Annotated in this window: 61 protein-coding genes and 1 pseudogene (2 of these 62 running past the window's edge); 35 read left to right on the forward strand and 27 right to left on the reverse strand. The window is 73.8% G+C overall.

Annotated features, from left to right (window positions below; all coding sequences use genetic code 11):
• Positions 1-762, forward strand: partial view of an MgtC/SapB family protein gene (locus AB0C78_RS15730; protein WP_360747546.1) — the 3' portion only. Its footprint begins 15 nt before the window's first position; the window shows 762 of its 777 coding nt (coding positions 16-777); its start codon lies beyond the left edge, outside the window; the stop codon is at positions 760-762.
• Between the two features lie 4 nt (positions 763-766).
• On the opposite strand, the gene AB0C78_RS15735 is transcribed toward AB0C78_RS15730, so the two are convergent.
• A complete protein-coding gene (locus tag AB0C78_RS15735; RefSeq protein WP_360747549.1) occupies positions 767-952 on the reverse strand; it encodes a hypothetical protein in 186 nt (61 codons plus the stop codon).
• A gap of 49 nt (positions 953-1,001) precedes the next feature.
• Between AB0C78_RS15735 and AB0C78_RS15740 the strand changes: the two genes are divergently transcribed.
• Positions 1,002-3,719 (forward strand): AAA family ATPase, encoded by a 2,718-nt coding sequence (locus AB0C78_RS15740; protein WP_360747552.1) that lies wholly within the window; start codon positions 1,002-1,004, stop codon positions 3,717-3,719.
• Here the strand turns inward: AB0C78_RS15740 and AB0C78_RS15745 are convergent.
• The 5 genes from AB0C78_RS15745 to AB0C78_RS15765 form a co-directional block, all read right to left on the reverse strand.
• The gene (locus AB0C78_RS15745) at positions 3,712-4,914 is read right to left on the reverse strand and encodes an erythromycin esterase family protein (protein WP_360747555.1); all 1,203 of its coding nucleotides are present in this window, start codon (positions 4,912-4,914) and stop codon (positions 3,712-3,714) included. The two genes, AB0C78_RS15740 and AB0C78_RS15745, sit on opposite strands and share 8 nt — an antisense overlap.
• Positions 4,915-5,019: 105 nt before the next feature.
• Positions 5,020-5,466: a carboxymuconolactone decarboxylase family protein gene (locus tag AB0C78_RS15750; RefSeq protein ID WP_360747558.1), complete on the reverse strand. Its 447-nt coding sequence runs from the start codon at positions 5,464-5,466 to the stop codon at positions 5,020-5,022.
• A gap of 99 nt (positions 5,467-5,565) precedes the next feature.
• A complete protein-coding gene (locus AB0C78_RS15755) occupies positions 5,566-6,048 on the reverse strand; it encodes an Rrf2 family transcriptional regulator (RefSeq protein WP_151539416.1) in 483 nt (160 codons plus the stop codon).
• 10 nt (positions 6,049-6,058) lie between these two features.
• Complete coding sequence (locus tag AB0C78_RS15760; RefSeq protein WP_360747562.1) at positions 6,059-6,946, reverse strand: arylamine N-acetyltransferase; 888 nt, start codon at positions 6,944-6,946, stop codon at positions 6,059-6,061.
• Positions 6,943-10,080, reverse strand: a complete 3,138-nt coding sequence (locus tag AB0C78_RS15765) for a BTAD domain-containing putative transcriptional regulator (RefSeq protein WP_360747565.1) — start codon at positions 10,078-10,080, stop codon at positions 6,943-6,945. Before AB0C78_RS15765 ends, AB0C78_RS15760 begins: the two co-directional genes overlap by 4 nt.
• A gap of 129 nt (positions 10,081-10,209) precedes the next feature.
• Here AB0C78_RS15765 and AB0C78_RS15770 point away from each other — a divergent pair.
• A pseudogene (locus tag AB0C78_RS15770) lies at positions 10,210-11,103 on the forward strand (NAD(P)-binding domain-containing protein); the annotation flags it as partial.
• Here AB0C78_RS15770 and AB0C78_RS15775 read toward each other — a convergent pair.
• On the reverse strand, positions 11,069-12,463 hold the full coding sequence (locus AB0C78_RS15775) for a HAMP domain-containing sensor histidine kinase (RefSeq protein WP_360747568.1): 1,395 nt from the start codon (positions 12,461-12,463) through the stop codon (positions 11,069-11,071). The pseudogene AB0C78_RS15770 and the gene AB0C78_RS15775 sit on opposite strands and share 35 nt — an antisense overlap.
• A gap of 138 nt (positions 12,464-12,601) precedes the next feature.
• Between AB0C78_RS15775 and AB0C78_RS15780 the strand changes: the two genes are divergently transcribed.
• Positions 12,602-12,979, forward strand: coding sequence for a PadR family transcriptional regulator (locus tag AB0C78_RS15780; RefSeq protein WP_151539411.1), 378 nt, complete (start codon positions 12,602-12,604; stop codon positions 12,977-12,979).
• Complete coding sequence (locus AB0C78_RS15785; protein ID WP_360747571.1) at positions 12,976-14,031, forward strand: hypothetical protein; 1,056 nt, start codon at positions 12,976-12,978, stop codon at positions 14,029-14,031. The genes AB0C78_RS15780 and AB0C78_RS15785 overlap by 4 nt, the downstream gene beginning before the upstream one ends.
• Before the next feature lie 6 nt (positions 14,032-14,037).
• On the opposite strand, the gene AB0C78_RS15790 is transcribed toward AB0C78_RS15785, so the two are convergent.
• Positions 14,038-14,814: a helix-turn-helix transcriptional regulator gene (locus AB0C78_RS15790; protein ID WP_360747574.1), complete on the reverse strand. Its 777-nt coding sequence runs from the start codon at positions 14,812-14,814 to the stop codon at positions 14,038-14,040.
• 166 nt (positions 14,815-14,980) lie between these two features.
• Here AB0C78_RS15790 and AB0C78_RS15795 point away from each other — a divergent pair, with 166 nt between their 5' ends.
• The gene (locus AB0C78_RS15795) at positions 14,981-15,787 is read left to right on the forward strand and encodes an alpha/beta hydrolase (RefSeq protein ID WP_360747577.1); all 807 of its coding nucleotides are present in this window, start codon (positions 14,981-14,983) and stop codon (positions 15,785-15,787) included.
• Between the two features lie 19 nt (positions 15,788-15,806).
• On the opposite strand, the gene AB0C78_RS15800 is transcribed toward AB0C78_RS15795, so the two are convergent.
• Positions 15,807-16,925: a methyltransferase domain-containing protein gene (locus AB0C78_RS15800; protein WP_360747580.1), complete on the reverse strand. Its 1,119-nt coding sequence runs from the start codon at positions 16,923-16,925 to the stop codon at positions 15,807-15,809.
• Between the two features lie 292 nt (positions 16,926-17,217).
• Positions 17,218-17,613, reverse strand: a complete 396-nt coding sequence (locus AB0C78_RS15805; RefSeq protein WP_360747583.1) for an ATP-binding protein — start codon at positions 17,611-17,613, stop codon at positions 17,218-17,220.
• A 171-nt stretch (positions 17,614-17,784) separates the two neighbouring features.
• Here AB0C78_RS15805 and AB0C78_RS15810 point away from each other — a divergent pair, with 171 nt between their 5' ends.
• Genes AB0C78_RS15810 through AB0C78_RS15830 form a run of 5 tightly spaced genes read left to right on the forward strand, consistent with a single transcriptional unit; the run spans position 17,785 to position 19,350 of the window.
• Positions 17,785-18,600 carry a helix-turn-helix transcriptional regulator gene (locus tag AB0C78_RS15810; protein ID WP_360747586.1) on the forward strand — a complete coding sequence of 272 codons (816 nt, stop codon included), beginning with the start codon at positions 17,785-17,787 and terminating at the stop codon, positions 18,598-18,600.
• Entirely contained in the window at positions 18,591-18,773 is a 183-nt protein-coding gene (locus tag AB0C78_RS15815) for a DUF397 domain-containing protein (protein WP_360747589.1), read from the forward strand. The genes AB0C78_RS15810 and AB0C78_RS15815 overlap by 10 nt, the downstream gene beginning before the upstream one ends.
• 27 nt (positions 18,774-18,800) lie before the next feature.
• Positions 18,801-18,977, forward strand: coding sequence for a DUF397 domain-containing protein (locus AB0C78_RS15820; protein WP_360747811.1), 177 nt, complete (start codon positions 18,801-18,803; stop codon positions 18,975-18,977).
• A gap of 41 nt (positions 18,978-19,018) precedes the next feature.
• Positions 19,019-19,201, forward strand: a complete 183-nt coding sequence (locus AB0C78_RS15825) for a DUF397 domain-containing protein (protein WP_360747814.1) — start codon at positions 19,019-19,021, stop codon at positions 19,199-19,201.
• Positions 19,202-19,212: 11 nt separating this feature from the next.
• Positions 19,213-19,350, forward strand: a complete 138-nt coding sequence (locus AB0C78_RS15830) for a hypothetical protein (RefSeq protein WP_360747592.1) — start codon at positions 19,213-19,215, stop codon at positions 19,348-19,350.
• A gap of 19 nt (positions 19,351-19,369) precedes the next feature.
• Here AB0C78_RS15830 and AB0C78_RS15835 read toward each other — a convergent pair whose 3' ends face one another.
• Together AB0C78_RS15835 and AB0C78_RS15840 are read right to left on the reverse strand one after the other, a co-directional pair.
• Positions 19,370-19,744: a cupin domain-containing protein gene (locus tag AB0C78_RS15835; protein ID WP_360747595.1), complete on the reverse strand. Its 375-nt coding sequence runs from the start codon at positions 19,742-19,744 to the stop codon at positions 19,370-19,372.
• An 85-nt stretch (positions 19,745-19,829) separates the two neighbouring features.
• Positions 19,830-20,318, reverse strand: a complete 489-nt coding sequence (locus AB0C78_RS15840) for a MarR family transcriptional regulator (protein WP_360747598.1) — start codon at positions 20,316-20,318, stop codon at positions 19,830-19,832.
• Positions 20,319-20,406: 88 nt separating this feature from the next.
• Here AB0C78_RS15840 and AB0C78_RS15845 point away from each other — a divergent pair, with 88 nt between their 5' ends.
• On the forward strand, positions 20,407-20,994 hold the full coding sequence (locus tag AB0C78_RS15845) for an NAD(P)H-dependent oxidoreductase (protein WP_360747601.1): 588 nt from the start codon (positions 20,407-20,409) through the stop codon (positions 20,992-20,994).
• A gap of 80 nt (positions 20,995-21,074) precedes the next feature.
• Here the strand turns inward: AB0C78_RS15845 and AB0C78_RS15850 are convergent, their stop codons facing one another.
• The 3 genes from AB0C78_RS15850 to AB0C78_RS15860 form a co-directional block, all read right to left on the reverse strand.
• On the reverse strand, positions 21,075-22,010 hold the full coding sequence (locus AB0C78_RS15850; RefSeq protein WP_360747604.1) for a CU044_5270 family protein: 936 nt from the start codon (positions 22,008-22,010) through the stop codon (positions 21,075-21,077).
• Positions 22,003-22,578 (reverse strand): RNA polymerase sigma factor, encoded by a 576-nt coding sequence (locus tag AB0C78_RS15855; RefSeq protein WP_360747607.1) that lies wholly within the window; start codon positions 22,576-22,578, stop codon positions 22,003-22,005. The genes AB0C78_RS15850 and AB0C78_RS15855 overlap by 8 nt, the downstream gene beginning before the upstream one ends.
• 103 nt (positions 22,579-22,681) lie before the next feature.
• The gene (locus AB0C78_RS15860; protein WP_360747610.1) at positions 22,682-23,134 is read right to left on the reverse strand and encodes a VOC family protein; all 453 of its coding nucleotides are present in this window, start codon (positions 23,132-23,134) and stop codon (positions 22,682-22,684) included.
• 58 nt (positions 23,135-23,192) lie between these two features.
• Here AB0C78_RS15860 and AB0C78_RS15865 point away from each other — a divergent pair, with 58 nt between their 5' ends.
• Together AB0C78_RS15865 and AB0C78_RS15870 are read left to right on the forward strand one after the other, a co-directional pair.
• Positions 23,193-23,834: a helix-turn-helix domain-containing protein gene (locus AB0C78_RS15865; protein ID WP_360747613.1), complete on the forward strand. Its 642-nt coding sequence runs from the start codon at positions 23,193-23,195 to the stop codon at positions 23,832-23,834.
• Between the two features lie 92 nt (positions 23,835-23,926).
• Entirely contained in the window at positions 23,927-24,748 is an 822-nt protein-coding gene (locus AB0C78_RS15870) for an SGNH/GDSL hydrolase family protein (protein WP_360747616.1), read from the forward strand.
• A gap of 9 nt (positions 24,749-24,757) precedes the next feature.
• Here AB0C78_RS15870 and AB0C78_RS15875 read toward each other — a convergent pair whose 3' ends face one another.
• Together AB0C78_RS15875 and AB0C78_RS15880 are read right to left on the reverse strand one after the other, a co-directional pair.
• Complete coding sequence (locus tag AB0C78_RS15875; protein ID WP_360747619.1) at positions 24,758-25,309, reverse strand: DinB family protein; 552 nt, start codon at positions 25,307-25,309, stop codon at positions 24,758-24,760.
• Positions 25,306-26,340 carry a Glu/Leu/Phe/Val dehydrogenase dimerization domain-containing protein gene (locus AB0C78_RS15880; RefSeq protein ID WP_360747622.1) on the reverse strand — a complete coding sequence of 345 codons (1,035 nt, stop codon included), beginning with the start codon at positions 26,338-26,340 and terminating at the stop codon, positions 25,306-25,308. Before AB0C78_RS15880 ends, AB0C78_RS15875 begins: the two co-directional genes overlap by 4 nt.
• Before the next feature lie 106 nt (positions 26,341-26,446).
• Here AB0C78_RS15880 and AB0C78_RS15885 point away from each other — a divergent pair, with 106 nt between their 5' ends.
• Both AB0C78_RS15885 and AB0C78_RS15890 read left to right on the forward strand, forming a co-directional pair.
• Positions 26,447-26,908 carry an Lrp/AsnC family transcriptional regulator gene (locus AB0C78_RS15885; protein ID WP_360747625.1) on the forward strand — a complete coding sequence of 154 codons (462 nt, stop codon included), beginning with the start codon at positions 26,447-26,449 and terminating at the stop codon, positions 26,906-26,908.
• A gap of 94 nt (positions 26,909-27,002) precedes the next feature.
• Positions 27,003-27,836 carry a phosphoribosylaminoimidazolesuccinocarboxamide synthase gene (locus AB0C78_RS15890; protein WP_360747628.1) on the forward strand — a complete coding sequence of 278 codons (834 nt, stop codon included), beginning with the start codon at positions 27,003-27,005 and terminating at the stop codon, positions 27,834-27,836.
• Between the two features lie 8 nt (positions 27,837-27,844).
• Here the strand turns inward: AB0C78_RS15890 and AB0C78_RS15895 are convergent, their stop codons facing one another.
• The gene (locus AB0C78_RS15895; RefSeq protein WP_360747631.1) at positions 27,845-28,639 is read right to left on the reverse strand and encodes an aminoglycoside phosphotransferase family protein; all 795 of its coding nucleotides are present in this window, start codon (positions 28,637-28,639) and stop codon (positions 27,845-27,847) included.
• 169 nt (positions 28,640-28,808) lie between these two features.
• On the opposite strand from AB0C78_RS15895, the gene AB0C78_RS15900 reads away from it, so the two are divergent.
• On the forward strand, positions 28,809-29,249 hold the full coding sequence (locus AB0C78_RS15900; RefSeq protein ID WP_360747634.1) for an ATP-binding protein: 441 nt from the start codon (positions 28,809-28,811) through the stop codon (positions 29,247-29,249).
• On the opposite strand, the gene AB0C78_RS15905 is transcribed toward AB0C78_RS15900, so the two are convergent.
• Positions 29,233-29,355: a hypothetical protein gene (locus AB0C78_RS15905; protein WP_360747637.1), complete on the reverse strand. Its 123-nt coding sequence runs from the start codon at positions 29,353-29,355 to the stop codon at positions 29,233-29,235. The two genes, AB0C78_RS15900 and AB0C78_RS15905, sit on opposite strands and share 17 nt — an antisense overlap.
• A 355-nt stretch (positions 29,356-29,710) precedes the next feature.
• Here AB0C78_RS15905 and AB0C78_RS15910 point away from each other — a divergent pair, with 355 nt between their 5' ends.
• The 4 genes from AB0C78_RS15910 (at position 29,711) to AB0C78_RS15925 (ending at position 34,518) form a co-directional block, all read left to right on the forward strand.
• Positions 29,711-30,661, forward strand: coding sequence for a DJ-1/PfpI family protein (locus AB0C78_RS15910; protein WP_360747640.1), 951 nt, complete (start codon positions 29,711-29,713; stop codon positions 30,659-30,661).
• Positions 30,658-31,260, forward strand: coding sequence for a DJ-1/PfpI family protein (locus AB0C78_RS15915; protein ID WP_360747643.1), 603 nt, complete (start codon positions 30,658-30,660; stop codon positions 31,258-31,260). Before AB0C78_RS15910 ends, AB0C78_RS15915 begins: the two co-directional genes overlap by 4 nt.
• A gap of 90 nt (positions 31,261-31,350) precedes the next feature.
• Positions 31,351-32,862 carry a hypothetical protein gene (locus AB0C78_RS15920; RefSeq protein WP_360747646.1) on the forward strand — a complete coding sequence of 504 codons (1,512 nt, stop codon included), beginning with the start codon at positions 31,351-31,353 and terminating at the stop codon, positions 32,860-32,862.
• A gap of 48 nt (positions 32,863-32,910) precedes the next feature.
• Positions 32,911-34,518, forward strand: a complete 1,608-nt coding sequence (locus tag AB0C78_RS15925; protein ID WP_360747649.1) for a CocE/NonD family hydrolase — start codon at positions 32,911-32,913, stop codon at positions 34,516-34,518.
• 15 nt (positions 34,519-34,533) lie between these two features.
• Here AB0C78_RS15925 and def read toward each other — a convergent pair whose 3' ends face one another.
• Positions 34,534-35,061 (reverse strand): peptide deformylase, encoded by a 528-nt coding sequence (gene def, locus AB0C78_RS15930; RefSeq protein ID WP_360747652.1) that lies wholly within the window; start codon positions 35,059-35,061, stop codon positions 34,534-34,536.
• A gap of 168 nt (positions 35,062-35,229) precedes the next feature.
• Between def and AB0C78_RS15935 the strand changes: the two genes are divergently transcribed.
• Together AB0C78_RS15935 and AB0C78_RS15940 are read left to right on the forward strand one after the other, a co-directional pair.
• Positions 35,230-38,370, forward strand: a complete 3,141-nt coding sequence (locus AB0C78_RS15935; protein WP_360747655.1) for a BTAD domain-containing putative transcriptional regulator — start codon at positions 35,230-35,232, stop codon at positions 38,368-38,370.
• Positions 38,371-38,922: 552 nt separating this feature from the next.
• Positions 38,923-39,852: an alpha/beta hydrolase gene (locus tag AB0C78_RS15940; protein WP_360747658.1), complete on the forward strand. Its 930-nt coding sequence runs from the start codon at positions 38,923-38,925 to the stop codon at positions 39,850-39,852.
• Positions 39,853-39,904: 52 nt separating this feature from the next.
• Here the strand turns inward: AB0C78_RS15940 and AB0C78_RS15945 are convergent, their stop codons facing one another.
• Positions 39,905-41,125 (reverse strand): helix-turn-helix domain-containing protein, encoded by a 1,221-nt coding sequence (locus AB0C78_RS15945; protein WP_360747661.1) that lies wholly within the window; start codon positions 41,123-41,125, stop codon positions 39,905-39,907.
• Between the two features lie 154 nt (positions 41,126-41,279).
• Positions 41,280-41,711 carry a MarR family transcriptional regulator gene (locus tag AB0C78_RS15950; RefSeq protein ID WP_151539381.1) on the reverse strand — a complete coding sequence of 144 codons (432 nt, stop codon included), beginning with the start codon at positions 41,709-41,711 and terminating at the stop codon, positions 41,280-41,282.
• A gap of 87 nt (positions 41,712-41,798) precedes the next feature.
• Between AB0C78_RS15950 and AB0C78_RS15955 the strand changes: the two genes are divergently transcribed.
• The 3 genes from AB0C78_RS15955 to AB0C78_RS15965 all read left to right on the forward strand — a co-directional run bounded on the left by AB0C78_RS15955 (position 41,799) and on the right by AB0C78_RS15965 (position 44,962).
• Entirely contained in the window at positions 41,799-43,589 is a 1,791-nt protein-coding gene (locus AB0C78_RS15955) for an ABC transporter ATP-binding protein (RefSeq protein WP_360747666.1), read from the forward strand.
• A gap of 306 nt (positions 43,590-43,895) precedes the next feature.
• Positions 43,896-44,144, forward strand: coding sequence for a hypothetical protein (locus AB0C78_RS15960; protein ID WP_151539379.1), 249 nt, complete (start codon positions 43,896-43,898; stop codon positions 44,142-44,144).
• Between the two features lie 11 nt (positions 44,145-44,155).
• A complete protein-coding gene (locus tag AB0C78_RS15965; RefSeq protein WP_360747669.1) occupies positions 44,156-44,962 on the forward strand; it encodes a hypothetical protein in 807 nt (268 codons plus the stop codon).
• Between the two features lie 59 nt (positions 44,963-45,021).
• Here the strand turns inward: AB0C78_RS15965 and AB0C78_RS15970 are convergent, their stop codons facing one another.
• Positions 45,022-45,210, reverse strand: coding sequence for a hypothetical protein (locus tag AB0C78_RS15970; protein ID WP_151539377.1), 189 nt, complete (start codon positions 45,208-45,210; stop codon positions 45,022-45,024).
• Between the two features lie 71 nt (positions 45,211-45,281).
• Between AB0C78_RS15970 and AB0C78_RS15975 the strand changes: the two genes are divergently transcribed.
• Entirely contained in the window at positions 45,282-45,500 is a 219-nt protein-coding gene (locus AB0C78_RS15975; RefSeq protein ID WP_151539376.1) for a hypothetical protein, read from the forward strand.
• A gap of 5 nt (positions 45,501-45,505) precedes the next feature.
• On the opposite strand, the gene AB0C78_RS15980 is transcribed toward AB0C78_RS15975, so the two are convergent.
• A complete protein-coding gene (locus tag AB0C78_RS15980; protein ID WP_360747672.1) occupies positions 45,506-46,720 on the reverse strand; it encodes an MFS transporter in 1,215 nt (404 codons plus the stop codon).
• A gap of 74 nt (positions 46,721-46,794) precedes the next feature.
• On the opposite strand from AB0C78_RS15980, the gene AB0C78_RS15985 reads away from it, so the two are divergent.
• A complete protein-coding gene (locus AB0C78_RS15985; RefSeq protein WP_360747675.1) occupies positions 46,795-47,151 on the forward strand; it encodes a DUF488 family protein in 357 nt (118 codons plus the stop codon).
• An 85-nt stretch (positions 47,152-47,236) separates the two neighbouring features.
• Positions 47,237-47,674, forward strand: a complete 438-nt coding sequence (locus AB0C78_RS15990) for a hypothetical protein (RefSeq protein WP_360747678.1) — start codon at positions 47,237-47,239, stop codon at positions 47,672-47,674.
• A 40-nt stretch (positions 47,675-47,714) separates the two neighbouring features.
• Here AB0C78_RS15990 and AB0C78_RS15995 read toward each other — a convergent pair whose 3' ends face one another.
• Entirely contained in the window at positions 47,715-48,158 is a 444-nt protein-coding gene (locus tag AB0C78_RS15995) for a hypothetical protein (RefSeq protein WP_360747681.1), read from the reverse strand.
• 128 nt (positions 48,159-48,286) lie between these two features.
• On the opposite strand from AB0C78_RS15995, the gene AB0C78_RS16000 reads away from it, so the two are divergent.
• On the forward strand, positions 48,287-49,609 hold the full coding sequence (locus AB0C78_RS16000; protein ID WP_360747684.1) for a HEAT repeat domain-containing protein: 1,323 nt from the start codon (positions 48,287-48,289) through the stop codon (positions 49,607-49,609).
• A 59-nt stretch (positions 49,610-49,668) separates the two neighbouring features.
• Here AB0C78_RS16000 and AB0C78_RS16005 read toward each other — a convergent pair whose 3' ends face one another.
• Positions 49,669-50,511 (reverse strand): helix-turn-helix transcriptional regulator, encoded by an 843-nt coding sequence (locus AB0C78_RS16005; RefSeq protein WP_360747687.1) that lies wholly within the window; start codon positions 50,509-50,511, stop codon positions 49,669-49,671.
• Positions 50,512-50,612: 101 nt separating this feature from the next.
• On the opposite strand from AB0C78_RS16005, the gene AB0C78_RS16010 reads away from it, so the two are divergent.
• The 5 genes from AB0C78_RS16010 to AB0C78_RS16030 all read left to right on the forward strand — a co-directional run bounded on the left by AB0C78_RS16010 (position 50,613) and on the right by AB0C78_RS16030 (position 53,282).
• The gene (locus AB0C78_RS16010) at positions 50,613-51,191 is read left to right on the forward strand and encodes a YbhB/YbcL family Raf kinase inhibitor-like protein (protein ID WP_360747690.1); all 579 of its coding nucleotides are present in this window, start codon (positions 50,613-50,615) and stop codon (positions 51,189-51,191) included.
• An 82-nt stretch (positions 51,192-51,273) separates the two neighbouring features.
• Complete coding sequence (locus tag AB0C78_RS16015; RefSeq protein WP_360747693.1) at positions 51,274-51,738, forward strand: hypothetical protein; 465 nt, start codon at positions 51,274-51,276, stop codon at positions 51,736-51,738.
• A complete protein-coding gene (locus tag AB0C78_RS16020; protein WP_360747696.1) occupies positions 51,735-52,049 on the forward strand; it encodes a hypothetical protein in 315 nt (104 codons plus the stop codon). Before AB0C78_RS16015 ends, AB0C78_RS16020 begins: the two co-directional genes overlap by 4 nt.
• 46 nt (positions 52,050-52,095) lie before the next feature.
• Positions 52,096-52,629: an HAD domain-containing protein gene (locus AB0C78_RS16025; protein ID WP_360747699.1), complete on the forward strand. Its 534-nt coding sequence runs from the start codon at positions 52,096-52,098 to the stop codon at positions 52,627-52,629.
• A gap of 128 nt (positions 52,630-52,757) precedes the next feature.
• The gene (locus AB0C78_RS16030) at positions 52,758-53,282 is read left to right on the forward strand and encodes a VOC family protein (RefSeq protein ID WP_360747702.1); all 525 of its coding nucleotides are present in this window, start codon (positions 52,758-52,760) and stop codon (positions 53,280-53,282) included.
• Positions 53,283-53,291: 9 nt separating this feature from the next.
• Here the strand turns inward: AB0C78_RS16030 and AB0C78_RS16035 are convergent, their stop codons facing one another.
• Positions 53,292-53,540 carry the final stretch of a serine hydrolase gene (locus tag AB0C78_RS16035; protein ID WP_360747705.1) on the reverse strand. It continues 861 nt past the right edge of the window, so the window shows 249 of its 1,110 coding nt (coding positions 862-1,110); its start codon lies off the right edge, out of view; the stop codon is at positions 53,292-53,294.

The following is a 53,540-nucleotide window of genomic DNA, read 5'->3' on the forward strand; positions in this document are numbered from 1 at the left end:
CCGGGGCAAGGGGTCGTGCAGATCGGGGAGCTGCTGCTCGCCCTGGTGCTGTCGGCCTGCATCGGCCTGGAGCGGGGCCTGCGCAACAAGAGCGCGGGCCTGCGCACGCACACCCTGGTCGGCGTGGGCGCGGCGCTGTTCATGCTGGTCAGCAAGTACGGGTTCCAGCACGCGCCGGGGCACGTGTCGTTCGACCCGTCGCGGGTGGCGGCGCAGATCGTGTCGGGCATCGGCTTCATCGGCGGCGGGCTGATCTTCGTCCGGCGGGACGCGGTGCGCGGGCTGACGACCGCGGCGGTGGTGTGGGTGACGGCGGCGGTCGGGATGGCGGCGGGCGGCGGCCTGTGGCTGCTGGCGGTCGCGGTGACGGGCGCGCATTTCCTGGTGGTGTACGGGCTCAGCGCGCTGTCGCGGCTGCTGCCGATCGAGCGGTTCCGGCCGGCGGGCCGGGGGCGGCTGCGGCTCGTCTACCGGGACGGGCGGGGCGCGCTGCGGAGGGTGCTGGTGGAGTGCACGCAGCGCGGGTTCGCGGTCCTGGCGGCCGACGTGGAGCGCGAGTACCTGCCGGACGACTCCGACCGGGGCCGCGACGAGCGGCGGGACCGGGACGAGGCGTCCGGGCGGCGCGGCCCGTGGAACGCGGTGGTGACGCTGGTGCTGGAGGGGCCGGGCTCGATCCCCGACCTGTCCGCGACCCTGGCCGAGCTGCCCGACGTCGTCGGCGTCACGGTCGGCTCCGACCACGACGACGACAACGAGTGATCCGCTAGGGGGCCTGCGTGTGGGGGCGGTAGCCCTCGTCCTCGCCGCCGGGGGCCTCGGCTTCGGCGTTCGGGGGGTCGGTCTTGCTGGGGGCGTGCTCCTCGGCGAAGTCGTCGTCGGTCTCCTGGGGGGCGCCCGCCTCGGCGCGGCGGTCGGCGAGCGGCTTGTCCTCGTCCCGTTTCTCGGTCATGTGGTTCCTCTACTCCGGGGCGCCGCGAATAAACGCCTAGGGTGAAGCCATGTTGTACGGGCGTGACGAGGAACTGGCCACGATCGACCGGCTTCTCGGCCAGGTCCGTGAGGGGCGCGGTCAGACGCTGGTACTGCGCGGTGAGGCCGGCATAGGCAAGACCGCGCTTCTCGACTACGCCGCTGCGGAAGCGTCCGAGATGCGGGTGGTGCGCGGTACGGGAGTCGAGTACGAGAGCGGGATGCCGTATGCCGGTCTCCACATGCTTCTGAGCGGGCATCTGGACCGCATCGATTCGCTGCCCGACGCACAGGCGCGCGCACTGCGCAACGCCCTCAACATGGGCGCACGCCAGGACACGGACGGCGGGGACCGGTTCCTTGTCGGTCTGGCCGTCCTGACGCTCCTGGCCGACCTCGCCGAGGAGAAGCCGCTGCTCTGCGTGGTCGACGACGCGCAGTGGCTGGACGGGCCGTCCGTCGAGGCGCTGCTGTTCGCGGCGCGGCGGCTGGAGGCCGAGCCCGTCGCGCTGCTGTTCGCGGCCCGCGACCTGGACGCGCCGGAGTTCCCCGCGCCCGGCCTGCCCGAGGTGCGGCTGCGCGGCCTCGACAGGGCCGCCGCCACCGAGCTGCTCGCCCGGCACGCCGCCGAGCTGCCGCGCCACGTCCATCACGAGGTCCTCGCGGCGGCGATGGGCAACCCGCTCGCCCTCCTCGAACTCCCCGGGCTGCGGACGCAGGCGCACGACGCGTCGTCGGCGTACGAGCGGATCCGCCGGTCGTTCGCCGAGAAGATCGCCGCGCTGCCGGAGCCGTCCCGGACGCTGCTGCTCCTCGTCGCGGCGGACGACGCGGGCGGGATCCCCGCGATCATGGGGGCGGCGGGGCGGCTCGGCGCGTCCGTCGACGACCTGGAGCCCGCCGAGCGCCGCGGCCTGCTGCGCTCCACCACGGACGGCCGGCTGGAGGTGCGGCACCCGCTCGTCCGCACCGCCGCGTACGGCGAGGCGCCGCTGAACCTGCGGATCGCCGCGCACCGGGCCCTCGCGGAGACGTACCGGGAGCGCGGCGACCACTGCCACCACGCCTGGCATCTGGCCCGGTCGGCGACCGGCCCGGACGAGTCGGTCGCGGCCGTACTGGAGTCGACGGCCGAGAGCGAGCGGGAGACCGGCGGCAACGCGTCCGCCGCCGCGATGTACGAGTCCGCCGCCGGACTGAGCCCTGACCCGAGCGCGCGCGGGCGCAGGCTGGCCGCCGCCGCGCGCGCGTACGCGTTCGCCGGGATGCCCGACCGCGCCGCCGAGCTCGCCGTCCGCGCCGAGCCCGACCTTCCCGACCCGATCGCCCGCGCCGACCTCACGCTGATCCGCGCGTCCCTCGCCGACGAGCAGGACCGGACGAAGGAGGCGTACCGGATGTTCGCCGACACCGCCGCGTCCGTCGCCGACCTCGATCCGGACACGTCCGGCTACCTGTTCTTCCAGGCCGCGGGCGCCGCCGCGAACGCCGGGGACTTCGCGTCCGTGGACGCCATCGCCGCGCGCGTGACCGAGCTGGGCCTGCCGAACGCCGCGCACCTGCGCGCGCTGTCCCGCGTGTTCGCCGGGCAGAACCCGCTCGCCGCGCCGGGCGACCTCACCGCGGGCGTCGCCGCGCTGCGCGAGCTGATGGACGCGATGCGGCTGTGCTACGGCCCGCGCGACCGCGTCCGCGCCGGCCTGTGGCACATCCTGATCGGCGACTTCGAGGGAGCCGCGGAGACGGCCGCCGAGCTGGAGCGGCGATACCGGGCGCAGGGCGCGATCGGGCTGCTGGCGTCCGTGCTGATGATCCGGTCCCGCGCGCAGCTGATGCTCGGCCACCATCGCGAGGCGCGCACCGCCGCGGCGGAGGGCCTGCGGATCGCCGCCGACACCGGGCAGCACCGCATCCGCGTGTACCTCGCGACCGTCCTCGCGCTGCTCGCCGCGATCGAGGGCGACGAGGACGCCTGCGCCGAGCTGACCGAGGAGGCGCTGGCCCGCGGCGTCCCGCCGAGCAGCGTCCACGCGGCGGCGGCGCGCGGCCTCCTCGACCTCGGTCTCGGCCGCCACGAGGCCGCGCTGTCCCGGCTGTCGGACGTCGTCGCCGGGCCGAACCGGCAGGGTTCGATCGCGAGCCTGCCCGACCTCGTCGAGGCCGCCGTCCGCGCGGGCCGCCCGGACCTCGGGCGGGACGCCGCGGACTGGTACGCCGGCTGGGCCCGGCAGATCGGGCGGCCGTGGGCGGAGGCGGTCGCGCTGCGCTGCACCGCCCTCCTCGCCGCGGACGCCCCGGACGACGCGGCGGACGCGGCGTTCGCGCAGGCCGTCGAGCTGCACCGCCAGGGCGGCACCCCGTTCGAGCGGGCCCGGACCGAGCTGCTGTACGGCGAGTGGCTGCGGCGCGCACGGCGGCGCAACGACGCCCGCGCCCAGCTCCACTCCGCGCTGGAGGCGTTCGAGCGGCTCGGCGCGGCGCCGTGGGCGGAGCGCGCCCGCGCCGAGCTGCGCGCCGCGGGCGAGAGCCTCGCCACCGATGCCGGCACCGGGCCCGACGACCTCGCCGCCCGCCTCACGCCGCAGGAGCTCCAGGTCGTCCGGCTCGCCGCGGCCGGCCTCAGCAACCGGGAGATCGGCGCGCAGCTGTTCCTCAGCCCCCGCACCGTCGGCTACCACCTCTACAAGGCCTACCCGAAGCTCGGCGTGGCGTCCCGGGGCGAGCTCTCCCGCCTGGACCTCAGCTGACCCGGAGGGGGCGGGCCGGGGTCACCCGGTGGGAGTGGATCACCAGGTCGAGGAGGGCGCCGGGGGTCGAGCCGGGCATCCGGTGGTCCGCGTCGTCCTCGGGACGGTAGCCGGGGCCGATCACCCGGATCGGCGCGGGGGCGTCCAGCCAGGCGGCGACCGGCGCCGGGTGCGGTCCGCGCAGGTCGAGCAGGTAGTGCGGCGGACCCGCCTGCCCGAGGACGGCGTCGCCGAACGCGGCGGGCGGCGGCGGGACCCGGACGCCGCCGTGCACGGCGCCGTGGTCGAACGTCAGGCCGACCGCAAGGTAGCCGTCGCCGAGTTCCTTGCGCAGCAGCCCGCCCGTGTTCGTGCGCGCGGACGGCCCGCTCGCCACGTGCTCGCCGTTCGCCGCGTGCGCGATGCCGCCCCAGTAGACGACCTTGGACCGCGTCCGGTCGTGCCACCAGAGCAGGTTGGCGGCCATCCTGCGCTCGCTGAACGGGATGATCTCCTCGGGCGGCAGGCCGTGGAAGCGGTGGAAGTCCACGACGGCCCGTGCGGCGTGCACCGCGAGACCATCGCCGGGGATGTCCTTGACCAGCGCGTATGCGCGCTCGGCCCGGTCGGTGAGCGGCTGCTTGGCGGGCTCGCGGCGGAACCGGCCCACATGCTCGTCGATGTCGCCGTCCGGCCGCAGCGGCGCGTACAGCTCCCGGATCTCGTCGAGCCGTCCGGGCGCGGCCCGCTGGACGTGCTCGATGACCAGGTCGTACGCCGACGCCCGGATGGTGGTGAAGTTCATCCCGAACACCCGGACCGGGTCGCCGGGGTGGCCCTCGTTGAACCGCCGGATCCAGAGCAGCGCGTCGAGCACCTCTTCGGTCCGCCAGGGCAGCCACGCGTCGGACAGGAGCGCGCGCGGGTCGCCCTCGCCCGTCCGGACGTACGCGTCGAGGCGCAGGCCGCTCGTCCAGTCCTCCTCCAGCGCGAGCGTCCGGAACCCCAGCTCCTCGACCAGGAACCGCAGGACGCGGTGCTGCAGCACGAACAGCTCGCGGGCGCCGCGCGTCGCCGCGCCGAGGCCCACCACGCGCGCGCCGCGCGCCGCGTCCCGCAGCGGTTCGAGGTCGCCGAGCGGCCCGTCCGCCGAGGTCGCGGCGACCGGCCGCGCCTCCTCCGCGATCCAGCTCGTGACCGCGTTCTCCCCGTTCATGCCGTCTCCTCTCGTCGTCGCCGACGCTAGGAGCCGGGGGACCGGCCGGGCATCCGTCACCCGACCGGTCTCGGCCGGTCCCGGCCGTTCTCGCCGGAAGCGGCTTCAGGCGCGCATCGCGCCGGCGATCTGGCGGGTCGTGACGTTGATCCGGTTCCACGCGTTGATCGCGGCGATGCACATGATGAGGGAGAGCAGGCTCTCCTCGTCGTAGACGTCGGCGGCCTCGTCCCAGACGTCGTCGGGGACGCCCGCCGGGTTGTCGGCGATGCGGGTGGCGGCCTCGGTGAGGGCGAGCGCGGCGCGCTCCTCGTCGGTGAAGTACGGGGACTCGCGCCAGGTCGCGACGGACCAGAGGCGCTCGTCGGTCTCGCCCGCCTTCTTGGCGTCGTAGGCGTGCATGTCGGCGCAGAAGCCGCAGCCGTTGATCTGGCTGGCGCGGAGCCGGACCAGTTCGAGCGTGCTCTTCGGGACGCCGCTCCGGGCGATCGCGCCCTCCAGGCCGAGCAGGGCCTTGTAGGCGTCGGGGGCGATGGCGGGGAGTCCGGTCATCCGTGCCTGCATGGTATTTCCCTTTCTGAGATGGGGGATATCCAGATTTTGAACCGCCGGTGCCCGGACGGTCCGGCGCTGGCCAGTGTGGTCAGGGGGTCAGTTGCGGGCGTACCAGGCCCGCACGGTCTCCTCGATCTCCGGTGCTCCGCGCTTCACCGCCGCGCTGACGTCGGCGAGCGTCTGCTCCGCCAGCGCCCTGCGCCAGGCGAGCTCGGCCTTCCGCATGGCGGTGCTGACCGCGCAGGGCCGCCGCAGGGCGGACGCGGGGCTGTCCGCCCCGACGCCGCGGCTGCGGATCTCGGTGCACTGGAACGCCTCCTCCGGGCCCTCGATCGCGGCCACCACGTCCATCATGGTGATCTTCTCCAGCGGGCGGGCGAGCCGGAAACCGCCGCGCGCGCCCGCCGTCGAGGTCACGAGACCGGCCTTGACCAGGGCCTGGAGCTGCTTGTTCAGGTAGGGCGGGGGGAGTTCGAAACCGGCCGCGAGCCGTGCCGTCGGCACGGGCCGGTCCTCGCCCATCCAGTCGAGCATGAGCAGGCAGTGCGCCGCCCACTCGACCCCTTCCCCGATCCGCATAACCTGGACACTACACGTCTAGATTAGATCCGTCCACCCGCGCGACCAGCCGGGCCGCGTCGCCGCCCTCCAGGACGATCCCGAACTCCTCGGCGAGCACCTCCGGCAGCCGCGCCGGGGCCACGTCCCGCGTCTCCGTCTCGCCGGCCGGCCGCGTCACCGTCAGCGCCGTCCCGTCCAGCACCAGGTGCGCGTCGGGGGAGAACCGCTGGACGAACGGCCGCCGCGTGAACGGCGACCGCGGGCTCGTGGACACGTAGTGGTTGAGCACGTCGAAATCGACGCGGAACGCCTCGACCAGCGGGAAGGAGTGCCGCCGGAACCAGCCGTCCGGGCCGCGCTGGTGCATCTCCCACACCTGCGCGCCCGCCGGCAGCGCCGCGGTGGTCCGGCCGGGGAGGAGCCGCAGGCCCCAGCCGTCCTGGTCGACGTCCGCGCCGTCGCCGGGGAACGCGAGCGGCTCCAGCGGGCCGCCGCCGAAGCCGACGTCGCACAGCAGCGCGGCCTCGTCCGCGGGCTGCCCGGGCGCCCGGACGAGCAGCAGCGCGTGCGTGCCCGGCAGCAGCTTCTCCGCTCCCATGGACACCCGGCCCGTCAGCGCCGTGATTTCGAAGCCGATCTTCTCCAGCACCGCCGCGAACAGCCGGTTGTGCTCGAAGCAGTACCCGCCGCGCGGCCGGTCGACGAGCTTGCCCTGCACGGCCGCGAGGTCCAGCTCGACCGGCCGGCCGAGCATGATCTCCAGGTTCTCGAAGGGGATGGACGTGACGTGCGCCCGGTGCAGCGCGCGCAGGGTCGCGGCGTCCGGCCGAGGGGCGCCGTCGTAGCCGATCCGCTTGAGGTAGGCGGGCAGGTCCAGCAGGTCGCTCTGCCAGCCGTACCCGAGGTCCTCGCTCATGGTGCTCCCTCCGTCCGCACGCGCGCGCGGCCGTGCTCGAATTCGCTCCTGAACGGGGCAACGCCGATCGCCGCCATGATCGTCCCGGCAGCTCGGTTGATATCGCCCATTTCGGCCTCGGGGAGCGGCGCGCCGGCGGACGCGCGCAGCGCGGACGCCTCGCCGAGCAGCCGCGCCGCATCGGCGTGCTCGCCCGCCAGCGCGCGCGCACCCGCCACCCCTTCGAGCGCGAGCGCGACGGCGCGCGGGTCGCCGATGGCGCGCGCGCAGGCCAACCCGTCCAGCTGGAGGGCGAGCGCGGCGTCAGCGTCGCCGCGCAGTTCCGCGACGTACCCGAGCTGGGCGTGCAGGAACGCGATCCCGGCCGTGCCGCCGATGCCGCGCAGCCAGCCGAGCGGGGCGCGCAGGTGCCGCTCGGCCGCGTCGAGGTCGCCGCGGGCGCGCGCGACCAGCCCGAGCCCGGCCTCGGCGAACTCCTCCGCCGACCGGGCGGCCTGCCGGATGGCGATCCGCAGGGCCCGTTCGTGCAGGTCGCGGGCCTCACCAAGGGCGCCGGTCAGCAGCGCGACGCGGCCGAGCCCGGACGTGCGGAACGACACCTCGGGCCACATCCCGAGCTCTTCGGCGAGCCGCAGGCCCTCGCGGTGGTGGGCGGCCGCCGCCGCGTAGTCGCCGGTGATCTCGGCGCGGCGGCTGAGCGCGTCGGTCGCCTCCAGCCGCCCCCACGCGTCGCCCAGGGCGGTGAAGAGGTCCATGCTCTCGCCACCGTCACGCTCCATGGCGGCCAGGCCGCCGTGGACGATCGCGAACTTGGCGCGGGTCGCCAGCGCGGCGGCCGTGTACCAGGGATCGGCGCGCGCGCGGAACACGGCGAGCGCGTGCTCCACGCGGGCTTGGTTCGCGGCGATATCGCCGTAGGCCCAGTGGACGTGGCTCAGGAACCACTCGGCCCGCGCATAGGCGAACGTGTCCTGGTCCTTGTAGCGCTCAAGGGCGGCGACACGCAGACGCTCGGAATCGGTGGTCTCGCCCGCCAGCATGGTGAAACCCGCCAGCCACGTCTCGGCCTCTACACGCCCCTGGTCTTCCTCACTGGACGCCTCCAGTGCCTCCTTGAAGGCGCATTGCGCCTCGCCGAACCGTCCGCGCAGGTGCCAGTACCAGCCCAGCGCGTTCACCAGCGGCAGCCCGGCGCCGTGGTCGAGGGCGGCGCGCAGGTTCGCGCTCTCCTGATCGAGCCGCTCCAGCCATTCGCTCTGCTCCGGGCCGCGCAGCTTTTCGTCCGCGTGCCGCGCCAGGTCGGTGTAGTAGCGGACGTGGCGTCGCCGTAGTTCGGCCTCCTCGCCGGCTTCGCGCAGCCGCTCCAGGCCGTACGCGGCGACCGATTCCAGCAGCCGGTAGCGACCGTCCCGCGCGCGCACAACGAGCGAACGGTCGACGAGCCGCGCCAGGACCCCGGCGTCCGCGCCGCAGACGTCCTCCGCCGCCACGAGGGTGCAGCCGCCCGCGTGGACGGCGAGGCGCCGCAGCGCCGCCCGCTCGTCCTCCCCGAGCAGCCCCCAGCTCCAGTCGATCACCGCGCGGAGCGTCCGCTGCCGCTCCGGGCCGCCGCGCCGGCCGCCCGCGAGCACGCGGAACCGGTCGTCGAGCCGCGCCGCCAGCTCCCGCACCCCGAACGCCCGGACGCGCGTCGCCGCCAGCTCCAGCGCGAGCGGCACGCCGTCCAGCCGCCGGCAGATCGCCGCGACCCACGGCGCGGACGCCGCGTCCAGCGCGAACCCGGGATCCGCCGCCGAAGCCCGCGCCGCGAACAGCCGCACCGCGCCCGACTCCGGCAGCGCGTCGAGGTCCGCGTCCCGCGCAGGCAGGTCCAGCGGCGGGACGATCAGCAGCCGCTCGTCCGGCAGGCCGAGCGGCTCGCGCGACGTCGCGAGGATCCGCAGGCCGGGCGCGGCGGCGAGCAGCCGCCCGGCCAGGTCCGCGACCTGCTCGATCACGTGCTCGCAGTTGTCCAGGACGAGCAGCGTCCGCCGCGCGCGCAGCGCCTCGCCGAGCCGTTCGACGGCACCGGACCCGGGGTCCGGGGCCGCCTCGTCGCGCAGCCCGAGGACGTGCCCGATCCGCCGGGCGACCTCGGCGGGCGTCGCCGGGCGGCCCGCCGCCAGCTCGACGAACCAGGCGCCGTCCGGGTGGACGGCCGCCGACCGGGCCGCCGTCTCCAGCGCCAGCCGCGTCTTGCCGACGCCGCCGGTGCCGGTCAGCGTCACCAGCCGGTGCGCGGCGAGGAGCGCGCGGGCCCGCTCGACCTCGCGCTCGCGGCCGATCAGCTCGCCGAGGGCGGCGGGCAGGCGCGGCGCCGTCCGCGGGCGCCGGGTCTCGGACGGGTCCTGCTCCAGCATCGACTGGTACAGCGCGGTCAGCTCCGGGCCGGGGTCGACACCGAGGTCGGCGGCGAGGCGTTCCCGCAGGTCGTGGTAGCCGGCGAGCGCCTCGGCCCGCCGCCCGGCGCGGTACACGGCGCGCAGATGCGCGGCGCGCAGCCGCTCCCGGAGCGGATGCTCCGCCACCGCCGCCACCAGGTCGGCCGCGACCGCGGCGTGCTCGCCCAGGTCGAGGCGCGCCTCGGCGTGCTCTTCGAACGCGGCCAGCCGGCGCTCCTCCAGGCCGGCGGCGAGCGCCTCGGCGAACGGGGCGTCCGCGAAGCCCTCGAACGCCGGGCCGCGCCACAGCGCCAGCGCGGACCCCAGCAGGTGCGCCTTCGCGACCGGATCGGCGGCCCGCCCGGCGCGGGCGAGCAGCGCCGCGAACCCGCCCGCGTCCACGGCGTCCGGCGGCAGGTCGAGCGCGTACCCGGGCGGACGGGCGGCGACCAGCGCCCGCGCGCCGGGCTCGGCGTCGTCCAGGACCTTCCGCAGCTGCGAGACGCGGGCTTGGAGCGTTCCCACCGGGTTGCGGGGCGGCCGGTCGCCCCACAGCGCGTCGATCAGCCGGTCCACCGGGACGGCCCGCCCCGGCTCGGCGAGCAGTTCGGCGATCAGCGCCGCCAGCAGCGTCCGGACCTTGGGCTCGGGCACCCGGACCGGCGTCCCGCCGGACGTCCACCCCATGAGCGGGCCAAGCACCCCAAAACGCACACCGCCAGCGTAACCAGCGCTACGGACGCACCCGCAGCCCTTCCGTAGCGCCCCGAGCCACCTTGGAGTCCGCACAGCGCCGCACATAGCGCTGCGCCTGTTGCCGCACAACAACCCTCGAAGGAGAACCACATGAAGTCGCCGGTCACCGTCATCGGCCTAGGCCCCATGGGCGCGACCATGGCGCGGACGTTCCTCGCCAACGGCCACCCCACCACGGTGTGGAACCGCACCCCGTCCAAGGCCGCGCCACTGGTCGAGCAGGGCGTGACCCTCGCCGCCACCATGGACGACGCGCTCGCCGCGTCCGACCTGGTCGTCATCAGCCAGACCGACTACCAGGCCATGTACGACTCCATCGGCGACGCCGACGTCAAGGGACGCGCCCTGGTCAACCTCAGCTCCGGCAGCCCCGGCGAGCTGCGCCGCGCCGGCGACTGGGCCCGCGAGAACGGCGCCGACCTGCTGACCGGCGGCGTGATGGTGCCGCCGCCCGGCATCGGACGGCCCGGCGCGTACGTCTTCTACAGCGGCCCCGAACCCGTCCTCGACCGGCACCGCGACACCCTCGCCGAACTCGGCGACACCATGTTCGTCGGCACCGACCCGGGCCTGTCGATGCTCTACTACCAGGCGCAGCTGTACCTGTTCTGGTCGACGCTCGTCTCGTACATGCACGGCGCGGCCCTGCTCGGCACCGCCGGGGTGCCCGCGGACCGGTTCCGGCCCTTCGCGTCCGCGACCCTTGAGGCCCTGACCGGCGACGGACCGATGGGCTTCCTCGGCATCCTCACCCGCGAGATCGAGGAGGGCGCGTCCCCCGGCGAGGCCAACAGCCTCCGCATGCAGGCCGTCGGCGCCGGCCACGTCGTCGAGGCGAGCCGCGAGGCCGGGATCGACACCGCCGGGCCGGCCGCCCTGCACGACCTGTTCCGGCGCGCCGTCGACGCCGGTCACGGCGCCGAAGGGCTGTCCGGCGTCATCGACGTCATCCGCCGTCCGGGGCGAGCGGCAGGCGCATGACGAAGCACGCGCCGCGCTCGCTGTCGGCGATGGTGAGGGTGCCGCCGTAGATCTCGGCGATCTCGCGGGCGATCGGCAGCCCGAGGCCCGTCCCCTGCGGGTCCCGCTCCCGCGACTCGGTGAGCCGCGCGAACCGCTCGAAGACCCGTTCCCGCTGGTCCGGGGCGATGCCGTGGCCGTCGTCCTGGACCTGGAGCACCGCCGTCCCGCCGTCGCGCCGGACCGTCACCTCGACGCTCGACTCGGCGTGCCGCTCGGCGTTGCTCAGCAGGTTCCCGAGCACCCGCGCGATCCGCACCGGGTTCGCCCGGACGACCACGCCGGGCTCCAGCCGGGCCGTGACCCGCACGCCGTCGCCGCGCCGGTCCACCTCGCGGCGCGCCGCCTCCGCGAGGTCGACCGGCTCCACCGGCTGCGGCGCCCGCGAGTCCAGCCGGGACAGCTCCAGCAGGTCGATCACGATGTCGTTGAGCCGCTCGGCGTCGCGCAGCGCCGAGCGGAGCAGCGGCCGCGACTCGTCGTTCGCCTCGTCCAGCGCCATCTCCAGCTGCATGTGCAGCCCGGCGATCGGGTTGCGCAGGTCGTGCGAGGCGTCGGAGATGAACCGGCGCTCCCGGTCGGTCGCCTCCTCCAGCCGCTGCAGCGTCCCGTTCACCGTCTCGCCGAGCGCCTGGATCTCGCCGTGCGTGCGCGGGACGAACACGCGCTGGCGCAGGTCCCGCGCGTCGAGGTCCGACAGCTCCCGGCGGATCCGGTCGATCGGCGCGAACGCCCGGCCGATCGTGTGCCACGTCCACCACGCGACGAGGGCCAGCAGCACGAGCAGGACCGCGACCAGGCTCAGCGGCAGCCCCCACACGTTCAGCAGGCTCGGCAGCGGCTCGGCGGAGACGACCATCACCCCCGGCCCCCACGGCGACCTGTTCACCACCCGCAGGCCGAAGATCCACGCGCAGCCGGGGATCGACGCCGGGCACGCCCGCCGGTCGACGAGCAGGCTCCCGGACCTGAGGTCGGCCGACGCCAGCGGCGGCTTGCCGCGGGCCGGGGGCGACGCCGCCAGGACCCGCCGGCCGTTGGGGCTGACGATCTGCACCAGGCCGGTCTCGTCCGGACGGGTCGCGAGCGTCACGTCGGCCTGCCCGCGGAGGATGTCGAACGTGATCCGCTCGGTGGTGCGCTCCGCCTTGTCCGCCTCCCGGCGCTCCAGCCAGTCGCGGACGAGGAGCATCCCGAGCACGAGGATCACGGTCAGGAACAGCGCCGCGAACGCGACGGTGACGACCGTCGCGCGCCCCCGCACGGACACCAAGAGCCGGTTGCGCCAGTACTGGACGCGCTCGCTCCTGCTCTGCGCCACGGCCGTCCCCGGGGATCGTCACACTACGTGGTTGATCGCTACCAAGCGTACGGGGCCGCAAACCTGCCCGCCGGGTCCGACGGGCCCAGCGGGGCCCGGCGGTTGCTGATAGTCAGATGATCGATATATAAAGACCGCATGAGCAAGCCGATGCAGGAACCGACGTTCCTGATCCTCACCGCGCTCGCGGACGGCGCGCAGCACGGCTACGGGATCATCGCCGACGTCGAGCGGATCTCCGCCGGCCGCACCCGGCTGCGCGCCGGCACCCTGTACGCCGCCCTCGACCGGCTCCAGGCCGAACGCCTCATCGCCCCCGACCGCGAGGAGGTCGTCGACGGCCGGCTCCGCCGCTACTACCGGCTCACCGAGGACGGCGCCGCCGCCCTCGCCGCCGAGGTCGAGGCGCTCCGCCGCCGCACCGAGGCCGCCGCCCGCCGCCTCGCCGCCTTCCGCCTCCCCGGCGGCGGCACCGCCCCGGCGTTCGCCGCCCTGTCCCCGAAGGGACTCCGTTGAGCACGCTCGAAGACCGCTACCGCCGCCTCCTGGCCTGCTACCCGGCCGCCCACCGGGAGGCCCACGGCGAGGAGATGCTGGACGTGCTGCTGTCCGCGGCGAGCCCCGGCCAGACCCGCCCGTCCCTCGCCGACGCCGCCGACCTGCTGCTCGGCGCCGCCCGGATCCGGCTCCGCCGCGCCGCGTCCGGCACCGGCGCGTCCCCCTGGGCGGACGCCCTCGCCGTCACCGGCTTCCTCGCCACGCTCCTTTTCGTCGGCGGAGCGCTCAGGCTCGCCGCCAACACCCCGTACGCGCTGACGATCGCCGCCGAGCCCGACACCTCCATGAAGGTGTACGGGCTGCTCTACTTCTTCGGCACCGCACCGTACTGGCTCGCCTGGACCGTCATCGCGGTGCTCGCCTGGCGCGGCATGCGCCGTCCCGCCGCGGTCGGAGCGTGCGCGGTCACCACCGTCCAGATCGCCTTCGCGCTGTACGGGACGGTCCTCCAGGACCACGCGTACGCGTACCTCGGCCGGGACTTCGCGGGCGCGTCGCTGCCGCTCGCGCTGCTGACCACGGCCTCCATCGTCGCGTCGCCCGGCCCGCGCCACGGCGCCCGTCTCCTGGGCCGCCGCCGGGTCGCCGGAGCCGCGGTCCTGGTGGCCGCCTTCGTCGCGCTCCACTCCCACCCGCTGTTCTCCCTGGTGGTCGGCGAACCGCCTCACCACCCCTCCGACCAGGTCATGAACCGGTGGGTCGAGAACATCGAGACCTGGAGCGAGCTGAAGCTGGCCGGCATGCTCGCGGCGGCCGTCCTGACCATCGCCGCGCTCGCGTCGACCCGCGCCCACCGCCGCGCCTGCGCGCTGCTGGCCGTCGTCGCCGCGCCCGTCGTCATCGGCGCGTCCGACCTGGTCTTCCCGGGAACCGAGCCCGGTGAGCTGGTCCTGCTTCCCCGCCTGCTGGCGTTCGGGACCGTCGGCTTCGCGCTGGCCATGCTCAGCGTCCACCTCGTGGAGGCACCCCTGCGCATGCGCGCGCGCCGCAAGGGCCAGAGCCTCGCCTGACCGGCGTCACCGGCCGTCCGGCGCGGGCGCGTCCACGGGGGTGCGCGCCCGCGCCGCGAACGCGCCGGGGGCGAGGCCGGTGCGGGCGCGGAAGAACTTGGAGAAGTTGGCGGTGTCGTCGAATCCGGTGCGGCGGGCGCATTCGGCGACGGTGATGCCGGTATGGGCGAGGAGCCTCCTGGCCTCCAGCACCACCCGGTCGTCCAGGAACCGCTTGGCGCTGCGGCCAGTCGCCTCCTGCGTCGCCCGGCTGAGGGTGCGCGGCGAGTAGCCCAGCCGCCGGGCGTACCAGGCGACCTCCCGCGACTCCGCGAAGTGCGCCTCGACGGCCGCGGCGTAGGCGGTAAAGGCCTCTCGTCCGGCGGGTGGCGGGGGCGCGCAGTCACCGGCGCGCAGCAGGAGCACCTCCAGGAGCGCGCGCAGGATCGCGGTACTGCCCGGCATCGGACGGGTCCGGGACGCGTCGTACTCGCGGCGCAGGTGGTCGGCGGCGAGACGGACCAGCGCCGGACGCTCCGGCTGCCGCCAGCTGACAGGGCCGAAGGGCTCGGCGCCCGGAGAACCGTGCGGGACGGCTTCGGGACGGAAGAGCACGAGGGTCCCGCCCACGCGGGCGATGTCGTCCCAGCGGTGCACGTTGCCCGGCCGGATCCAGACGATCGTGCCCGGCTCCAGGCGGTGATGGACGAAATCCACCGTCACCGCTCCCCGCCCCGAACCGACGATCGCGAGCACATGGAAGTCGGCCCGCTGCAGGGGCGGATGGCCACTGCCTGCGGGCATTCCCCGCAGCTGGGGAAACGTGATGACTTCGACGCCGCCGTCCGCCGCGTAGCGCAGCGATCGAATGTCTTCTCGCTGTCCGTTTTTCACCATAGACAGGCCGGAGCTTACCTGTTCCGAGAGGTCGCCGGTTCGTAGCGTCGAAGCAGACGAAAGGAGAGTCCAGATGGACAAGCGATACGTGAACGTCCAGGGCGGGCGGCTGCCGGTGTGGGTGCGGGACGGCTCGCCGGAGGCGCTGGTGTTCCTCCATTACTGGGGCGGTTCCCACCGCACCTTCGCCCCGGTGATCGACCGCCTCGCGTCCGGATCCGCCGTCGTGGCCTACGACCACCGCGGCTGGGGCGCGTCCCGCGACGTCCCCGGCCCCTACGGGATCGAGCGGCTCGCCGACGACGTCCTCGACGTCGTCCGCGGCCTCGGACTCGACCGGTACGTCCTCGTCGGGCACTCGATGGGCGGGAAGGTCGCCCAGCTGGCCGCGTCGCGGCGGCCCGAGGGGCTGGCCGGGCTCGTCCTCATCGCCCCGGCCCCGCCCCGCCCCACCGCGGACGCGCAGGCAGCGGAGGCGCTGTCGCACGCCTACGACAGCCGCGCGACGGTGGACGACGCGCTCCAGCACGTCCTGACCCACCGCCCCCTGCCCGCCGACCTGCGCGAACAGGTGCTGACCGACAGCCTCGCCGCCGCCGCCGCCGGCGACGACGCCCGCCTCGCCTGGCCGCGGCACGGCATCACCGCCGACATCACCGCCGCCGCCGGCGCCATCGACGTCCCCGTTCACGTCCTGGCCGGACGGCACGACCGCGTCGACCCGCCCGCGTCCCTCCAGACCGACCTGCTACCCCTCATCCCGGGCGCCCGCATGACGGTCATCGAGGACACCGGCCACCTGTCACCCCTGGAAGCCCCCGACGAACTCGCCACCCACATCGACCACTTCACCACCGCCCTAGTCCCATCCCGCACGTGACGCCGTCCCGCCCCCCGCCTCAGATCACGTTGGACGGACGCTCGAACCAGACCCGCTGCCCTTCCGGACCGGCGACCAGCCCGAACCGGTCCCGCCCGGGACTTCCCCACCCGACCCAGCGCAGGTAGGCGGCCTCGACCTCGTCCCATAGCCGCCGCTCACCGCCCTGGACCACCGGAAAGTCGTCCGCGCCCGTCCGGTACGAGCACCGCGCCCACGACGTGCCCGCCTCGTCCACGAGTACCAGGCTCGGCCGCCCCCGGACGATCCGCTCGCCACCGAGCACGTCGGGCAGCATCCCGGCGATCGCCACGTCCGCCCCGTACGAGCCGCGCGTCACGGTCCGCGCATCCAGCCGGGTCCGCGTCTCGTCGCCGTCTCGGCCGAGGTCACCGAAGCCGGGACTGCGCTGCGACCGCAGCATCATGTAATCGGCCGGCCCGTGGAACCGCCCGATCGCGCGGCCGTCGCCCGTCACCGTGAGCCGCGCCTTGTGCCCGTCCCCGAACGACGGCATCCACGGGAAGAGGATCACGCCGCCCGGCCGCGTCTGCTCGATCCAGCTCGGCGGCAGGACGGTGACCCCGCACGTCACGTGGACCCGGTCGAACGGCGCCCGCGCGGGCACGCCCTCCTCACCGTCGCCGACCACCAGGTCCGGCGCGAACCCCGCCTCCCGCAGGTTCGCCGCCGCCCTCTCCGCGACCCGCTCGTCCACCTCGACGGACGTAACCCGCCCGGCGCCGAGCCGGGACGACAGCAGGGCCGCCGTCCACCCCGTCCCCGTGCCGATCTCCAGCACGCGGTCGTGATCCCGGGGCGCGAGCAGCTCGAGGAAGCTCACCACCGCCCCGGGCGCCGACAGCGACGACGTCCACGCCCCTTGACCGGACGCCGGTTCGCCGACGCCGTCGTCCACCTGCGTGATGATCGCGGCGTCGGCATAGGCGGCCTCCCGCCACCGCTCCGGATCGGCGGACCGGTCGATCGCGAAATCGGCACCGCCGCCGTCGGGCGTGCACCAGGCCCGATCCGGGACGAACAGATGGCGTGGAGCCGCGTGTATCGCCCGCTCCCACTCCGGACTGCGCAGGTCACCGCTCTCCCGCAACCGCCGGACGAGTTCGGATGTGGTCACTTTCCCCTCTTCCCGCCGCCACCGGTGTTGTCGTCATCCTTCTTGTCAGGGGGAATCGGCTGCCCCGGCCGATGCGTGTCGCCGCTGTTGTCGTGCTTGCCCATTGCCCTACCTCCTTGTCTCGGACGTTGCTTTCACCGAGCCGAAAAGAACCGGCACGTGAGAAGCGCGCCGACCGCCTCCACTCGCGATTCGCGAACCCGCTGCGACAGAACCTCGCCCTGCGCCGAACGCGCCGTTCGAAAGGCCCGCGCCCTGCCGGCCGCGAGCCGGAGCCGAACTGCACGACCCACTAGAGGCCGCATTTCGCCCACGTGACCTTTCCGCCTTCCACCAGCGGCCGAGTGCCCCAGGAGAGCGCGAGCTCCGAGACCATGAACACCCCGCGCCCGGACGTGGCCTGCACGTCCTCCGCGCACACCACCGGACGCCCGTTGCCGCCGTCCCACACCTCGATCACGGCGCCGCCGTCCCGCTCGTCCCGGAACACCCGCACCACGACCGGCCCTTCACCGTGCACGCACGAATTCGTGACGAGCTCGCTCACCAGGACGCGTCCGATGTAGTCGTCGCGCGACCCCCATTCGCGGAACCATTCCGCGAGGAACCGCCGCGCCAGCCCCGGAGCCCGATCATCCGGCTCCAACACCAGCGTCGGCACCTCCGAGGCGAACGAAGTAGGCGACATCGGACACCATCCCTGACTGGCCGTGGATACTTCCTTTGCTTCTTGATGACAGTCAGCCATAATCAAAGCACCCAGCGTGACAAAACGCATGTCACGCATGGCAAGCCATGGTGCGTGCGCCCCCGTCACTTGGGTGTTGGTTGGGTGCCCCGAAAGAGGGAGGATGAGGACATGGCTCCACAGCGCAAGCGCGGGACGGTCTCGCCGACGCTGCTCGCCTTCGGCCGCAGGTTCCGCCGGCTGCGCGAGGCGAAAGGCTGGACGCAGGAGGCGCTCGGCCGCCGCGCCAACGGCGGCCTCGGAGTCAAGCCGCAGTACATCGGCGCGGTGGAGAACGGCCGCACCCGCTGCACACGCGAGTTCGCCGAAACCATGGATCACGCCCTGGACGCGGACGGTGAACTCCTCGACCTCTACGACGACCTGGTGAAGGACGCCACCTTCCCCACCTGGTTCGACTGGCACACCGTCGAACCCGAAGCGGAAATGCTCCAGGCATACGAGCCGCTAAATATCCACGGCCTTCTCCAGACTCCCGCCTATGCCTCTGCGCTGCTGAGAGGCGACAAAGAAGCGGTCGAAGCGCGTATCAACCGCCAGATCATCCTGGGCCGGGAGAATCCGCCACCGCCGAATCTCTCAGTGCTCCAGGATGAGGTGTCCCTCTACCGGCCGGTCGGCAGCTCGGAGCTCATGAAGGAGCAACTGGAGCATCTCCTCTACCAGGTGGAGCGGCGCGTCGTGACCGTCCAGATCGTCCCGAGTGCTGGTGAGCATGCTGGTAACAGCGGTTCATTCACCCTGGCCACACTCCCCGATAGAAGTGAGATCGCCTACGTGGACATGGCGGCGCGCGGTCTCACGCTCAGTGATCCGGAAGACATCGCGTTGGTGAGCCGATCGCTCATCGAGATCCGGTCGCTGGCCTTGCCTGTCAGTCATTCGATCGAAGTAATTCAGAAAGCGGTGCGAGAAAGATGGACCTGACTAGCGCAATCTGGCGGAAGTCGAGTTACACCACGTCCAACGGTGGCAATTGCGTGGAACTGGCATCGGTGCCGGGGACGGTGGCCGTTCGCGACAGCAAGGATCCGGACGGCCCCATGCTGGTGGTGGACCGGCGGGCGTTCGCGGAGTTCTTGACACGGATCAGGCGCTAGCACCGCAGGGGTGTGGCAGTGATGGACATGACTGGGGCTGTCTGGCGGAAGTCGAGCTGCACCACGTCCAACGGCGGCAACTGCGTGGAGTTGGCGTCGCTGCCGGACAACGTGGCCGTTCGCGACAGCAAGGACCCGGATGGTCCCAGGCTGGTGTTCGGCCGGCGGGCGTTCTCGGTTTTTCTGACGGGCGTCAAACGGTAGGGCCGACTGGCCTGGTGTCGGTCGTGGAGGTGTCGGACGAGATGGACCTGAACAACATTCCCTGGCGTAAGAGCAGCCACAGCACCAACAATGGCGGAGATTGTGTCGAGGTTGCTGCTCTTCCCAATGCCGTCGTCGCGCGAGACAGTAAGGATCCGGACGGCGCGAGGCTGGTGTTCGATCGGCGGGCGTTCGCGGAGTTCCGGACGCACATCAAGCACTAGCACCGTGGGACGTGGCAGTGACGGACCCGACGAACTGGTACCGCGTCAATGAACGGATCGAGGTCCAGTTCACCGCTCTGCGCTACTTCGCGCTCCACGGCGCCGACCATGCACTACGCACCGTCGTCAACGGGGCGAACGTTGGCTGAGCGGCGTGTCCCGACCTTGTCAGGAGTCGGCGGGCGGTTCGATCGCCGGCTCCTCGCCTGCGGCGAGCGGGAAGTAGCCCAGAAAGGTGACGCCTTCCTCGGTGGCGTCGAACTTCTCGATCACCGCGCCCTGGGGTTCGTGGAACACGTCCCCGGGGCGCAGTACCGAGGGCTCCTGGCCGGCGATCTGGTAGACGGCCGAGCCGGATTCGATGCTGCCGAACACGGGCCCGTTGTGGATGTGCCGACCGGCGGGATGGCCAGGGGCGATCCGGATGCGGCGGATCTGGATACGGGCCGTCGCCTTGACCGGTTCCACCGCTTCATCGAGCAGGATCTCTCGGCTCATCGGCGCCTGGCTGCCACCGGATCCAAGGGGCGCTTGGTCCTCCATGGCCCCATCATGCCCGAGGAGGGAGTGGCCGGCCGGACTGGTCCCGCCTCAGGTCACCAAGGGGCGAACATAGCCTGATGCGGCACTAGGGCGCGCCGTCGCCGGTGGTGGCGGTGCGCGGTGGGGTGAGGCGTTCTACTGCCTGTTCGCTCCAGGCGCGGATGACGGATGCCTGCTCGGGGGTCAGCGAGTCGAAGAAGTGGCGGCGGATGTTGTCGCCGTGCACGAGGACGGCCTTCTCGGCGGCGCGGCGGCCCTCGTCGGTCAGCCCGATCCCCGCGCGGCGGCCGTCGGCCCCGTACCGGGTGCGTGTGACGAAGCCGCGCTTCTCCATCCGCGTCAGCTGATGTGAGACGCGGCTCTTGTCCCAGTCGAGCGACGCGGAGAGTTCCCCGACCCGCATCTCGCGGCCGCCGGCCTGCCACAGCGTCACCAGCACGCTGAACTCGGCCTTCGAGATGTCGCAGTCACGCTGCAGGCCACGCTCCAGTTCGCTGGTGAGCAGGCGCTGCGCGCGCATCCAGGCATCCCAGAACTCCCACTCCGCCGGCTCCAGCGATCGAGGCTCCGCCATGCCGACGAGGATAACCGTGACCAGTGAAGTTGTCGCATCAACTCGTTTCGCTCTAAAGTTGACGTATCAACTCTCCTGGAGGGAAGCCATGACGCTCCGCATCGCGCTCATCCTCGGAAGCACCCGTCCCGGACGCCGCGGCGAACAGATCGCCGCCTGGGCGCTGGAGGCCGCCCGTGCCCACGGCGGCGCCGACTACGACCTCGTCGACCTCGCCGACCACGACCTCGGCAACCTCGACGAGCCCGGCAACCCGAACCTCCAGCGGTACCAGCACGACCACACCCGTGCCTGGGGCGAACTCATCGACGGCTTCGACGGCTACGTGTTCCTCGTCCCCGAGTACAACCACTCCTACCCGGGGGCGCTGAAGAACGCGCTGGACTACGTCTACCGGGAGTGGAACGACAAGGCCGCCGGGATCATCAGCTACGGCGGCTGGGTCGCCGGGGCCCGGGCCGCCGAGGCGCTGCGGCTCGTCCTCGCCGAACTCCAGGTGGCCACGGTCCGCGCCCAGCCCACCATCGCGACGCACCCCTCGTTCCACACCGGCGCTTTCGTCCCCCAGGACGGCCTCGACGCCGCCGTGAACGGCATGCTCGACCAGGTGATCGCCTGGTCCGGCGCCCTGCGGGCGGTGCGCCAGGCCAGGAAGCAGACCTCCACGGCCGCATGACGCCCGACGACTCCGACCACGTGAGGGGAGAGGAACCGCGAACGGTCTCCCCCGATGGACATCGGGGGAGACCGGTGCGGTCAGTGGTTCTGGTTCTGTGCCTTGAGCTGCTGGTTCTCCTTCTTGATGTACGGGATCTGCTCGCGCCAGGGGACGATCCGGCCCGGCAGCGTGTTCGTCCAGCCGGACGTCGTCTGCGATGGCCCGACGGGGTTGGGCCCGTCGCCGAACCCGTCCCAGCCCTCGACGCGGAGCTGCGTGCTCTTCGGGTCGACGACGATCGTCTCGGTGCCGTCGACGCGCGTCCCGGCGTCGTTCATGTACGAGATCTTGAGCCGGTAGCCGCCCGCCGTCCTGCCGAGGTTGTCGATGTGGGGCATCGCCGCGAGGGCGCGGTAGGCCGCGGCGCGGACCTTCGGCGGGGCGGGCGCCTCGGAGAGCACCGACTGCAGCAGGTCGACGGTGTAGAGCTCCGGCCTCTCCCGTGCGGCGGGGACCGTGACGCTCTTGAGCAGCGCGGTCTTGAGCCGGTCCGGGTCGGTCGGCAGCCGCTGGATCCCGGCGAAGTCGAGGTCGGAGATCCTCATCACCGGCCGCTTCTCGACGCGGCTGACCAGGCCGGGCGCGGCGCTGAGCCACGTGCTGCCGTCGCTCCGCGTCCACGTCTCGGAGACGTGGGTGACCTTCCCCATCGTGAGGACCAGCTTCGTGTGCCAGTACGTGCCGGACGCCGCGGGCTTGGACTCCGCGGTGGTCGCGGCGGCGAGCATGACCTGCCGCCCGGACAGCACCGGCTCCTTCCTCGCGTCCGGCGCCGACAGGTCGGAGACGACCACGGCCGCCGCTGCCGCCGCGGCCGCGAGCCCGGCCCCGGCGACGATCCACCGCTTCCTGCGCCTGGGCTTGGCGGGCCCGCCGCGCATCGTGTTCCGCAGCCGGTGCCGGCTGCGGTCCACGGCGTCGGCGGACGGTTCGGGCCCGGCCAGCGCGGTGCCGAGCATCGTCAGTTCATCCATGGAATGCCTCCGGCCGGATTGCGTCGTGCAGCTTCTTGCGGGCCCGCGACAGGCGGGAGCCCACCGTGCCCTGGGGGATCCCGAGCGCGTCCGAGACCTCGTCGTAGCTCAGCTCGGCCAGCGCGACGAGGAGCACCACGTCGCGTTCGCCGGGGGAGAGCGAGGCGAGCGCCTTGGCGAGCTGGGGCCGCATCCGCGCGGCCGCCGTCTCGGTGACGACGCGGTCCTCGTGGCTGCCCACATCGGGGGCGTCGCCCGCGCTGCGCGCCATGGCCCGGTAGCGGCGCGCCTCCTTGCGGCGGTGCTGCGCGACGAGGTTCGTGGCGATCCCGAACAGCCAGGCGCGCAGGCTGCCGCGTTCCGGGTCGAACCGGTCGCGCTTCCCGAACGCGAGGCAGAACGTCTCGGCGGCGATGTCCTCGGCGATCTGGGCGTCCAGGCGTCCGGCGACGTAGCGGTAGACGTCCCGGAAGTACCGGTCGTGGACGTCGGTGAACCGCTCCGGGTCCCGCCGGAAGCCCGTCACGAGGTCGAGGTCGGCCGGCGACTCACCCAACCCGGCGGTCACGTACCTGTCCTGTCATTGCGGAACCTTTCGAGTGTTCGGCCAACGATCACCCGTACTCCGCCGAACCCCGCCCCCGTCTTCCCGACCCCGCCGGAGGTGGTCGCTACTGGGATGGTTCCGTGGGGCGGGCGTAGCCGGGGCGGGCGGAGTGGTCGAGGCCGTGTGCCGCCCAGCTGTACAGGTGCAGCTGGAGGCCGTCGGGGTCGGAGAAGACCAGCAGCCAGCCGACCGAGGCCTCGATCACCGGGGAGTGGTCGATGCCGAGTCCGTCCAGGTGGGCGGCCCACGCCTCGATGTCGGCCTGGCCGGTGACGGCGAAGCTGACCGGGTCGAACCCGGCGCAGCCCTCGGCGGCGGCCGGGTTGACGCGCAGGGCCAGCAGGGTCGCGCCGAGGCCGGGGACGCGGCCGGCGACGCCGCGGACGGCACCGTCGGCGTCGGGGAACTCCATCTCCACGGTGAAGCCGAGGACGCGGGAGTAGAACGCGATCGAGCGGGCCAGGTCGGTGACGGGGATCTTCACGTGGTGGACCCCGGCCAGTCGCGGGTCGGTCATGGCTGCCTCCGAATTTCGCCGCAGTAGTACTGCGGTCAATACGGGTAGCATGCTCGCCATGGGAGACACCGTCAAGCGTGCGTACCGGTCGACGACCCGCGCCGCCGCCGCGGCGGCGCGGCGGGGACGCATCAGGGAGGCGGCGGTCCGGCTGTTCGTGGAGCAGGGGTACGCCGCCACGACCATGCGGCAGATCGCGGTCGCGGCCGAGGTGGGCGAACGCACGCTGTACGACGCGTTCCCCTCGAAGGCGGCCCTGTTCTCCCATGCCCTGGACGTGGCGACCGTCGGCGACGAGGAGCCGGTCGCGGTCGCCGCCCGGCCCGAGATCGTCGCCGCCCGGGACGACGCCGACCCGCGCGCCGCGATCGCCCGGCACGTCGCCTACTCCGCCGCGCTGCTGGACCGCGCCGGGGACCTGATCATGGTCAGCGTCGAGGCGGCGGGCGCCGACCCCGACATGCGGGCCGCCGCCGACGCCGGCGCGGCCGCCACGCACCGGGTGCACCTCGCCCTGGCCGAGAGCCTGCAGGCCCGGGGCGCCCTGCGTGACGGCCTGGACCCGGCGGGGGCCGCGGACGTCCTGTACGCCCTGGTCTCCCCGCACGTGCACCGGCTTCTCCGCCGGCACCGGGGCTGGAGCGGCGAGCGCTACCGCGGCTGGCTGGAGGAGTCCCTGGCGCGCGAGCTCCTCGGCTGATCAAAAAGACAAAGACGTCTGTTTATTGTCACTCGAGGCTCTAGTACCGCCGTCCCGCCCCGTCCAGGATCGTCTTCGGGCTACGAGAGGGCGTGATTCGATTGGCGAGCCGGTTGACGGTGGTGTTCGCGATGGTGGTGCTCGTCCTTGGCTCCGGGGCCGCGGCCGCTTCGGCGGCGTCGGCGACGTACTACCTGGCGCTGGGCGATTCGGGCGCGGTGGGCGTCCAGGCGGGACGGGGGCCGACGGACGAGGGCTACACCGACGTCCTGCACGCCGCGCTGGAGGCGAGGCATCCCGGGCTGCGGCTGGTGAAGCTGGGGTGCCCGGGCGAGACGACGACCACCATGCTCAAGGGCGGGATCTGCGCCTACCGCGCCGGTTCCCAGATGGACGCGGCGCTCGACTTCCTCAAGCGGCACCGCGGCCGGGTCCGGTACGTCACCTTGAGCATCGGGGTCAACAACGTCGGTTGCCTGCTGGAAGGCGACCTGGCCTGCGGGCTCAAGGGGGTCGGAAGCCTTCTCGGCGAACTGCCGCAGATCACCGGCGGGCTTCGGGCGGCGGGCGGCGACGTCCCGGTCTACGCCTCGATGACGTACTACGACCCCGGCCTCGCGTCCTGGGTGAAGGGCGACCGGGCCACCGCGATCGCCTCCGTGCCGATGCTCGACGCGTTCAACGGCGTGCAGCGAGGCGCCGCCCTGGCGAGCGGTTTCAGGGTCGCCGACGTGAACGCGGCCTTCGCCACGCATGACTTCTCGACGCAGGTCACGACGGCCCCGTACGGCACCGTCCCGCTGAACGTGGCGCGGATCTGCGCCTGGACCTCCCAGTGCGACCAGGGCGACGGGCACGCCAACGCCGCCGGGTACCGGACGATCGCCGGGGCGTTCCTGCGGGTCGTGTCCTGACCCGCGCCGTCACTTGCCGCGGGCGCCGTCGATGCGTTCGCGGAGGAGGTCCGCGTGCCCGTTGTGCTGGGCGTACTCCTCGATCATGTGGACGAGCACCCAGCGCAGCGACACCGTCCCGCGCCAGGCGTCCCGGCCCTCCACGTCGAGGTGCGGCGCGCCCGCCGCGAAGGCGTCGGCGAACGCGACCTCGTCGCGCCAGGCGTCCCACGCGGCGGCGATCACGGCGGGGTCCGGCACGGCGCCGTCGAAGTCGCCGTCCGGATCGCCGGCGGACGAGAAGCGCGGCGGCGCGTCCTGCCCGGCGAGCACCTGCCGGAACCAGCGGCGCTCGACATCGGCGAGGTGCCGGACGAGCCCGAGCAGCGACAGCGTCGACGGTTCGACGGCCCGGAGCGCCAGCTCGCTGCCGAGGCCCGCGCATTTCAGTTCCAGCGTCGCCCGCTGCGCGCCGAGGACGTCGAGGAGCAGGCGGCGCTCGTCGCCGACGGCGGGGAAGGCGAACCTGCTCTCGTCGCCCGCGAACAACTCGGCCCTTCGGGCGCGTCCAGTGCCGCTCATGACGCCGCCGTCCGGACGCGGCGTCGGGCGAGCGCGTCGGCCGCCTCGGCGGGGGTCCGGCCGGAGCGGGTCGCGGTGTCGAGCAGGCCGGTGACGGTGTCCTCGATGGCGGCGACGCGGGCCCGGGCCTCGTCAGGGCCGAGACGGTGCAGCTCCGTGGTGACCGCGTGGATCACGCCGCCGGCACTGGCAACGTAGTCGGGCACCCAGAGGATGCCGCGCCGGTGCAGCAGGTCCGCCACGTCGGGGGAGGAGAGCTGGTTGTTCGCGGGCCCGACGACGGCCCGGCAGCGCAGCCTCGGCACGGTCTGCTCGGTCAGGACGCCGCCGAGGGCGGCGGGGACGAGGACGTCGACGTCCGCGCCGAGGATCTCGTCCGGCGCGGTCCAGGCGGCGCCGAGCGCCTCGGCCTTCGGCCGCTTGCCGGGGTCGATGTCGGTGACCGTCAGCTCGGCGCCCTCCGCCGCGAGCAGGCCCGCGAGGTGCTCGCCGACGTGCCCGAGGCCGATGATCCCGAAGCGGCGGCCCGCCAGGCTCCGGGTGCCGTACAGGTGGCGGGCGGCGGCGCGCAGCGCGGCGAGCGTCCCGTCCGCGGTGTGCGGGGACGAGTCGCCGCTGCCGCCGGCCTCGGCGGGCCGGCAGAAGACGTGCGGCGTGATCTCGCCGATCACCGCCATGTCGGCGGGCGCGGTGCCGACGTCGGGACCCGCCGAGTACGCCCCGTCCAGCGCGGCGATCGCGTCGCCGACGTCGTGCAGCGCGTCGCGCCGCCGGGGCCCGTCCAGCACCGTGCCCTCGGGGAGGGCCACCACGGTCTTCCCGCCGCCGTTGGACAGCCCGGCCGCCGCGAACTTCGCGGTCATGGCGGCCGACAGCCGGAGGGCGTCGGCGAGGCCGTCCCGCCACCCCGGATACCGCCACATGCGCACGCCGCCGGCGGCCGGGCCGAGCGCCGTCGAATGGACGGCGATGATCACCGGCAGGCCGGTGCGCGGGCCGGTCCGGATGACCACCTGTTCGTGGTCGAGCATCGCTCCCCCTCCATCTGCACGCCTTCACCTCAGAGAATCAAGCAATTGAGAGCAGATGGCCATACTCACCGAACGATTGTTTGATATTGGTGCTACGTTCCCGGGCATGGACGAACTTGATTCGGGGATCGTGCGGCTTCTCCAGACGGATGCGCGGCAGTCCAACCGGGAGCTCGCCCGCAAGCTCGGCATCGCGCCCTCGACGTGCCTGGAGCGGGTCCGCGCGCTCACCCGCCGGGGCGTGATCCGCGGCTACCACGCCGACATCGACCCCGCCGCCCTCAACCGCCGCGTCCAGGCGCTCGTGTCGGTCCAGGTGCGCCCGCTGAGCCGCACCGCGATCGACGCGTTCAAGGAGTTCGCGGGCGGGCTGCCGGAGGTGCTCCGCGTGTTCGTCCTGTCCGGCGACGACGACTTCCTGCTGCACGTCGCCGTCCAGGACCTCGACCACCTGCACGCCTTCCTCGTCGACCGGCTCGCCGGCCGCCGCGAGATCACCGGCTTCCGGTCGTCGATGATCTTCGAGGAGGTCGCCGGCGGCGCCCCCGCCCGCCTCCCGTCCGCCTGACCCCCGGCCGCCCCGATGCCGCTGCTCGGCCCGGAGGCCGCTGCTGGGATCATTGGCGGGAGCACATGGTGAGCGGGAGTTTGAGGGGGACGGCGTGGAGCTGCTGCACTCGGGGAAGGTCCGGGACGTCTACGCGGACGGGGACGACCTGATCCTCGTCGCGTCGGACAGGGTGAGCGTGTACGACGTCGTCCTGCCGACGCTGATCCCCGACAAGGGGAAGATCCTCACGCAGCTGTCGCTGTGGTGGTTCGAGCAGCTCGCGGACGTCGTCCCGAACCACGTGATCTCGGCGACGCAGGTCCCGGACGAGTGGGCGGGCCGGGCGATCCGGTGCCGGCGGCTGACGATGCTGCCCGTCGAGTGGATCGCGCGCGGCTACCTCGCGGGCCTCGGCCTGAAGGAGTACGAGAAGGGCGGCACCGTCTCCGGCATCGCGCTGCCGGACGGCCTCGTCGAGGCGTCGAAGCTGCCGGAGCCGATCTTCACGCCGACGACGAAGGCGTCCGAGGGACACGACGAGTTCATCACCTACGACGACGTCGTCGCGGAGATCGGCGCGGACACCGCCGCGCGGCTCAAGGACGTGACGCTGGAGGTCTACGAGCGGGGCGCCGCGATCGCGGCGGAGCGCGGCATCATCATCGCGGACACGAAGCTGGAGTTCGGCCGCGCCGCCGACGGCACGCTCGTCCTCGCCGACGAGGTGCTGACGTCCGACTCGTCGCGGTTCTGGCCGGCGGACGAGTGGGAGCCGGGCCGCGCGCAGCGCTCGTACGACAAGCAGTACGTCCGCGACTGGAGCAGCACGCTGGACTGGGACCGCACGCCGCCCGGCCCGGCCATCCCGCAGGACGTCGTGGACGCCACCCGCGCCCGCTACATCGAGGTCTACGAGCGCCTCACCGGCCGCCCCTGGCGGTCCTGACCGCCGGGTCAGAGCAGGCCGAGCAGATGCTCGGCCTGCCGGCCGAGGGTGCCGGGCGGGTTGCGCGGGTGCTCCGGGTCGTCGGACAGCAGGGCGAGCAGCCAGAAGACGGCCAGCAGGCGCCGGCATTCGGGGAGCCGGGCCCGCTCGGACGGCGCCAGCTCGAACCGGCCGAGCAGGGCGCCGGGGGCCAGCACGCCCTTCGCGGAGACGTGCTCGGCGACCTCGGCGAGCTCGTAGGCCCGGTCGCCGCGTCCGGAGAACTCGAAGTCGACGAGGCGGACGCGCGACCCGTCCCACAGGAAGTTGGCGAGGTTGCCGTCGCCGGTGCCGAACACGGGCGGCGGCTCGGCCGCGAACACGGTGTCGAGGTGGGGCCGGCGGAGCCAGTCGCGGGCGCCGCGGAGGGCGCCGGCGACGAGGGCGTCCGGGGGTAGTGCCGGTCGCTCTGACCAGGTGCGGAGGTTCTTCAGAGCGTCGAGCGGGTGGAGGAGCCGCGGGGGCAGGGCGGCGAGGGCCGCGGCGGGGATCGCGTTCTGGGAGGCCGACATCGCCTCGACGAGCGCGGTGAGCTGCGTGTCCGTGAGCGGGGCCGCGAGCGGCTCGCCGGGGAGGCGGGACATGGTGATGCTCGGCGGGTCGTCCTCGGCGGCGTAGCGCAGCGGTTCCGGAGCGAGGGCCGGCGCGTGTTCGGCCAGCAGGGTCAGCGCCCGCCATTCGCGTTCCGGCTGCCCCAGGTCCCAGGACCGGTACCGCTTGGTGACGGTGGCCGGGCCCATCTCGACGCCGTGCGTGGTCGCCATGGCGGGGAAGCGTACCGGCGGGCCGGTGAACTGGGGGCCGGTGCGGAGACGTACTGCGCGGTGACGGGCTGCTTTCGGACCGAGGGGGGCCGTCTGCGTGGGCGTCGAGGACGTGCTCGGAACCGCCGGCCGCGTCGCCGGCCATGGCCGGTGCGGGGGAGGCGGTGGTGTGGACGGGGAAGGGCTCGTGGTGCTCGGCTCGGTGACGCTGCCGGGTGTCGGCAGGTCGGTGGGGTGCGCGCGGGCGTTCGTCCGGGACTTCCTGGCGGGCCTCCCGGACCGCGACGACGTGGTGATGGCGGTCAGCGAGACCGTCGCGAACGCGGTGACGCACACGGCGTCGGGCCTGGAGGGCGGCCTCGTGACGGTGACGGTGGCGGCCGGGTCCGGGACGGTGCGGCTGGAGGTGACCGACGACGGGGCGTGGGGGACGCGGCCGTACGTGAAGGACGATCCCGGCGCGGAGACGGGCCGGGGGATGCGGATCGTGCAGGGTCTCGCCGCGCGGTGGGGCTACCGGGCGGACGGGACCCGGACGGTGGTGTGGGCGGAGTTCCCGGCCCCGGACGGATGGGTCCGGGGCCGGGACGCCGTCAGCGGCCCCGGTTGAACTGCCGGGTGGGCATCCGGCCGGTGGCGCGGCGGTTGTTCGCGAACGTCGCCGACCTGACGTCGGTCTTGCTCTTCTTGACCTTCTTCTTCGTCGGGAAGGGCACGTTTTCGGGATTGTGGGAGCGCATGGAGAAACCACCTCCGAGCATGGGCGTATCGCCGCCGTGAAAGGGTGTCGGAAAAGGCCGCAGGCAGGACGGGAACGCTGGTCACGCGGGTACGCGTCGACCAGTGGAAGTGTTCGCGGAATGTCGCCTTCGGCGTGGAGAACGGGAGCGGGCCCGGCGGAATGCGGGCGGCTCGACCTGGAAGTATCAAAGCTCCATGCCGATGATCATGCCTGAGCCCGGCAATGGTGTCAACTGCTTTTTTGTCGAATTAACGGCGGGCGAGCGCATGACGCGATCTGTGGGGTACATGTCGTTGACGCCATCACCGGCCGGGACACACCCTGGAGCCATGCGCGTCGCGTTCGTCATCTATGACGGGTTCCAAGGGCTGGACCTGACCGGGCCGTTCGAGGTCCTGCAGGCGACCGGGCGGTACGAGTGCCTGGTCGTCGGGCCGCAGGCGGGTCCGGTGACGTCCAGCAGCGGGCTGCCCGTGATCGCCTCGCACGGTGTCGGCGACCTCCCGCCGGAGGGGTTCGACACGGTGCTGGTGGTGGGCGGGACCGGCGTCGACCGGGCCCGCGAGGACGCGGCGCTGGTCCGCTGGGTGACGGGCGCGGCGCGGGACGCGCGGCGGGTCGCGGCGGTGTGCAGCGGGGTGATCCTGCTCGCCGAGGCCGGGCTGCTCGACGGGCGGCGCGTCACGAGCCACTGGGGGCGGGAGGCCCAGCTCAGGGCCGAGTACCCGGCGCTGCGCGTCGACTGCGACCCGATCTTCATCCGGGACGGGCGGATCTGGACGTCCGCGGGCGTCACCGCGGGCATGGACCTCGCGCTCGCGCTCGTCGAGGACGACCACGGGCGGGCGGCCGCGCACGCGGTCGCGCGGGAGCTGGTGATGTTCCTGCGGCGGCCGGGCAGCCAGTCGCAGTTCAGCGTGCCGCTGTGGTCGGCGCAGCCGGCGTCGGACCCGATCCGGGTCGCGGTGACGGCCGTGCAGACCGATCCGGGCGCCCGGCACAGCGTCGCCGACCTGGCCGCGTGCTCGGGGCTGAGCCCGCGGCACCTGCAGCGCCGGTTCACCGCCGAGATGGGGGTGCCGCCGTCGGTGTACGTGGAGCGGGTGCGGATCGAGGCGGCGCGGCGGGCGCTGGCGGAGGGCGACGAGCCGGTCGAGGCGCTGGCGCGGCGGCTCGGGTTCGGCACCGGCGAGACGCTGCGGCGGGCGTTCCACCGGCGGGTCGGCGTGGCGCCGTCCGACTACCGGGACCGATTCCGAGGGACGAAGGAGTACGCATGACGACCTACGGGCTGCTGGTGTTCGAGGACGCCGAGGAGCTGGACTTCGCGGGGCCGTGGGAGGTGTTCACGGCCTCGGCGATGCTGCGGGAGCGGGACGACAGGGCGGTGCTGGTCGCGGAGCGGTCCGGGCCGGTGCGCTGCGCGAAGGGGATGCGGGTCGTGCCGGACTGCACGTTCGACGACCACCCGGAGCTGGACGTCCTGCTGGTGCCGGGCGGGCGGGGCGCCCGCGTGACGCAGATCGGCAACGCGGCGGTGACGGGCTGGATCGCGAAGACCTCCGAGCGGGCCGACTGGACGGCGAGCGTGTGCACCGGCTCGTTCCTCCTGCACGAGGCGGGCCCGGCCAAGGGGCGCAGGGTCGCGACGCATTGGGCGTCCGAGGACCAGCTCGAGGCGCGCGGTGACGTGACGGTCGTCCGGGACGCGCGGTACGTCGTGGACGGCGACCTGGTCACGAGCCAAGGCGTGTCGGCCGGTATCGACATGGCGTTGTGGCTGATCGGCCGCATCCACGGGCGGGACCACGCGCGCGCGGTGCGCCGCTACATCCAGTACGAGCCGGCCCCGCCGTACATGGCCGACGAGCCGCTGTAGGCCCGCCGCAGGGGCCGGGTTGGTTCCGAATCGGGATCGAACATTCCGCCATATCAGTGATGATCTTCGCTTATCGGCATAATCACGCGAATGGCGATGGCGCTTCCGGTGCGGATCCGCGGTGACGGCGTGCGCGTCGCGGTCGAGACCGACCCGGCGCACGCCCCGCTGCGCGACTTCCTGCTCAACGACCTGGGCGAGGACGTCGCCGCGATCATCCGGGCGAAGGGCCTGCTGAGCGCGGGGGCGGCGGAGCCCGGCGGGCACCGGCCCTGGCAGGAGCTGTACCGCTTCCACCGGCTCGACTTCGACGGCGCGGTCGTCCACCTGCGGGACGTCGGCGGCTGGTCGTCCTGCGACCTCGACCCCGGCGTCCTGCTCCGCTGCCTGGAGGAGTACCTGGACAAGGTCGGGGCGGTGCGGCACCGGCAGATGCTCGAAGGCGTCCTCCAGGCCGGCACGGAGCGGTTCGTCCCGGACCGGGAGCTGCCCGTCGCGTTCCGCGTGGACGGCCCAGGGGACGTCGCGTGCGTCCCGGCGCCGGGCAACGAGCCGCTCGCCGGGCTCCTCGCCGACACCGAGTTCGTCCTCGGGCTGGACTGGATGCTCGCCGAGCTCGGCCGCCCCGGCGCCGCCGTGACCTGGCCGGGCCGGGTGTTCCGGGTCGGCGTCGCGGTCGGCGTCGCCACCATCGAGGGCGAGAACGGCGCCTACCTGTGCCTGGACGCGGAGACGTTCCGGCAGGTCGTCGCGGCGTTCCGGCAGGCGCACGCGGACTCGCACCGCCCCGCCGCGCAGCAGCGCGGGCCGGGACACGGCGGGCCCGGGCATGGCGAGCCGCAGCGCGGCGAGCCGGTGGCGGCGGTGCTCGCCCTCGGCGGGACGTCCCGGCGGACGCGCGGCTGGGCGCTCGTCCGCACGCCCCGCGCCACCCTCGAGGACGTCGCCGGCCTCACCCCGCACCCCGACGCCTGCCTCCCGCACGGCGTCCTCGGCACCGGGTCGGGCGCGTGCTGGGCCGACCTCGCCGTGCTGGACGAGGCGGGCGGGCGGCTGCGCGGCGGCACCAAGACGTTCATGCCGCGCGGCATCGACGCGGACCGGCTCGTCCCCGACCTGCGGGATGCGCTGTCCCGCGCCCGGTTCCTCACGTCCGTCCCCGGCGCGTGGGCGTCGTTCGTCTCGGGCGTCCCGGTGCACGGCTACGTCGACCCGGACGCGGTGGTGCGGCTGCCGTGCGAACCGGTGGAGGCGGAGGGCGTCGCGCAGCACGTCCGCGTGTTCTTCCCCGAGCTGGTCGAATCGGGCGTGGACCTGGAGGCGGCCGCCTCCCGCGCCGCCGGGACCGCCCGCGCGGTGAACGGCGCGCCGCACGTCCTGACGGCGTTCCTCCTGCACGACGTGCAGTGCCACCGGCACCACCTCGACGTCGTCCGCGCGGCACGCCCCGGGTGGGAGCACACCGGGAACGCCTGCCATCTCCGGGTGGACGTCCGGACGGTCCGGCTCGAGCACCTCTGGCTGGACGGGCACGCCTGCGAGCTGCCGACCGGCGAGTTCGCGCGCGTCCTGGAGGAGTACGAGCGCCTCGCCGCGCTCTGACCGGCCGGGGCGTGGGACGGTGGGATTCCGATTCGTGGGAGGTTGCGCATGTCCATGGCGGGACGGCTCGTCGACCGCTTTCTCGGGCTCCCCGAGGCCGACGACGCGGCCATCGACGTCGGCATCGCCCGCGACCTGCGGGTTCCCATGCCGGACGGCGCGGTGCTGGTCGCGGACCTGTACCGTCCGCGCGGCGCCGGGCCGCTGCCCGCCGTGCTCATCCGGACGCCGTACGGCAAGCGGCAGGCGCTCGTCCGGCTGCTCGCCGGGGTCCTCGCCCGGCGCGGCTTCCAGGTCGTCATACAGAATGTACGTGGGATACACGGGTCGGGCGGCGAGTTCCACGCGTTCCACGACGAGCGCGAGGACGGCCTCGCGACGCTGAAATGGGTGCGGGCACAGCCGTGGTGCGACGGACGCGTGGCGACGGCCGGGGCCAGCTACCTCGGCTACACGCAGTGGGCGATCGCGCCGTACGCGGACCCGCCGCTGGCGGCGATGGGGCTCGGCATCACCGCGTCCGAGTTCGTCAGCTCCTTCTACCCGGGCGGCGCGCTCGCCCTGCACAACACGCTCGTATGGTCGTCGCTGATGGGGACGCGTGACGACCGGAGACGTCCGCTCCACAACCGGCGCGTAAGGAACGCTATGCGGCACCTGCCGGTCGGCGAGGCCGACATGGCCGCGATAGGGCGAGCCGAGTCGTTCCTACGCGAGGTCACCGGCAACGCCGAGAACGCCGCGTTCTGGCGGGAGACCGACCACAGCGCGGGCGTCGCCGCCACCACGTCACCCGCGAGCATGGTGACGGGCTGGTGGGACCTGTTCCTGCGCGGACAACTCCGCGACTTCGCCGCCCTTCACGCCGCCGGACGCGACGTCCGCATCACCATCGGCCCCTGGGGGCACGACGCCAAGGCGCTGCGCGCCATCCTCGCCGACCAGGTGTCGTGGCTGAACGCGCACCTCCGCGGGGACGCGGCGGAACTGCGGCGCGCACCCGTCCGCCTCTACCTGCAGAAGGCGGACCGCTGGCTCGACTTCCAGCAGTGGCCGCCGCCGGAGACCACCCCGGCGCCGCTGTACCTGTCCCACGGCCTGACCTGGGACGAGCCGTCCGGCCCGCTCGACCCGGTGGCGTTCACCTACGACCCGTACGACCCGACGCCGTCCACCGGCGGGCCGCTGCTGGCGCCCGGCCGGGGCGGGCAGCGCGACAACGGCCGGATCGAGGCGCGCGGCGACGTCGCCGTGCTGACCGGCGCCCGCCTCGACCGCGACCTCGACCTGATCGGGCCGGTGTCGGCGGCGTTCCACGTCCGGACGGACACCGGGCACGCCGACCTGTTCGTCCGGCTCTGCGACGTCGGCCCGGACGGCGCGTCCCGCAACGTGACCGACGGCATGCTCCGCATCGACGCCGCCCCGGGCGAGACCGTCGCGGCGGAGATCGAGATGCACCCGACCGGCTACCGGTTCCGGCGCGGGCACCGGCCGCGCGTCATGCTCGCGGGCGGCGCGTTCCCGCGCTTCGCCCGCAACCACGGGCGCGGCGAGCCCGCCGGACGGGCCGTCGCGTCGCGCCGCGTCCGCATCGAGGTGCTGCGCGGCGCCGGGCACCCGTCGGCGCTGCACCTGCCGGTGTGGGCGCCGTGATCAGTGCGGCGCAGCTCATTCGGCGGCGGCGCGGAGTTCCTCGTACTCCTTGAGGACCTTCTTGCGCGCGCGGGCGGAGAGCCGGTCGATGTAGACCTTGCCTTCGAGGTGGTCGGTCTCGTGCTGGAGGCAGCGCGCGAGCAGGCCCGTCCCCTCGACCGTGACCGGGTTCCCTTTGACGTCGAAGCCGCGCACGGTGGCGCGGTCGGGACGGGCGACGCGGGCGTGCGGGCCCGGTACCGACAGGCATCCCTCCTCGCCGTCGTCGAGCCGCCGGTCCGCGAGGTCGGGCAGCTCCAGCACGGGGTTCACCACCGTCCCCTTATGCCGCTCGCCGTCCTCGTCGGGGCAGTCGTAGACGAATATCCGCAGGTCGACGCCGATCTGGTTGCCGGCGAGGCCCACGCCCTCCGCCGCGTACATGCTGGCGAACATGTCGTCGGCGAGCTCCGCCAGCGCCGCGTCGAACTCCTGCACCGGCCGGCACGCCCGGTGCAGGACCGGCGTCCCGACCAGCGTGATCGGCCGCACCTGTCCCGCCATCCGATCTCCTTCCGCGCTCGGTGACCATCCTGTCAAACGGCGGGCGGCGGCTCCGCCGCGGCACTTTTTTCGCACGACCGTGCAGAAATACCCGCACCGAACCCGCCGTGACTTTGATCAAATGGTGGAGTTCACTTTGCACGGGAGGCGACGTCGGGAGTGACGGACATGCGCACCGAGCGCGGGTCTGACCGGGAGCGCGAGCACGTCCGGATCGTCGTGCTCGGCCGGGTCGGCGTGGAGCGCGCCGGCCGGCGGACGCTGCCCTCCTCCGGCATCGCCCGCGCGCTGCTCGGCGCGCTCGCCCTCGCCTCGCTCGCCGGGCTGTCCGGCCTCGGCGACGACACGCTCAAGTCGCTGCTGTGGGGCGCCCGCGAGACCGTCATCTCCGACTCGACGCTGGCCGTCGCCGTCTACCGGCTGCGCCGCTGGCTGACCGAGACGGCGGGGCCGGGCGTCGAGGTCGTCCGCACCACCAACGGGTACGCGCTGGAGCTGCCGGGCGCCGACATCGACGCGGCCGCGTTCCGCCGCGCGGTCGCCGACGCGGCCATGCTGCCGGCCGGCCGGCGCGCCGGCGCGCTGGAGCGCGCGCTCGGGCTGTGGCGGGGCCGCGCGCTGGAGGACGTCTCGCCCGACTCCGTCGACCAGGCCGCCGTCGACCGGCTGGAACGCGAGCGCGTCGAGGCGACGATGGAGCACGCCCGGACGGTGCTCGCCGCGGGTTCGCCCGAGCGCGCGCTGCCGCACCTGAGCCCGCTGGTGCGCGCCCACCCGCTCGACGAGCAGCTCCTCACCGTCTGGATCGAGGTGCTCGCGTCGTGCGGGCGGCAGGCCGAAGCGCTGGAGGCCTACGAGGAGGCGCGGGTCCGGCTGCTCGACCAGCTCGGCGTCGACCCCGGGCCCGAGCTGCGCGACGCCCACGTCCGCGTGCTGCGCCAGGAGACCGCCGGCGCCCCGGGCCCCGCCGAACCACTGCGAGACGAGCCCGACGACGGCGCCGACGCCGAGGCCGACGCGGGCCGGGACGGCGACCGCGTCCCCCCGGAACGGCCGAGCCAGCTACCGCCCGCCGTACCCGACTTCACCGGCCGCGGCGACCAGATCGACAGCATGCTCGCGCTGCTGACCGCCGGCGACGGCAACGAGCCCGTGTCGGTGTCGGCCGTCGCCGGGATGGGCGGGATCGGCAAGACGACCCTCGCCGTGCACATCGCGCACCGCATCCGCGACGCCTTCCCCGACGGCCAGCTCTTCGTGGACCTGCGCGGCGCCGAACGCGACCCCGCCGACCCCGCCGAGGTCCTCGGCCGGTTCCTGCGCGCACTCGGCGTCAACGCCGCCGCCGTCCCGGAGAGCCCCGGCGAGCGCGCCGCGCTGTACCGCAGCCTCCTCGCCGACCGGCGCATCCTCGTCGTCCTCGACAACGCCGCCGACGAGACGCAGGTCGAGCCGCTGCTGCCGGGCGGGCGGCTGTCCCGCGCCGTCATCACCAGCCGCACCCGGCTCACCGCGCTGCCCGGCGCCCGCCTCATCGAGCTGGACGTGCTGACCCCCGCGCAGGCCGTCGACCTGCTCGTGCACATCGTCGGCCGGGACCGGCTCGCCGCCGAGCCGGAGGCCGCCGCGGAGCTCGCCCGCATGTGCGGGCACCTGCCGCTCGCGCTGCGCGTCGCCGGCGCCCGCCTCGCCGCGAAGGCGCACTGGAGCATCGCCGGGTTCGTCCGCCGGATGCGCGAGCAGGGCCGGCTGGACGAGCTGACGCAGCGCGGCCTCAGCGTCCGCACCACCCTGCACCTCAGCTACCGGGGGCTCGGCGCCGACGCGCGGCGGCTGTACCGGCTGCTCGGCCTCCTCGACGCCCCCGACTTCGCCTGCTGGACCGCCGCCGCGCTGCTGGACCGCCCGCCCGCCGAGGTCGCCGAGCTGCTGGAGACGCTCGTCGACGCCCAGCTCCTCGACGCGCAGCTCCGTACCGCGCAGGGGCGGCCCGCGATGCCCGGCGCGGTCCGCTACCGGTTCCACGACCTCGTCCGCGACCACGCCCGCGAGCTGTGCCTGGAGCAGGACGGCCCGGACGAGCGCACCGAGGCGCTGCGCCGCGCCCTCGGCGGCCTGCTGGGGCTCACCGACCGGGTCGTCGAGCTGGTCACCGGCGGCGGCGACTGCCTCGCCGCGGGCCGCGCCGTCCGGTACCCGCTGGACGAGGCGGTCGTGGAGCGGACGCTCGCGCAGGCCCCCGACTGGTTCGAGGACGAGCGGTTCGGGCTCACCACCGCGGTCCGGCAGGCCGCCCGGCTCGGCGAGGACGGGCTGGCCTGGGAGATCGCGGTCCGCTCGTCCATCCTGTTCCAGCCCGCGCACTACACCGACGACTGGCAGCAGGTCGTCGCGGACGCGCTGCCGGTCGTGCGGGCGGCGGGCGACCTGCGCGGCGAGGCGGCGCTGCTGGAACGCACGACGGAGCTCGCGTGCGCGCGCCGCGACTACGACCGGGCGCTGCGGTCCGTCCGGGAGGCGCTGCGGCTGTTCGAGGAGACCGAGAACCCGCACGGCACCGCGCTCGCGCTCCGCCAGCTCGCGACCGTGCACCGGATGACGGGCCGGTTCGGCGACGCCGAGGCCGACGGCCGGCGGGCCCGCGAGCTGTTCCAGCGCGTCGGCGACGTCGCGGGCGAGTCGCACGCCGTCCTGGTGATCGGCTGCGCGCAGTACGAGCGCGGCGACGCCGGCGACGCGCTCGGCGTGCTCACCATGGCGCGGGACCTGGCGCGCCGCGCCCGCTACACCGGCGTCGAGCTGCAGGCGGTGTACTGGATCGGGCAGGCGCTGCTCGCCCTCGGCCGCCCCGGCGAGGCGCAGCCGCTGTTCGAGCACATCGACGAGGCGGGCACCGCGGCGGGCAGCCGGCTCGTCGGCATGTACGCCGCGCACGGCCTCGGCTGCACCAGCTTCGCGCTCGGCCGCACCGAGGAGGCCGAGCGGTCGCTGCGGCTGGCGCTGCGGCTCGCCGAGGAGCGCGGCGACCCGCTGATGCGCGCGCGCATCATGTACGTGCTCGGCGACCTGTACTGGGATCGCGGTGACCTCCTCACGGCGCGGCGGCTGCTCGAGCGCGCGCTGGCGCTGGCGACCGGGGTGTCGGTGCCGCTCTGGCGGGCCAAATGCCTCTTCCTGCTCGGTGCCCTCCTTCAGGTGTCCGGCGAGGACGCCGGCGACGCGGGCGACCCGCGCCGCGAGGCGCTGGAGATCTTCGGCGCGCTCGGCGTCCCGACCGAGGACGGGACGGCCGCGCACCTGCTGTGGTGACGGCGGCCTGCGGACCCACCCCCGTGCGGCCCGCCGGCCCGCCGGCCGATCGCCCGGCCGGTCTCCCGGCCGATCTCCACGCGGCAACGGTAGGCGGGGCCGATTACACCTCGCTTACATCCCGCTCCGCGCCCGAACCGATCGTGCGGGACGGGAGTCCGTGCGCGCGAGAGAGAGGCGGTCAATGCGGAGCGTGGTCCGTTCGTCGCACACAGTGCACCGTTCGTCGACGGGCACGGTTGAAGCCTCGAACGGCGGGCGAGGGGCTCGCTACCGTCTTCTCATCCGCCGGGCGCCCCGCGCCGAAGCCGCTTCGGGGGGAGCGGCCGTCCCCAGTGCGCGTATCGGGCCGGCCCGCGGAACGGGGGGAGAGGGGTCACTCTGGGGGGAGTGGCCCCTCTCCGTTGCCCCCGCGTTTGTAACTTCGCTATAAGCGCCCCGAATTCAAGGCGTCGCCGCTTAAGCAGCGCCCGGCGGCCGGGCGGCCCACAATTCTGGCACCCGCGGACACCCCCCCGCCGCGGTTCCGTCCAGTGAAGGGCACGCCCCCCGATGCACAGGAAACTCGCGCATTCGTTCCGGCTCCTCTCCGCCGCCTCCCTCATCGCCGCGGGCGCGGCACTGGCCCCGCCCGCGAGCGCCGCTGGGCCGGCCAAACCCGCGACCGCCGATCGCGCGGCGGCCGTGCAGCGCGCCGCCGACAATCCGTACCAGCGCGGCCCCGCGCCGACCGAGGCGAGCATCACCGCGGAGAAGGGCCCGTTCGCCATCGAGACGATCCCCGTTCCGGCGGGCAGCGGCACCGGATTCAACAAGGGCACCGTCTACGCGCCCACCGACACGAGCCAGGGCACGTTCGGCGCCATCGTCGTCTCGCCGGGCTTCGTCTCCCCCGAGGCGTGGATCTCCTGGTACGGGCCGCGGCTGGCCTCGCAGGGCTTCGTCGTCATGACGCTGGAGACCAACAGCCTCCTCGACATCCCCGCCTCGCGCGGCGACCAGCTGCTCGCCGCCCTCGACTGGCTGACGGGCAAGAGCAGCGTCAAGAACCGCATCGACGCGTCCCGCACCGCCGTCATGGGCCATTCCATGGGCGGCGGCGGGACGCTCGAAGCCGCGAACAAGCGGCCGTCCCTCAAGGCCGACATCCCGCTCGCGCCGTGGGACACCAACTACAGCTTCCCCAACATCAGGACCCCGACCCTGATCATGGGCGCGGACAACGACTTCATCGCGCCCGCGTCGTCGATGGCCGAGTCGTACTACAACAACGTCAAGACGGCGCCGGAAAAGGCGTACCTGCTGCTGAAGAACGCCGGCCACATGACATTCGTGTCGCCGAACACCACCATCGCGAAGTACTCCATCGCGTGGATGAAGCGGTTCGTCGACAATGATGCCCGCTACGACCAGTTCCTCTGCCCGGCGCCGAAGCCCGACGCGAACATCGCCAAATACCTCGACACCTGCCCGAACGGCTGACCCCGCCCTGGGACGGCGGCGGCGGCGTCGACGGCGCCGCCGCCGTTCCGCGTCACGCGGGCGAGAGGCGCCGGTCCCCGGAGTCCAGCCGGACGAGGTGGTGCAGCAGGAGCAGCAGCTCGATCCGCCGGTCCGGGTCCAGCATCGCGCCGCCGAGGATCTCCTCCAGCCGCCGGATCCGGTACCGGACGGTCTGCTCGTGCACGAGGAGCCGCTCCGCCGCCGCCACCGCGTTGTCGCGGCACTCCATGTAGGTCAGCAGCGTGCGCGTCAGCGCGTCCCGGCGGTGCGGCGCCAGCTCCATCAGCCGCCCGAGCCGGGCGCCGAGCGCCACGTCCAGCAGCTCCTCGCTCTGCGCCGCGACCAGCGTCGGCAGGTGGTCCAGGCAGCGCAGCGGCTCCTTGCCCGGCAGGGCGCCGCGCTCGATCAGCGCGAGGCCGCGCCGGGCCCAGCGCAGCGACAGCGCCGCCCCCGCCGGCGGGACGGTCGGCCCGATCGCCGCCGCCCGCGTCCCCTTCACCGCCGCCGGCAGCCGGTCCCGGCCGGGACCGTCCGGGTCCGGGCAGATCAGGTAGGGGTCCGCGGCGTCCCAGTCGGCGAGGAACGCGGGCGGCAGCACCGGGGCCGGCCCGCCGGGCGCCGGGCGGAACGCGACGACCGCGAGCGTCCGCGGCACCTGCCAGCCCGCCTCCCCGGCGAGCTCGCCGATCGCCGCGTCGCTGGCCGGCGGGTCCATGACCAGCAGGTCGCGCAGCCGCCGCCGGAACCGCTCCCGCTCGCCCGCGAGCTCGCCCTGCGCCCGCGCGTACCCCTGCCCGGCCGCGGCGGCGATCCGCTCCAGGAACACGAACAGCGACTCGGTGATCTTGCCGAGCACCTCCAGCGACCAGCCGAGCCGCCGCGCGTCCTTGATGAACCGGCGGCACGCGACCTGCCCGCCGACCCGGATCGCGGTCTGCAGCCCGTCCAGGCTGCGGCCCTGGCGGGCCTCGTACGCGCCGATGCCCTCGAAGATGCCGGTGACCGTGCCCCAGTCGATGTCGGGCCGGCCGATCGCGTCGACGAACTGCCGGACGGTCTGCTCGACGGCCCACCGCATCCGGCGCCCGTAGCGGCTCTCCGGCGGCCGCGCGTACTCGGGGACGAGCCCCTGGATCTCGCCGACCATCTCGATCGCGGCGGCCTCCAGGTACGGCCGGAGCGGCTCGGCGAGGCCGGCGGGCACGCCGGAGAGCGGGAAGTCCGGGGCGGCGGGATCGACGGACCGGCTCAAGGCACCCTCCTGGAACTCGCGAACCCCCGATGCCACTGGGCCTTCCAGGGTCCGCCGGTCCCACCCGGCGACGCTAGGCAGAGCCGAGAAGGATCCGCCCGCCCCGATTGTCAGCCCGCTGACAGCGGGACGGGCCTCCGGCGGGCCCGGCCGGCTAGCGGTGCGTGTGCGGTTCGGCGGCGGCGTCCACGACGGTGAGGAGTTCGCGGAGGGTCTCGCGCTGCGCGTCCGACAGGGGCGACAGCACCTCGCGGGCGGCCTCGCGGCGGGTCCCGGCGATGCGCGCGCGGACGGCGCGGCCCTCGTCCGTCGGGCGGACGAGCAGCGACCGGCGGTTGGCCGGGTCGGGCTCGCGGGTGACGAGGCCGTCCGCCTCCAGGGCGTCCACCAGCGTCGTCGCCGAGCGGGGGACGATGTCGAGGCGGCGGGCGAGGTCGGTCATCCGCAGCGGGCCGTCGGTGCCGACGATCACCCGGAGCGCGCGCGACTGGGCGGGGGTGAGGCCGAGCGGCGCGAGCCGCTCGACCTGGTGCCGGCGGATCCGCTTGGCCGCCTTCAGGAACAGGTCGGCCAGATCGTTCTCCATGGATCCGAGCTTAGCTCATAGTTGTACGGAAATAATTATGAGCTAACCTCAGTTACGTCGAGGGTCATCCCCCGGAAGGAGCCGCCCATGGCGAAGGACCCCACCGCCCTCAAGGACAAGGACCCCACCGCCCCCACCGATCGCGGGCGCATCCTGCGCCTGTTCGTCCCGTACCGCGCCCGGCTCGCCGCCGTCGCGCTGCTCGTCGGCCTGTCCGCGCTCGTCTCGCTGGCCTCGCCGTTCATGCTCCGGCACATCCTGGACGTCGCGCTGCCGCAGCACCGCACCGGGCTGCTGTCCGCGCTCGCCCTCGGCATGATCGCGATCTCGGTCGCGACCAGCGTGTTCTCCGTCCTGCAGACCTACATCTCCACCGGCGTCGGGCAGCGCGTCATGCACGACCTGCGCACCGCCGTCTACGCGCACCTGCAGCGGATGCCGCTCGCGTTCTTCACCCGGACCCGCACCGGCGAGGTCCAGTCGCGGATCGCCAACGACATCGGCGGCATGCAGTCCACCGTCACCACCACCGTCACCTCGCTCGTCTCCAACTTCACCTCCGTGACCGCGACCGCCATCGCGATGCTCGCCCTCGACTGGCGGCTCACCCTCGTCACGATGGTCACGCTCCCGTTCTTCGTCTGGATCAGCCGCCGCGTCGGCGCCGAGCGCCGGAAGATCACCTCCCGGCGGCAGCGGCAGCTCGCCGCGATGTCGGCGATCGTCGAGGAGTCGCTGTCGGTCAGCGGCATCCTGCTCGGCCGCACCATGGGCCGCTCGCCCGCCCTCACCGACCGGTTCGCGGGCGAGTCCCGCGACCTCGCCGACCTGGAGATCCGCGCCAGCATGGCCGGGCGGTGGCGGCAGTCCACGATCCAGATCGTCATGGCGGCGATGCCCGCCCTCACCTACTGGGCCGCCGGCCTCACCGTCTCGCAGGGCCACCCGCTCGTGTCGATCGGCACCCTCGTCGCGTTCACCACGCTGCAGACCAGCCTGTTCCGGCCGACCGTCCAGCTGCTCCAGACCGCGGTGGACGTGCAGAGCTCCATGTCGCTGTTCCGGCGGATCTTCGAGTACCTCGACCTCGAACCCGGCCTGGAGGAGCCGGCCTCGCCGCGCCCGCTGCCGCGCGCCCGCGGCCACGTCCGGTTCGAGGACGTCGGCTTCTCCTACGACGCGGACTCCGACGCGCTCACCGGCATCGACCTCGACGTCCCCGCCGGCACGTCCCTCGCCGTCGTCGGCGAGACCGGATCCGGCAAGACCACCCTCAGCTACCTGGTGCCTCGGCTGTACGACGCCACGTCCGGGCGCGTCACCATCGACGGCGTCGACGTGCGGGACCTGTCGTTCGCCGACCTGTCCGCCGCCGTCGGCGTCGTCTCACAGGAGACGTACCTGTTCCACGCGTCCGTCGCCGACAACCTGCGGTTCGCCAAGCCCGACGCCACCGACGCCGAGCTGCACGCCGCGGCCCGCGCCGCGCAGATCCACGACCACATCGCCGGCCTGCTCGACGGCTACGACACCGTCGTCGGCGAGCGCGGCTACCGGTTCTCCGGCGGCGAGAAGCAGCGCCTCGCCCTCGCCCGGACGATCCTGCGCAACCCGCCGATCCTCGTCCTGGACGAGGCGACCAGCGCCCTCGACACCCAGACCGAGCACGCCGTCCAGCAGGCCGTCGACGCGCTCGCCGAGGGCCGCACCACCATCACCATCGCGCACCGGCTCTCGACCGTCCGGGACGCCGACCAGATCGTCGTCCTCGACCACGGGCGCGTCGCCGAGCGCGGCACCCACGCCGAGCTGCTCGCCGCCGGCGGCCTCTACGCCGCGCTGGTCTCCCGCGACGAGGACCTGACCCCCGCCGCCTGACCCCCGCCGCCCGACTCCGCCGCCTGACCCCTGCCGCCCGACCGCCGCCGTACGCCGCCGGTCCGGTCGCGGCGCCGCGCGCCGGAAAAGGCGATCTCCCCGCCGCCGCCCAACCGGAATTCTTGGCAAAGGAATCCACATCATCGGCCAAAAGGAACCGGATTACCGGGCAATGGCGAGAAGATCGGTGAGGCCGATGGGACGGTTCCGGCGGACTGTCGCGATGACCCTTTTCCGCGATCCCGCGCGAAAAACTTGACGCGTCGGAGGTCGACTTCCGCGGCACGCTGCGGAATGGTCTCCCGCATGGATTCCCGAATTCGAACCTCCACCGCCGCCGGCCCCACCGGGTGGCTCCTCACCTTTCTCGGCGCGCGGGAACAGGGCGTGCGCCCGCACAGCGGCCTCGCGGCGGGTCCCGCGGAATGGCTGCTGGTCTTCCTCGAGGTCGAGCGCGCGGAGCTGGCCGCCCGGCAGCGCCCCGCGGCCGTCCCGCACCGCTCCGGCCGGACCGAGGAGCACCCGTTCGGCCGCATGAACGCCCGCAGCGCATAGAGACGAAGGTCATGATCATCGAGATGTTCCTCGCCGCCCTGATCGGCGGCGCGATCGGAGTCGCCGAACTCGTCGCCCGCTACCGCGACAAGCCCGTCGCGGCGCTGCTGTCCCCGGGCGGCCTGCTGTTCGCCCTGGTCAACACCGGCGCGTCCGTGGTCGCGCTGATCGCGGTCACCGCCGCCGGCTGGCGGTTCGGGCTGCCCTACACGATGCCGCCGACCGCGCTGCTGGTCGTGCACGTGATCGCCGCCGGGCTCGGGTCCGCGGCCGTGCTGCGCATGTCGTTCGCCCCGGCGCAGACCTCGACGCCGGGCACCGGGCCGATCGCGCTGCTCAACGGGATCCTGCGGATCGCCGACGGGGAGCTGGAGCGCAAGCGCGCCCTCAGCCGGCTCTCCCACAACGACCTCGCGGACCTGTCGTTCGAGCGCGACCACGCCGCGCTCGCCGAGCTCTGCTGCCACCTGCTGCGCGAGTTCGACCTCGCCGAGGCGCAGCGGCTCGGCGGGCTCGCCGCCGAGCTCAGCGCCCGCGACGACCTCACCGACGCCGACAAGCTGGACTGCTGGGGCCTGGAGCTGACCCGGCTGGTCGGCGAGCGGGCGCTGCGGCAGGCCGCCCGCCGGCTGCGCGACCGGCCGCAGGAGGAGCGCCGCGCCGCCGAGGACGAGCGGCTCGCGTCGGTCGCGGCCGAGCCGGACCCGCCGGCCGAGCCCGCGTCCGTCCCGCCGCCCCGGCCGCCGCTCGGCAAGACCTCCCGGCTCGCCCCGCACGCGAACGGCCGGAGCGAACGCAAATCGTTCAGCGATGTCTGACGCTCGGTGAGAACCGGTGTGCCCCTCGCCCGGGGCACACCGGTATTTCATTGCCCGCGCTATTTCGGCCGGGGGATCGGCGGCGCCGTTTCGCCCCGCTCTTCCAGCACCGCGGCGATACGGTGCAGCGCCTCCGCCATCGAGATCATCGCCTGCACCTGCGCGGCCGCCATGAGATTCGCCGGCGACGGGTCCGCGGCCTGCGCCTCAGCAGCCGCGTCGCACGCTTGCTGGCTCCACCAATGCACCCGCCGATCCTATTCGAACCGACCATTCCGCACCGGCCGCCGCGCGGTCGCAACCGAAAGGCCCGAATTCCGTGAGCGCCCTCCCGCCCGCCCCGCGTCCCGGCCGGCCGAACGTCCCGCACCCGCGCTGGACCGGCAAGCCGCTCCGCCGCCTCACCGCCGGCGAGCTCGCCGAGGCCCTGGAGTACCTGGAGCGGCACCGGCCGGACGACGACGTCCTCGGCCGCGCCCTGGCCGGGGAGTTCGCCCGCCGCACCGCCGCCGAGCACCACGCCTTCCACTTCGACTGACCCCGTCAGGCCGCCTCCGGGACGGGCTGGGGCCGCGAGGACCCGGTGCGGCGTGCGAGAAGCGGGACGCACAGGAAGATGGACGTCCCCATGACCGCGAAGTACGGCGCCGTCCCGGCGTCCAGCAGGAACCCGCCCGCGACCGGCCCCAGGAAGAACCCCAGCTGCCGCACCTCCGACAGCCCGAAGTACGCGCCCTTCAGCTCGTCGGACGCCATCTCGTGGACGGCCATGTCCGGCATCGGCAGTAGGACGCCCTCGCCGACCGTCCAGAACACGATGCCCGCGTACAGCCAGGCGAGGCCGGCGGGGCTCGCCCAGAAGCAGCCGAACGCCAGCGTGAAGCCCGCCGCGCCCGCCCAGACCATCGTGGTGCGGCCGAGGCGGCCGGACACGCGGTCGATCGGGAGCTGGAACAGCAGGGCCAGGACGGCGTTGGTGATGAACAGCGCCGCGAAGTAGCCCTCGGCGCGGTCGCCGTACCGGCCCTTCATGTAGAGCGGGATCATCGACTCCAGCTGCGAGAACACGAAGAACACCAGGACGCCGCCGGCGACCACCGCGAGGAGCCGCCGGTCCCGCAGCGTCGCGCCGAGCGCCTGGAGCGTGGATGGGGCGGACGCGTCGCCGTCCCCGCTCGCCGGGCGAAGCGCCGCGAGCTCCCGGTTGCGCACCAGGACGAGGAGCAGGTAGGCGAGGTAGAAGGCCGCCGGGACGGCGAAGAACGCGACGGCGCCGACGTGGTACAGGACACCGCCGATCGCGGGCCCGGCGATCGCCCCGGCGCACAGCGTCATGTACCGGATCCGGAAGATCCGCCCCTCCTCGTCGGCGGCATGGGACAGCAGCTTCTTCGCGCCCGGCTCCACCAGCAGGCGCGCCGCGCCCAGCATCAGGAACAGCGCGACGATCGCGGCGGGGGCGCGCGCGGCGGCCAGCAGCCCGTACACGGCGACGTGGAGGACGAGCCCGGCCCGCATCAGCGGCACCGCGCCGAGGCGGTCGACGAGCACGCCGCCCGCGAGGCCGCCGAACGCGGCGGTGAGCGCGACGGCGCCGACCACGGCGCCGACGGCCGGCTTGCCGAGCCCGGTGTGCTCGCTCATGTAGAGGGGCGCGAAGGGCATGGCGGCGAAGAAGGCCACCGAGTTCAGCAGCGCGCCGCCTTCCAGCAGCCGCTGCGCCGGCGTCAGCCGCCACAGCGGCGTCCGGGCGCTCATGGCCCCGATTGTGCGCGGGGGGTCCGACATTTCCCGGGGCTCATGGCGGGCGGGTAGCGGGTATGAACGGGCTCATGGGACGTGACGTGAGGGTGCGCCGGGTCTACGACGGCGCCACGGACGGGGACGGGGAGCGGGTCCTGGTGGACCGCGTGTGGCCGCGCGGCCTGTCGAAGGAGAAGGCCCGTCTGGACCGGTGGGAGAAGGACGTCGCGCCGTCCACCGAGCTGCGCAAGTGGTACGGGCACGACGTGGACAGGTTCGAGGAGTTCCGGCGCCGCTACGGCGCCGAGCTGGAGGACCCCGAGCGCGCCGCGGCCCTCGACCGCCTGCGCGGCGACGCCGATCCGGGCCCGTTGACGCTGCTCACGGCCACGAAGGACGTCGACCACAGCCAGGCCGCCGTGCTCGCGGACATCCTCGGCTCCTGACGCCCCGCGCCGGCGTCGCTACTCGCCGGTAACTGAGTATCAGCGCCCATGTGCCCGGACGGTCCGGTGCGGCATCGTGGCGGGCATGAGCGATCGCACGCCCCTCCTCGGCCCCGTCCTCGGCCGCCGCCTGGTCGTCGCGGCCCGCGCCGTCCTGTGGGCGCAGGCGGCGCTGCTCGTCTCCGCCGGGGCGGCGATGGTCGCGTACGGGGAGGCGGCGACCGGCGCCGAGGCCCGCGTGGGCGCCGCGATGATGTTCCTGGCCGTCTACCCGTTCGCGCTGGCCGCCGCGGCCGTCGCGCTGGCCGCCGCGTTCCGCGGCCGGCGGGCGAGCACGCGCGGCTGCGTCGCCGGGTACGAGGCGTTCCTCCTGCTGGTTGCCGGGCCGTTCGTCAACCACCCGTCGCCCGGCGTCGCCGCGCTCGGCCTCTGCTCCATCCTGACCACCGCGTTCGTCATCGCCGTCATGGCGTCGCCCGCCGGTGCCGCGCACTTCGCCGCCCACCGGCACTTGAGCGCGTGAGAAGGGGGGCGTCCCGGAGGACGCCGCCCTTCCGGCGGGGTCAGCGGGTCGCGAGGCCGAGGGCGCGGAAGGTGACCCGCTGGTCGAACCAGAGCAGCTCGACGGTCGCGGCGGCCATGGCTCCGGCGAGCGCGAGGTGCGCGGCGGTCCCGGTCACGTCGGCGCCGACAGCGCCGAGGACGACGTGCAGCCCGATCCGCAGCGCGATCAGCCCGAACGCGATCATGCGGGTGCGGCCGTCCTTCAGCATCGCCTTGACGAGCTTGATCCGGCGGCGCAGCACCGTCAGGCCGAGGACCGCGTTCACCGCCGCGATCCCGGCGACGACCATCCACGCCGAATGCCACGCGTGGCAGATGTCGTACGCCGCGCCGAGCACGCCCTCGAAGGCGAAGAACCAGATCGGGAGCGGCTTGATCGCGTCCAGCCCGTCCTGCCGGGCGGGCTCCGCGGCGGCCTGCCGGCGGGTGAGGGTGGCGTTCATGTCCGCTCCTTCGGGTGCGTGTCCTTCTGACACCCCGATCGTGCCGCCCGCGCCGGAACGGCGGCAGAGCCGTTCCGCGCACCTTCGGCCGGGACAAATGTCCTAGACCACCGATACCGTCGGGGCGCGTGAGCATCGAGGAACTGATGCGGCGGCTCGCCGCCAAGGAGACGCAGCGGGCGGCGGCCGACGAGCTGGTGGCGCTCGGCGAGCCCGCCGTCCGGCCCGTCCTGGACGCGCTGTGCGACGAGGAGTCGCCGGTCGAGTGGTCCACCAGCGCCACGATTCTGCGGCGCATCGGGCGTCCCGCCCTGGAACCGCTGATGGAGGCGATGGCCGCGGCGCCGACGCACGAGGTCGCGCGGCGCGCCGGCTGGGCGTACAGCGGGCTGGAGATCGACGACCTGGCGGCGTTCGAGCCCGGCCTGCGGCACCCGAGCCCCAAGGTGCGGAGCGACACCGCCTACGTCATGCAGCTCAAGGGCGAGCGGGCGCTCCCGTACGCGCCGCGCCTCATCGAGATGCTCGCCGACCCCGACGACGACGTCCGGCAGCGCGCGCAATGGGCGCTGGACGAGCTCGGCCCGGAGGTCGTGCCGCTGCTCCGGGAGGTCCGGCGGTCCCGCACGGCCGGCCGGCTGCGCCGCCCCGCCCTCGTCGCGCTCGCGTCCGCGGGCGGCCCCGAGGCGCTGGACGAGCGCGACCTCGCCCTCGTGCGCCGGCTCGTCCGGATCAAGATGCGGGACGAGGTCCCCGAGCCGATGCACCTGGACGGCTCATGGTTCGCGCTGCCCACCGGCGACCAGGACGCCGTCCTCGACGCGTTCGGCCTCTCCGACCCCGAGCCGGTCACGATGCGGATGGGCGCGGCGGCCTGGGGCCAGGAGCACCACGGCTGGGGCTGGATCGACAGCCACCGCATGTACGTCACGCCCCGCTTCGACGGCTGGACGCTGGTGTTCGGCTGCCCCGGGGATGACGACGACGACACCGAGCTGCGCGACACCGTCCTCGCCTGGTGCGAGCGGCTGAGCGCCCGCTTCGGCGCCGCGCACTGGTACGGGACGAGCTGCGGCGACGGCTGGACGGCGTGGTGCATCGCCGAGCAGGGGCGCGTCGTCCGGTACTACGACGCCTTCGAGGAGGACGACCAGGTCGGCACCGGCCACCCCGCCGAGGACGGCTACCTGCTCCCGCACGAGGACGGGTTCCCCGACGACGCCTTCGACGGCGTCGACACGTCCGATTCCGAGGCGTTCCGCGCCCGCTACGAGCAGGTCAAGGCGGAGCTCGGCATCCCGGACACCTGCGAGGCGCCGGAGATCGCGGCCCGCGCGTCCGTCGACCCGTCCGCGCTCGGACCGGGCACGCGGGTCGAGGGCCACGGCGTCCTCGCCCTGACCGCCACGGGCCGCGAGGAGGGCCACCCGCGCGGCGCCCTCCCGATCTAGCGCGCGCCCTCCCGATCGAGCGCGCGGCCGCGACGAGCGCGCGGCCGCGGCGGGCGCGGTCAGCCGGCGCTGGCCAGCGCGGTGGCGTGCGCCGTTACCAGGGTGCGCAGCGCCCGCTCGGTCGCCTCGTCCGCCGGGGTGAGGACGAAGAGCCGCTGGTCGGAGCCGTCCAGCGCGGCGAGCATGTCGTAGGCGACCGTCATCGTGCCGGCCGTCGCGTGCCGGATCCGCTTCGTGCCCGTCGACCGCTCGTGGACGTGCTGGTCGTCCCACCACGCCGCGAACTCGCGGCTCGCCGCCCGCAGCTCGGCGATCAGCTCGGCGAGGTGCGCGTCGTCCGGGTGCCGGGCCTGGTTGACGCGCAGGTTGCCGACCATCTCGGCGGCGAACGCCGCCCAGTCGAGGTTCGTCTCGCGGGTCTCCGGATCCAGGAACAGCATGCGGGCCGTGTTGCCGAGCCGCCCGTGGCCGAACTTCGGGCCGAACAGCGCGGCCGCCGCCGCGTTGCGGCCCAGGATGTCGAACCGGAAGTCCACCACGTAGGCGGGCAGCAGCGGCATCCCGTCGAGGACGGCACGCAGGCTCCCGCCGAGCGGCGCCGGGACGTGCTGCGGCGGCGGCGCCTCGCCGCGCGCGATGAGGTGCAGGTGGACGCGCTCTGCCGGGGACAGCAGCAGCGCCGCCGCGATGCCGTCCAGCACCCCCGACCCGGGCGTCCCGACCCGGCCCTGCTCCAGCCGGACGTACCAGTCGACGCTCACCGCCGCGAGCTCGGCGACCTCCTGCCGGCGCAGGCCGGGCGTGCGGCGGCGGCCCAGGTCGGGAAGCCCCACGTCCGCCGGGCGGACCCGTTCCCGCGCGGCCCGCAGGAAGGCCGCCAGTTCGCCGCGTCGTGCCGTCATCGTCCCAGGATGGCGCATTCCGGGCCGGTGAGGGTGGCACTCCGCGTACCAGGATGCGGACGACCTGTACCAGTCTCCGAGACGCCGGGATCGTTGCGGCCATGAGGAAACGAGCCATCGCCGCCCTGACCGCCGCCGTCACCGCCGCGTCCGTGACCGCCGCGTCCGCCCAGACCGTCCCCGCCTTCGGGTACCACAAGGTGCGCACCGCGGTCCCGAAAGAGGCCGCGCACTTCCGCGTCACCAGCCCCGACCTGGCCCACGGCACGTTCCCCGCCGCCTCGTACGCCGACGCGTTCGGCTGCACCGGCGGGAACGTCCCGCCCCGGCTGTCCTGGTCCGGCGCCCCCGCCGGCACGCGGAGCTTCGCCGTCACCATGTTCGACCCCGACGCACCCACCGGCAGCGGCTTCTGGCATTGGTCGGTGCGCGACCTGCCCGCCACCGCCACGTCCGTCCCGGCCGGCGCCGCCGCGGGCGCCAACGACGCCGGGACCACCGGCTACCTGGGCCCCTGCCCGCCCGCCGGGGACCGTCCGCACCACTACGAGATCACCGTGCTGGCCCTGGACGTCCCGGACGCCGGCGTCCCCGCCACCGCGAGCCCGGCCCTGGCGTCCTTCGCCCTGGGCTCCCACGTGATCGCCTACGCCCGCCTGACCGCCACCGCCACCTCGTGATCCGCGCGATGCCCGCAGGTCTCGGTTACTTGACGCTCAACCGCAAGTAGCTGAGACTGGGCGGACCCGCACGGGAGGCCACTTGGACGGGACACGGACGCGCGGCGCCTCGACCGCGACCCACACCGCGCTCTACCGGCAGCTCCTCGCCGAGATCGAGGGGCGGTTCCTCGCCCCGCTTGACGCGTTGCTCGGCGGCGACGCGTCGCTCGCCGCCCTGCGCCGCCGGGTCGACGCGGACGCGCAGACGTGGGCGGCGCAGATCCTCGGCCCCGACCAGGCCCTCGCCCGGTCCGCCGCGCTCCGTGCGCTGGCGGTCGTCCAGCCGTCCGACCCGGATCCGTCCTGGTGGCGGACGCCGTTCGGGGAGGCCGTCGTCCGGCTGGTCGGCCACCCCGCCCGCGCCTCGGTCAGCCGCTCGGTCGCCGGCGCCATGCTCGGCATCACCCGCCAGGGCGTCCAGGACCTGGTCAACCGCGGCAAGCTCGCCCGCCACCCGGACGGCGGCGTCTCCGTCGCGTCCATCCGCGACCGCGCCGCCCGGTGAACTTCCTCGACGTCCTCGACGCGGAGGCGCGGCGCGCACCGTCCGCCCGCCTGCACGCGTTCCCCCTGCCCGCCGCATGCGCGGGCCCGTCCACCGGCACCGCCCTCTGGGCCGCCTTCCACCTCGCCGCGAAAATGCGCCGCGAGCATCGCCGCGGCGCCATAGCCACCCTGATCTGCGACGACGGCGCCCTCTACAAGAACACCTACTACAACGATTCCTGGCTGGCCACCAAAGCCCTGAACCCGGCCCCCTACCAAGCCGTCTACCCCCACTACCTCAAAACCGCAGAGCTCAGAACCCCCGAATGACCGAGACGCTGCGAAGAACGCACTGCCCGTACGACATGATCCGCCCATGACATGGGGCATAGGCGGAATCCCGCGCCCGGACAGCCGACCCTCGGCGAAGCCGGTGTTGTACCTGGACATCGACGGCGTCCTGAACCCGGAGGCGCCCAGCCGTCCGGAGAAATTCACCGAGCACCGCATCGGCCGCATCACCGTCCGCCTTTCGGGCGAGCACGCCGAATGGCTGGCGGAGCTGGGGGAGTGTTACGAGCTGGTCTGGGCGAGCACTTGGGAGGAGCACGCCAACACCTACATCGGCCCTCTTCTCGGGCTGCCTGAGCTGCCCTATGTGGCGTTGACGGCCTACAGGTACCGGCCCGACGATCCGAGGTTGCCGGTGACGCAGCTCCCGCGGATGCGGAAATGGGCGCCGATTCTCCGGCACGCGGACGGGCGCCGCTTCGCCTGGCTGGACGACGTCATCCCGTTCAGGGCCCGGCGCCAGGCGTGGCCTCATCGCGGCATCCGCCTCGTTCCCGTCTCTCCCGCCGAGGGGCTGCGACGACGGCATGTCGACGGGTTGCTCGCCTGGCGGGGGTGAACCGCGGGGTGCCGGGCGTGGGATGGGGCCCGATCGCGGGAGGATGCTCGTTTTTTTGACATTGTGGACATAAGCCGCTGGCTGGCATGGAATGGGGGCATCGCCGTCGATGGTGAATGGAGACGTCCATGCCCGGGATCACGCAGCGTTCGACGAGGGAACCCGCGGTGAAGACGCGGTTCCTGTCCCACGGAACGCTCAAGATCACCGATGTCGCCGCCAGCCGCCGGTTCTACGAGGAGGTCCTCGGGCTGGAGGTCGTCCAGCCGATGAAGGCGGCGCTCTACATTCGCCTCGGTGGCGACCACACGTATGTGTGTGTGGAATCGAAACCGGACCGGCCGGATATGCCGCTGCTGTATCACAATGGCCTGGACGTGGGCAGCGATGAGGAAGTGGACGAGGCGTACCGGGCCATCAGCGAGGTCGCGGACGAGTACGGCGTCAAGGAGCTGAACAAGCCGGTGCGGCAGCACGGCGTGTACTCGTTCTACCTCAAGGACCTGGACGGGAACTGGTGGGAGATCGGGCATCTGCCTCCCGGCGGGTACCGGTTCCGGTTCGCCGATCCGCGCAACGACCTGACCGGGCGCACCGACCTGACGGCGGCGGAGATCAAGGACGTGTTCGTCAATCCGCACGTGGAGGAGTGACCGGCGGGCTCAGCGGGTGCGGGCGACCTCGGCGGCGACGGCGCGGAAGGCGGGCAGGGTCTCGCCCTCGTCCGGGTTGAGGAACGTGCTCTTGACGATCACGACGTGGTACTTCGTCGAGACGTAGATGAGCTGGCCGCCGAGGCCGCTGGCGTAGTAGCCGTCGGTGCCGTCGATCCACCAGCCGAGCCCGTAGGACGGGCTGACGCCGGACGGGGTGCCCACCTGCGCCACCCAGGACGCCGGGACGACGCCGCG

The organism is Actinomadura sp. NPDC048394, from assembly GCF_040651755.1.
GTDB lineage: Bacteria > Actinomycetota > Actinomycetes > Streptosporangiales > Streptosporangiaceae > Spirillospora > Spirillospora montaniterrae.

Coding starts and splice junctions, on each gene's coding strand:
- AB0C78_RS15860 (WP_360747610.1), bottom strand. CDS start 23,134: ATGACCGACCCGCGACTGGCCGGGGTCCACCACGTGAAGATCCCCGTC.
- AB0C78_RS15995 (WP_360747681.1), bottom strand. CDS start 48,158: ATGAACGCCACCCTCACCCGCCGGCAGGCCGCCGCGGAGCCCGCCCGG.
- AB0C78_RS15885 (WP_360747625.1), top strand. CDS start 26,447: ATGGACGAACTTGATTCGGGGATCGTGCGGCTTCTCCAGACGGATGCG.
- AB0C78_RS15840 (WP_360747598.1), bottom strand. CDS start 20,318: ATGGCGGAGCCTCGATCGCTGGAGCCGGCGGAGTGGGAGTTCTGGGAT.
- AB0C78_RS15750 (WP_360747558.1), bottom strand. CDS start 5,466: ATGACCGGACTCCCCGCCATCGCCCCCGACGCCTACAAGGCCCTGCTC.
- AB0C78_RS15755 (WP_151539416.1), bottom strand. CDS start 6,048: ATGCGGATCGGGGAAGGGGTCGAGTGGGCGGCGCACTGCCTGCTCATG.
- AB0C78_RS15965 (WP_360747669.1), top strand. CDS start 44,156: ATGATCATCGAGATGTTCCTCGCCGCCCTGATCGGCGGCGCGATCGGA.
- AB0C78_RS15980 (WP_360747672.1), bottom strand. CDS start 46,720: ATGAGCGCCCGGACGCCGCTGTGGCGGCTGACGCCGGCGCAGCGGCTG.
- AB0C78_RS15810 (WP_360747586.1), top strand. CDS start 17,785: ATGGCTCCACAGCGCAAGCGCGGGACGGTCTCGCCGACGCTGCTCGCC.
- AB0C78_RS15950 (WP_151539381.1), bottom strand. CDS start 41,711: ATGGAGAACGATCTGGCCGACCTGTTCCTGAAGGCGGCCAAGCGGATC.
- AB0C78_RS15795 (WP_360747577.1), top strand. CDS start 14,981: ATGGACAAGCGATACGTGAACGTCCAGGGCGGGCGGCTGCCGGTGTGG.
- AB0C78_RS16030 (WP_360747702.1), top strand. CDS start 52,758: ATGCCCGGGATCACGCAGCGTTCGACGAGGGAACCCGCGGTGAAGACG.
- AB0C78_RS15745 (WP_360747555.1), bottom strand. CDS start 4,914: ATGAACGGGGAGAACGCGGTCACGAGCTGGATCGCGGAGGAGGCGCGG.
- AB0C78_RS15790 (WP_360747574.1), bottom strand. CDS start 14,814: ATGCCCGCAGGCAGTGGCCATCCGCCCCTGCAGCGGGCCGACTTCCAT.
- AB0C78_RS15985 (WP_360747675.1), top strand. CDS start 46,795: ATGGGACGTGACGTGAGGGTGCGCCGGGTCTACGACGGCGCCACGGAC.
- AB0C78_RS15825 (WP_360747814.1), top strand. CDS start 19,019: ATGGACCTGAACAACATTCCCTGGCGTAAGAGCAGCCACAGCACCAAC.
- AB0C78_RS15760 (WP_360747562.1), bottom strand. CDS start 6,946: ATGAGCGAGGACCTCGGGTACGGCTGGCAGAGCGACCTGCTGGACCTG.
- AB0C78_RS15865 (WP_360747613.1), top strand. CDS start 23,193: ATGGGAGACACCGTCAAGCGTGCGTACCGGTCGACGACCCGCGCCGCC.
- AB0C78_RS15815 (WP_360747589.1), top strand. CDS start 18,591: ATGGACCTGACTAGCGCAATCTGGCGGAAGTCGAGTTACACCACGTCC.
- AB0C78_RS15920 (WP_360747646.1), top strand. CDS start 31,351: ATGGCGATGGCGCTTCCGGTGCGGATCCGCGGTGACGGCGTGCGCGTC.
- AB0C78_RS15915 (WP_360747643.1), top strand. CDS start 30,658: ATGACGACCTACGGGCTGCTGGTGTTCGAGGACGCCGAGGAGCTGGAC.
- AB0C78_RS15925 (WP_360747649.1), top strand. CDS start 32,911: ATGTCCATGGCGGGACGGCTCGTCGACCGCTTTCTCGGGCTCCCCGAG.
- AB0C78_RS15780 (WP_151539411.1), top strand. CDS start 12,602: ATGAGCAAGCCGATGCAGGAACCGACGTTCCTGATCCTCACCGCGCTC.
- AB0C78_RS16010 (WP_360747690.1), top strand. CDS start 50,613: ATGAGGAAACGAGCCATCGCCGCCCTGACCGCCGCCGTCACCGCCGCG.
- AB0C78_RS15940 (WP_360747658.1), top strand. CDS start 38,923: ATGCACAGGAAACTCGCGCATTCGTTCCGGCTCCTCTCCGCCGCCTCC.
- AB0C78_RS15955 (WP_360747666.1), top strand. CDS start 41,799: ATGGCGAAGGACCCCACCGCCCTCAAGGACAAGGACCCCACCGCCCCC.
- AB0C78_RS15735 (WP_360747549.1), bottom strand. CDS start 952: ATGACCGAGAAACGGGACGAGGACAAGCCGCTCGCCGACCGCCGCGCC.
- AB0C78_RS15875 (WP_360747619.1), bottom strand. CDS start 25,309: ATGAGCGGCACTGGACGCGCCCGAAGGGCCGAGTTGTTCGCGGGCGAC.
- AB0C78_RS15820 (WP_360747811.1), top strand. CDS start 18,801: ATGACTGGGGCTGTCTGGCGGAAGTCGAGCTGCACCACGTCCAACGGC.
- AB0C78_RS15895 (WP_360747631.1), bottom strand. CDS start 28,639: ATGGCGACCACGCACGGCGTCGAGATGGGCCCGGCCACCGTCACCAAG.
- AB0C78_RS15845 (WP_360747601.1), top strand. CDS start 20,407: ATGACGCTCCGCATCGCGCTCATCCTCGGAAGCACCCGTCCCGGACGC.
- AB0C78_RS15960 (WP_151539379.1), top strand. CDS start 43,896: ATGGATTCCCGAATTCGAACCTCCACCGCCGCCGGCCCCACCGGGTGG.
- AB0C78_RS15910 (WP_360747640.1), top strand. CDS start 29,711: ATGCGCGTCGCGTTCGTCATCTATGACGGGTTCCAAGGGCTGGACCTG.
- AB0C78_RS15990 (WP_360747678.1), top strand. CDS start 47,237: ATGAGCGATCGCACGCCCCTCCTCGGCCCCGTCCTCGGCCGCCGCCTG.
- AB0C78_RS15880 (WP_360747622.1), bottom strand. CDS start 26,340: ATGCTCGACCACGAACAGGTGGTCATCCGGACCGGCCCGCGCACCGGC.
- AB0C78_RS15850 (WP_360747604.1), bottom strand. CDS start 22,010: ATGGATGAACTGACGATGCTCGGCACCGCGCTGGCCGGGCCCGAACCG.
- AB0C78_RS15805 (WP_360747583.1), bottom strand. CDS start 17,613: ATGTCGCCTACTTCGTTCGCCTCGGAGGTGCCGACGCTGGTGTTGGAG.
- AB0C78_RS15935 (WP_360747655.1), top strand. CDS start 35,230: ATGCGCACCGAGCGCGGGTCTGACCGGGAGCGCGAGCACGTCCGGATC.
- AB0C78_RS16005 (WP_360747687.1), bottom strand. CDS start 50,511: ATGACGGCACGACGCGGCGAACTGGCGGCCTTCCTGCGGGCCGCGCGG.
- AB0C78_RS15740 (WP_360747552.1), top strand. CDS start 1,002: ATGTTGTACGGGCGTGACGAGGAACTGGCCACGATCGACCGGCTTCTC.
- AB0C78_RS15835 (WP_360747595.1), bottom strand. CDS start 19,744: ATGGAGGACCAAGCGCCCCTTGGATCCGGTGGCAGCCAGGCGCCGATG.
- AB0C78_RS16025 (WP_360747699.1), top strand. CDS start 52,096: ATGACATGGGGCATAGGCGGAATCCCGCGCCCGGACAGCCGACCCTCG.
- def (WP_360747652.1), bottom strand. CDS start 35,061: ATGGCGGGACAGGTGCGGCCGATCACGCTGGTCGGGACGCCGGTCCTG.